This is a genomic window from Dyadobacter sp. CY326 (assembly GCF_021390515.1).
Taxonomy (GTDB): Bacteria; Bacteroidota; Bacteroidia; order Cytophagales; family Spirosomataceae; genus Dyadobacter.
The window spans coordinates 288,357-336,705 of sequence record NZ_JAJUXI010000009.1 but is presented as its reverse complement, the minus strand read 5'-3'; the positions used below and the strand labels follow the sequence as shown (position 1 = coordinate 336,705).

Here is a 48,349-nt window from a genome sequence, read left to right as displayed (position 1 = left end):
GAGTAGTCTTTTTGTGTCCGCTTAACATACTTAGTTTCTAGATTCTCTCGCATAGCTATACAGTTTGTGTATCGCTATTTCAGGACGGGACAAAATTAAAGACAAAGAGAGGCGCATCATATTGGTGCGCCTCTCTTTTGACTTCTATTCTCAATTCCTACAACCTTTCCCGTAATCCTCAATCTCCTTCAACAATCGGTTAATAACCTCACTCGTATCCAGCGCAAGCAACGCGTACTTACGACTAAGATTCCATTCATCCGTCGGGCGAAGATAATGTCGGAGCATTTCGTTGTGCATCCGTTCGATTTCGATCAGGTCAACATCCTGATTCAGATAGTTGCTTAGCAGCTCCTCGGCTGCGCTTTGGCGGGATTCTTGATTTTTTGCTGTGTGCATCTTACTCGTTATTGGACGTTTTGTGTAGCAAAAAACGGTGCCGCACTTGCCGTTGTCCAACCCGAGTAAGGCAATGGTGTTCAAACCATTACGGTAGTTACGACACCGTTCATTGGTGTACGCAGCATTATATAGCAATATAAGTGCCGACGAATGTTGACGACGCATATTACAGCTTACTCGGGAAATTGGACGCTGTAAACTTACTGGGTTTGATGGAAAAAGCAAAAATGCATACAACTTCAAGGAATATTCATCGTAATTCCTAGCTTTGCAAAAATTCAAGAACACACTATAAATGAATCATACAAAATACCTCAGTGAAGCTGATGAATTGTTCCTGTTTTACCAATATACTAGTGAAGGGCCGAAAGGCTTAGTACCCAAAGCTGTTATTTATTCCGTCACTGAGGTTAAGAATGTTTACAACCTTGCTTTCGGTGATTACGATCCCCTCTCCGAAACGATTGATGACTTTTCTGTAACGAATAACGGTGATAGGGTTAAAGTCCTCGCGACAGTTGCCACAACGGTGATCACTTTTACGAAGCATTATCCCAGAGCCTGGATCTTGGTTGTTGGAAGCACGCCGGCCCGAACCCGGTTGTACAGGATGGGCATTACCAACAATTTGTCAGAAATTTCTGATGGTTTCGTTATATTTGGAAGTGACTGCGACGGAAATTGGAGACCGTTTGTGGTCGGCAAAGCATATGAGGCATTTTTAATAACAAAAAAAGGTAACGAGCGCTCATTATGAAAACGAAAGAAGAAAAGTTAAAAACACCAAATATTGTTGTCAACAAAAGTTTGAATAAGTTTAGCGGAATCAATTTTTTCCCTGAAAGACTAAAAAAGGCGAACGAGCTTTTGAGAAAGTCTGGATTGCCAAAAATCGACAATTGAAATCATTTAACACGTCAAGTTGAATGAAACAACATGCCCACTCAGACCCACCGCTACTCCGGCCCGCCTACTCGCCTCTACTCCTACATGACCCACTTTTCAGTGGAATGTCCGAAATGCAGTAAAGAAGCGCTGGTAATTAATCAAAAGAACGAAGCCGGAACTATCAGAAAATTCGTTTGCAGCAATTGCAGCCACATTGAGCAGGAGGTTGAGGGAAAAACCTTTCCGAAATCCTCAATTGGCGATCCTATTTTCAATCTTCCCTTATGGCTTCAAGGTGAGTTTAAGGGCGATGTGCTTTGGGCTTGTAATCGGGAGCATCTTGGGGAAATACGGAATTATGTTGCTTCGAAATTGAGGGAAAGGCAGACTTTGACACATACGACAATGGTCGAAAAACTGCCGCAATTCATCAAAGCTGCCAAGAACCGGGAAGGGATTTTGAAGCTGATCGATAAACTGCTAAGGAAGTAAACCCTCCGATTTGCCTGCCCTACTCCACTCTTCAAACACCTCTCTCTGCAACTTACTAGGACTAGCAATACGCGTAATGGTGAACAACTTCTCCGTCTTGTCGCTTCCTGGAATTTGCTTTGGTGCAGTGTCAATGTCCAATCCGGCATAGCCAAAATATTTCTTATAATCCGGCTCGGCTGTGGTGTAGATGTAAGTAAAAAGCTCATCCAATGGCTTTCCGGCTACTTTTGCGATGGTCTCGCGGAGTTCGTTTTCGGTGAAGCCTCGTTTTTTGGATTTGTAGAAATCTTTGTAAAGTTTCCGCATAACGTCGTCGAGAGACTTTTTGTTTTGGGTTTCGTGGCGGATGGCGAAGTCGAAGAGAAGGCCGACGATGGGGCCTTTGCGGTAGACGGAAATGGTTTGATCCGCCCCTTCGCCGGTTCGGCCGAACGGGCCGTCGGACCAAGTTTGGGCGCTCGCCTGAGCCAGAGACTGGTGCAGGCGGCCGGGCTTGTTTTCTACTTCGGCAATGTGGCTTCTGTATGATTCCAGCATTTTTTCAGTGGTGATTAAGCCCGCTTCTTTCATGATAATAGGCTCATAATAAACCGTTAAGCCTTCTGAAACCCAAAGCATGTTGGTGCGGCTGCCGTTCTCATAATCAAACGGGCCGAGCTCTACTGGACGGATTCTTTTCACATTATAGTGATGGAAATATTCATGTGTAATGAAGCCTAACATACCTTCCCAGCCGCGTGAGTTCAGTTGTTCGCCGCTGAAACTAATGGTTGTGGAATTCAAATGTTCGATGCCGCCTTGCCCCGGGCCGATGGCGATAAAAGTGTAATGTTTGTAAGGAATTTCGCCGATTAATGCAGAGGCTTTTTCAACGATTTTCTTGATGTCAGCCATGAATTTAATTTTATCAAACTGCCCTAAGTTGTAGCCGATAAACCGGTGAGGGATGCCTTTCACTTTGAATGGAGGAAGTTCTTCCAGGTTTCCGATTAGGAACGGGCTGTCGTACAAAACATCAAAATCTGGTGCGTAATAGCTGAATTTTCTCTTTGAAATGAAGTCCAGCCCCGTTGCGACGTTTTTCCAGTCCTTGTATGGAGCAATCGTGATTTCTGCGGGAACATTGATTTTTTGATCCAAATACATGAACACACTTGCAGGCGTGATGTAGGCGTGCGCGCTGTCGAGATAGCTGGTGGCGACGAATTTGCGGGTTGCTTTCACGTCATAATCAATGATGAGGTTGCCCGCACTTTTGTTATAAATGACCCATTCTGTCTTGCCCGACCGTTTCCATTCGAGCGATTTTCCAGCTTGATCTTTGGCTTTGAAATTACCTACATTGGCGGCATAATCCATTAATTGATAGTAACCGGGCGTCCAATCGGGCATTTTCAGAACCAAACTGTCTGCCGTTCTGGATTTGTAATTGAGTGAAACGTGGAAGGTGTGGCTGGCCGGGTTTTCCATAGAAACCACATATTTCATGGGTTCTTTGGCCAAAACGAGGCTGCTTACTATCAAGAAATAGCAAATCAATAATTTCATCAGTAAATTGGGGGGTTATCGTCCTACGCTTGCTGCTGTCTTGGCTTTAGGCAATTCTTTTCTTGGAATTTTCTGGTCGAGTTGGGCTGTGTTGTAAACAAAACTTGCCACCACAACGGCCATTTGCTTCAAATCATCCATAACGAGGCGTTCGTAGGTGTCCGCATTTGTGTGGTGCGTGCGGGAGCCGTATTCAATTCCGTCTTGAATGAATTGAAATCCAGGCAGTCCGAGCGCGTCGAAACTTTGGTGATCAGTGCCGCCCGTGTTCCGGGATGTGACGGTTGGGTGGTCAATGATGTCGGTGAAAGGAGCGAGCCATTTTTCGAAGATTGCGCGTGGGCCTTCATTGCCTTGCAGGTAGATTCCGCGGATGCGGCCTGTTCCGTTGTCAATGTTATAGTAAGCCGATAATTTTTCGTGGGCTGGCATTAATTTCATTGTCTGCGGGTCGCCAAATGTGTTTTTCACGTAATTCCTTGACCCATGCAAACCTTGCTCTTCGCCCGACCAAAGCGCAATGCGAATGGTTCTTCTTGGTTTCAAACCTGATGCTTGCAAAATTCTTACGGCTTCCAGCATTACGGTGCAACCGGCTGCATTGTCCGTCGCTCCCGTTGCGCTGTGCCATGAATCGAGATGGCCGCCTAACATTACGATTTCGTCTTTCAGTTTAGGGTCGGTGCCGGGAATTTCCGCGATTACGTTGCCTGTGGTAAGTTTTTTGTCGAAGAATGAGGTTTGTGATTCGGCTTCTAACGTTACGGGAATGCCACTTTCGACAAGTCTTGCCACCAGTCCTGCATGTTCCGGTGCCATTTCAAATGCAGGGCCGGCTAAGGGCGCGTCGCCTTTGTAGGATGCGCCGTTGCTGGTGAAAAATGTACCGTGTTTTCCTGCTCTCCCTGCCAGTTCCAGACTGACTTTCTGCGCTTTCATTGTGCTGTCTACCCGGCTACGGAAGCTGCGCATGGTGCGCATACGCTCTGCTTGTTCGGGTGTGAAGTTGCTTGGGCCAAATGGCTGCGAATTGGTCATTTTGTCCAGATCCTCCGTGGTGTAACGCACGGCGTCAGGCTTGAATGTCGGGTCGGTGTCGGCGGGGCCTTTTACCAAAACAATTTTTCCACTCAACTTTCCGTCTGCATATTTTTTGAGATCTTCTTCATTTTGAATGTTCACCACCACCACTTCGCCTTTGATCGGCCCCGCTGTCCCGGAAGTCCAGGCTTTTGGAATGGCTATAAATGGCATATAGTAGGGTTTGGTCATTGCCAGATAGCTTTTTTCAACCTGCCAGCCTTTTCCAAATTCACCCCAATCTTCAATGCGCGAATTTTGCAAACCCCACTTTTTCAGCTCACTTACCGACCATTCTGCCGCTCTTTGGAAGCCGGGGGAATTGGTCAGTCGCGGGCCAGAAACATCTGTAAGTTGATGGGCGATCTCTGCAACTTTGGAATTTTCCATTCCTTCCTTGCGGATCTTAGCAATGGCAGCTTGGTCGATTTCCTGAGCAAGCAAAAGCCCAGGACAGAATAGTAATGAATAAAAGATCTTCTTCATAGGAGCTTATATTTCTTTTTCTTTTCTCAATTTTTATTCATTTTTTTCAATTGCCGGGGGCTTAAGCCCCCGGCAATGAAGAAGATTAGAGAGCTGAAATGGATTTTTAATTCAATTCTCTTTTTATTTTTATCAATTGCCGGGGGCTTAAGCCCCCGGCAATGAAGAAGATTAGAGAGCTGAAATAGTTTTTATGATTCAATTTTACAATTTATTTTTTCCAATTGCCGGGGGCTTAAGCCCCCGGCAATGAAGAAGATTAGAGAGCTGAAATAGTTTTTATGATTCAATTTTTCAATTTATTTTTAACAATTGCCGGGGGCTTAAGCCCCCCGGCAATGAATGCAATGATGAAAATCAAGAATTGTTATGCTTTAATTTCTTTCTTAGCAACCATGTAATAAACAGGAATCCCCAGCAGCACTATAATCAATCCAGGCCATGTATACTCCGGCTTATAAATAATCAGCAAAACACAGAATGCAATGCCCATTATAATGTAGATAATTGGCAAAAAGGGATAGCCAAAAGCTTTGTAAGGTCTATCAATATCCGGCCTTTTTTTCCTAAGAATAAAAATCCCAACAATCGTCAGCATGTAAAACACAACCACCACAAACGAGATCATATCCAGCAGGTTACCATATTTCCCGCTCAGTGCCCAGAGCGATGCAATGACACATTGAATCCAAAGACCGAATTCAGGAACAGAGTTCTTATTTAGCTGTCCTACTTTGCTGAAAAACAAACCGTCCTTGGCCATTGAATAGTAAACCCGCGCGCCTGACATGATCAAGCCGTTGTTACAGCCGAATGTTGAAATCATGATCATAACCGCGATTATGATTGTTCCGGAAGTGCCGAAAATGACGTGGGAAGCGCTTACGGCTACGCGGTCTTTATCAGCAGCGGCAATTTCCTGCAAAGACAAAACGCCAGTGTACATAACATTGGTCAACAAATAAATCACCGTCACAATGATGGTTCCCAGCGCAAGACTCAGCCCAATGTTACGCTGCGGATTCTTGATTTCTCCTGCAATGAAAGTTACATTATTCCAGGAATCGCTGCTGAAAATCGAGCCAACCATGGATGCGGCGATAGCTCCAAAAGCGGCGATTGTGGTGTAAGAGGCAATGCTGCCGTCGACATTCAGCTTGTGCATATCCCACATGGTTGCCGAGTCCCAGTTGGCAGCCCAGATCTCCGGTTTCATGAAAATTAGACCGAAAACAATCAAGCCGAGTAAGCTCAATAACTTGGTCAGCGTGAATGTTGTTTGGATAATTTTGCCGCTGTTGACGCCGCGTGTATTGATAAACGTTAACAGCACAATGACGACAATGGACAGTAACTGGGCGGGGGTAATTTGTAAAAATCCGAGATCGAGCGCGACAATGTCTTCGCTGAATTGAGGCAATAAATAAGCTGTGAATTTAGCAAAAGCCACGGCTACGGCTGCAATGGTGGCGGTTTGAATTACGGTAAAAAAGCTCCATCCGTAGAGAAAACCCATCAGCGGATTGTAGGCTTCTTTGAGATAAATATACTGGCCGCCGGCTTTGGGAAACATGGCGCTTAGCTCGCCGTAACTCAATGCGGCCGTGAGCGTCATAAAACCGGTGATTAACCAAACGAACATGAGCCAGCCTACGCTTCCGGTATTGCGCGTAATGTCCGCGCTTACAATGAAAATGCCCGATCCGATCATACTGCCGGCAACGAGCATGGTTGCGTCTACGAGACCTAATGTGGGTTTAAATGCGGTTTTTTCCGGGACAGTTTCTACAGACATATAAAGGGTTAGGTTTAAACTTGTCAGAAGTTTCGACTCTTAAAGTACACTTTTATTTGAAACTATAAAATTTCCACTTTGTTTTAAAATCGCGCGTTACTGGCTGATTGATCAATGTGGCCCTTACCATTTCGATGGGCATATTATTTTCCTTCATGATGGCATCGTGAAAAGTTTTGTATGTCATTTTTCCGCTGTCCACCAGTTCATTTTTCAGGCTCAGGATCTGCAAGCCGCCGATGAGATAAGCCACCTGGTAAAGCGGACTATAACTGCCTTCAAACGAGCGGCGCACTTCGCCTTCTGCATTTGCCCGTTCATGACCGACCCTATCCACCAGAAAATCAATGCATTGCTGCGGGACCCATTTACCTAAATGATAATTGAGCGAAAAAATGATCCGCGCGCAACGGTGCATCCGCCAGAACAACATGCCGATCCGCTCCTCGGGTGTTTTGGCAAAACCTTTGTCATACAGCAGCAATTCCCAGTAAAGCGACCAGCCTTCCGTCCAAAACGGCGTTCTGAATTCGCTCCGGTAAGCCTTGTAACGGCTGTTCATATAATATTGCAAATGATGGCCCGGCACAAGCTCGTGATGCACGGTCGCTCTCGAAAAATAGGGATTGTTGCCGCGCATGCTCATGAGCTTATCCTCATGTTGCATGGTGTTGGTCGGGTAAGAAATGATAATGTCGCGGCCGCCGAGGAAGAATGGATTAATGAGCTGGCGTTCAGGCGTCATCATTTGCATTCCCCAGGTTTCGTCGGCGATTTCGGGATAATCGATCAGGTTGTTGGCGGTGATAAAATTCTTGGCGTCATCGTAAAGTTTCAGGATCAGTTCGGGCTGGGTTCCTGCTTTTACATAACTGTTTTTAACCTTTTCCTGCGCCTTTTGCCAATCATTTCCAAAGCCCATTTCCTGCGAAGCTTTCAGCAATTCCTTATCGCACCACGCAAATTCTTTGTTGGCCAAATCAATCAGTTCATCCGGCGTATAACTGATCATTTCTGCGTCCAGCTGCCTGATCAGCTCATCCCGGCCGATGGGAACGCCTTTGATTCCGCTGTCATCGTCTTTTTGGGTTGTTGTGAGCTTGCCTTTGCTTTCGATGGTTTTGGCATAAGTGTTCAAAGCGCTGTCCAATGCTTCGTAAGGCTCGGGAACCCACCAGGAGAATTGCGGATCATAGCCTTTGTAAAATTCATAAGTGCTTTGCAGTCTTGACTTTAAGCCGCTTACTGCCTCTTCGCCGCGTTCTGCGAGCGGCATTTCAATGCTTTCTGTTTTTTTAAATGCGTCCGAGGCCGTTTTTACTTCTTTCAGAATATCATTCAATTGTCCCGCAACTGCTTGTCCGTCAACCGTTGCACCGCGGCGGCGGCCTTTTTCCAGGGCATATATTTTGTCGGCGAAAGGGAAATGTGCCTTTACAGCATTGTATTCTTTTTCTTCTTTAGTCAATGTTAATAAATCGTCCTCAATGCTTCTTTTGAGCAAAATATAATCCACTTTTCCATAAATGCTCATGGCGTCAAAATCCAGCTTTGCCAGTTTATCCAGATAATTTTGATCCACTTCCCGCAGTCGCTTGCGCTGTTCGGGAGAATTGAGAACGCTGCTGGGCGATCCAAAACCGCCTCTTCCACGTTCCATAGGCGAATAAAACGAGCGGATCGCACGCGTGTCCTGACCATATTGAATGATCAGTCCGGCTGTTTCGCTGGTTTGTTCGTAGAGGTTGAATTTGTTTTGGGCAAAAACTTTCGGAAGAAAAAAGGCTGTGCTTATCAGAAAAGTAAGGCACAAGAAAAAGCGGTGGTTGAAGTGGTTCATCCAGGTCTGATTAAGGTTTAGAAAAGCTATTCAAATAAAAAACCCGGATCATTCCGGGTTAATTATATCTTTCGAGATTGTAAAGTTTGATGTCCGCCGACAATACAGACTCGTTGGCCAGCTCCGCCACCATCTTGCCCGTGGCAGGTCCGAGGCTGATGCCCATCATGCCGTGGCCACCTGCAACGATCAGATTTTTCAGTTTTTTGCTGTAACCCAGATAAGGCAAGCCATCCGGCGAGCACGGCCTGAAACCATACCAGATGCGATCTTTGGCCGGAACCGCTACATTCAGTTCGGGATAATATTGCGGGATGGAGTTCACAATGCCTTCCACGCGGTTCATATTAATGTTGTCGTTCACAGCTGCTAGCTCCATCGTGCCGCCGAATCGGACTTTTCCGTTCATCGGCGTAACTGCAACGCGGGCTTCGATTAGCAATGCGGGATGCTCGATTTTGTGCTCTGAATTAGGCTCCATGAATGAGTAACCTTTTCCGGGCATGACAGGAATGGATAATCCGGCCAGCTTGGAAAGCTCGGGAAGCCAGGTTCCGCCAGTCATGATGACGAGGTCGCCCTCAATGGTTTTGCTTTCAGTTTGAACGCCTTTTATTTCACCATTTTTAATATCAAAACCTTTCACTTTCGCATTCAAAATCAGTTCTGCGCCTTTTGATTTAATGTATTTCAAAAGTTGCGTAAACAATGCAGTTGGATACAAATGGGCGTCGCAATGATAATGCACTGCGCCTATGACGTCCAGCTTAATGTTTGGTTCAATGGCCTGGACTTGTTCCTTGGTAAGCATTTCAATGTCCAGACCCAGTTTCTGACCGTCTTTGGCAACGTGAATTTCTTCTTCTCCGGCTTTCTCCGTTTTGTAAAGCATGAGAATGCCTTTTTCTTCCAGACCAAAATCGAAACCTTCTTCTTTGGCCAGATCCTCATAAAGTTGCTTGCTAAGCAAATGATAATCACGGAGATAAGGCGCTGCACGTTCCACATTCGCGGGCGTGGCGCTTTTCATGAATTTTAAACCCCAGGAAACCAGTCCCCAGTCCAGCGAAGGTTTTACATAAAAAGGACTTCGGCTGTCGAACATCCATTTGATGCCTTTGGAAATCATGCCGGGAGCCGCCAGCGGAATAAAATGACTTGGAACGATCATTCCAGCATTGCCCTGCGAGCAATTGTCCGACAAATCGCCTTTATCAATCAACGTCACTTGCCATCCGCTCTTAAGCAAATAATAAGCCGATGTCAACCCCATAATCCCGCCGCCTATGATGGTGGCTTTTCCCTTGTTCGTCACGTTCATATTTTGTAAAAACTCCCTAAATCACCTGAAATCCAAATGCGTATGGATCTTCCTCGTCGTCGATAATAATTGTATTGTAACCCGTCACCACCGCCCAGCCTTCGATGCCTGGAATGATGGCCGGCTTGTCTCTTATCGTCACTTCGTCCTCAACGGTTCCGGTGAATTTAGAACCGATAATGCTTTCGTGAATGAATTTATCACCTTTTTTCAGCTTTCCTTTCGCGTGCCATTGCGCCATCCGAGCCGAAGTTCCGGTTCCGCAGGGCGATCTGTCAATGGCTTTATCGCCATAGAAAACCGCATTACGGGCAGTCGAAGTCTCGTCCAAAACAGCTCCGGCCCATAAGAAATGGCTTAACCCGTTGATATGCTCGTTTTCGGGATGGACGAATTTGTATTTTTCATTCATCCGCTGACGGCAAACGCGGCTCCAACTGATAAGCTGATCCGCGGTGTAATGTTCGATTCCTTCGAAATTTTCCTGCGGATCAACAATGGCGTAAAAGTTGCCGCCGTAAGAAACATCCACTTTCAATGTGCCCAGTTCAGGACATTCCACTTCCAGGTTTTCAGCTGCTAAAAATGATTTAATATTGATCAATTTAACAGATTTCACCCTTTTACCTTCCTGCACATATTCGACCAAAACCAAACCGGCAGGCGTCTCAAGACGCAGCTTGCCGGGTACTTTTGGTGTTACCAAACCTTCCTGGATCGCAATGGTGACAGTTCCAATGGTTCCGTGCCCGCACATCGGAAGGCAGCCGCTGGTTTCAATGTAGAGCACGCCAATGTCGTTTGCGGGATCGACGGGCGGATACAAAATGCTTCCGCTCATCATGTCGTGCCCGCGCGGCTCGAACATTAATCCCTTTCTGATCCAGTCAAATTCTTTCAAAAAGTGAAGCCTGCGCTCCATCATGCTATTGCCCTGCAAAAGCGGGCCGCCACCGGCCACCACACGAACGGGATTCCCGCAAGTGTGCGCGTCGATGCAGAAAAACGTTTTTCTCATTGGGTTTGGTTGAAGAGACTTGGAAAGTCTAAAAAGACTTTCCAAGTCTGGTCGCTATTAGACTGCGTCCTTTGGTTTGAGATAGACTTGGTAAGTCTTGAAGACTTACCAAGTCTGGTCCTTCGTTAACTCATTATTAACCGTCCGCCATATTCCAAGCGGGTTGGCATTTTTCAATTCCTCTGGTAAAAATTCGTCCGGCCAGTTCTGGAAGCTCATCGGCCGCACAAAACGCTTGATCGCGTCCGAACCAACCGAAGTAAACTGGACGTTGCTCGACGATGGGAATGGTCCGCCATGGTGCATGGACTTGCAAACTTCTACGCCCGTCGGGAAGTTGTTGAACAAGATACGGCCACACTTGTCGGTTACCAATCCCACCAATTCTTCATTTTCGGCGAGATCTTTGCTGCTTGCGAGCAATGTGGCTGTAAGTTGTCCGTGCAGTTTTCCACCGACCGAAATCACTTCATCTATGTTCTCACATTTGATAATCAATGCAAAAGGACCGAAAACTTCTTCCTGTAATTCATCATTGTTCAGGAATGTTTGCGCATTCACCGTGGCAACCGTCGCGCCGCCTTGTCCTTCCAAAACTTCTGTTTCAGTGACAGCAAGGATTTCAACACCGGGTTGTGTGGTTAACTTTTGGCGACCTTTCTCATAGCTTTCCGCAATGCCTGCGTGCAGCATATGTGAAGGGGCAATTTTTATAATTTCCTCTTCTAATGCATTTTCAAATGTTTCTAATGCAGGACTTTCAATGGCGATGATGATGCCGGGATTGGTGCAAAATTGTCCTACACCTAATGTTAGCGAGCCAGCATATTGCTTCGCCAATTCAGCAGCAGAAGCTTCTAATTTATTTGGCAATAAAAAAACAGGGTTAACACTGCCCATTTCGGCAAAAACAGGAATTGGCTCGGGCCTTTTTGCTGAAATTTCAGCCAATGCAGTCCCAGCGCGGTAAGAACCTGTAAAACCAACCGCCTTAATAATCGGATGGCTTACCAGGAACTGCGACTCTTCATTGGTTTCAAAATAAACATGTGAAAAAGTGCCTTCCGGGAAATTGCTTTTAGCAACCGCGCGACTGATGGCGTCGGCCATAATCTGAGAAGTTTCGGGATGTCCCGGATGCGCTTTCACCACAACCGGGCAGCCTGCCGCAATGGCACTGGCTGTGTCGCCTCCTGCTGTTGAGAATGCGAATGGGAAATTGCTTGCGCCGAAAACGGCAACGGGCCCTAATGCAATGCTTGTTTTGCGGATATCTGGCTTGGGAGGCGTTCTTTCGGCATTTGCTGTGTCGATGCTCGCGTCCAGCGGGGCGCCTTTTTCAAGTGCTTCGGCATAGCTTCTCCATTGGAAAATCGTCCGGGCTTTTTCGCCGGTTAAGCGTGCTTCGGGCAGGTTGGATTCTGCTTTGGCTGTTGCAATGAGTTCAGGACCAATGGCTTCGATTTCATCCGCAATGGTCCGCATCAGCGCAACACGCTTTTGGATTGAATGTTTTTTTATAGTTACAAAAGCTTCAAGAGACTTTTGCAATATGGCTTCCAGTTGTTCTTTTGAAGTTGTCATGGTTGGTTAGGATAATTTCTGTTTGTAAAAGTCGCAAAATGAATGCTAATCCAGCTTTAAAGTAAAGCCGGATTACGTCATGCGACAATGTTATGCAACAGAAACTTCCGAAGACAAATTCAAATAATCTGGCAATGCAGGCTGAGAAGCAATGGCTTCATCAATAATTGCAAGCACTCTTTCACGCTCTGCGCCTTCCAGAACTAGTCTTGGCGCACGAACAAATTCAGATCCTATGCCTGCTTTTGTAGCAGCAAGCTTGATGTTTTGAACCAGCTTTGGATGAATGTCCAGTTCAAGCAAGGGCAGATACCAACGGTAAACGGCCAAGGCTTCTTTATATAAACCTGCTTTTACCAAATTGAAAATCGCAACGGTTTCTTTTGGGAATGCATCAACCAAACCACCCACAACGCCGTCACAACCTAACATTACTTCTTCCATAATCAATGTATCCACACCGCAGAACACTTTGAAACGGTCGCCGAAACGGTTGTAAAGGCGGGTAACATTGCTTACATCACGTGTCGATTCTTTGATGGCGTGCACATTCGGAATCTCGGCAAGCTGCTCGAACATTTGCAACGTCACCTCGATTTTATAATCCACCGGATTGTTGTAAATCATCAATGGCAAGGAAGTGCTTTGCGCGATGGTTTTAAAATAAACAACCGTTTCATGATCGTCTGCTTTGTAACGCATCGGAGGCAACACCATCAGACCGTCTGCACCCGCAGCTTCGGCTTCTTTGGCAAGGCTTACCGCTTCCGCAGTCGATTGCTCGGCAATGCAGACCACGATCGGGAAATCCTGCGCGACGATGCTTTTGGCATATTTAACAAGCTCCACTTTTTCAGCTTTTGTCAATGTGCTTGCTTCGCCCAGTGAGCCGGAAACGATAGCGCCGGTTACGCCGGCTTCGATCTGCACTTCCAGATTTTTGCGGAAAAGATCAAAATCAATGCTGTCGTCTGATTTGAAAGGCGTTAACAACGCCGGAAATACGCCCTGCCAAGATTCCTTGTTCATATATTGGTTATAATTAGGTATGAGAGATCTGATTTTTTGTCAAAGTTAATTGATCAGTTATCCGTAAACATTTCTGGTTTTAATCAATAATATACGGATTTTAACATAAAATTAGCGCCTGCAACTGCATAAGGTTATAATTTATGGATAAAGTGCGCTAAGCCTGTCAATATCTGATTTTTACGGACATTTCAAAAGTCAAAACAAGGACTCCAACCGCAAAAACGGATTTTAATGCCTATTTTTGACACAAATTGGCACTTTGTGTTGTTACTAAATTACCTATTCCTGCTAACCTGGATCATTAACATTTAACATTACTATGTCATCTTTCGAAAATGGAAGTCCACTTCGCGTACTCGTAGTCGGTTGTGGCAACATGGGCGCTTCCCATGCATTTGCATATCATTCTTTGGACGGTTTTGAGATCTGCGGGATCGTTTCAACCGGCAAAAGCAAAGAAGTTTTGAATGAAAAACTGGGTGGCGGTTATGCGCTTTTCAGCGATTATGACACTGCTTTGAAGGAAACAAAACCGGATGCGGTCTGCATTTCTACTTACCCGGACACGCATGAGGATTTTGCTGTAAAAGCATTGGAACATGGCGCGCACGTTTTCATTGAAAAACCACTTGCTGACTCAGTTGAAGGTGCCAAGCGCGTTGTGGAAGCTGCGAAAACGGCTGGCAAAAAAGTGGTTGTGGGCTACATTCTTCGCGTTCACCCATCTTGGGAACGTTTTGTGGCTGAAGCGCAAAACCTGGGTAAGCCATTGGTTATGCGCATGAACCTGAACCAGCAAAGCCACGGATATATGTGGGGAGTTCACCGGAATCTGATGAAAAGTCTGAGCCCGATTGTGGATTGTGGTGTGCATTATATAGATGTAATGTGTCAAATGACGCGTTCAAAACCGCTTCGTGTGAATGCGATCGGTGCGCGGTTGACGGAGGACATTCCTGCTGGAAATTACAATTACGGTCAGCTGCAAATTTGGTTTGAGGATGGTTCTGTGGGCTGGTATGAAGCAGGTTGGGGACCAATGATCAGTGAAACGGCATTTTTTGTAAAAGACGTGATCGGACCGAAAGGAAGTGCTTCTATTGTCGCCAAAGATGCGGGCGGAACGGGAAAATCTTCTTCAGTTGAAGCGCATACGAAGACTGAATCCATTCGGGTGCATTATGCGGATTTGAATGATAAAGATGAATTTGTTAAAGAAGATTCGTGGATCAACCTGGAAGACGAGCCGGATCATCAGGAGCTTTGCAACCGTGAGCAACGTTATTTCCTCAATGCGATCAATGATGATTTTGACTTGACTGATCACTTGCAGGATGCGGTGACAAGCTTACAAATTGCGTTCGCTTGCGACGAATCCGTGAAAACCGGACGCACTGTGGATCTGGTTTAGTGGTTTTAAATTAAATATTTGCCTTGTTACTGATCGGTTACAAACTGAAAAGTAGCAGGGCTTTTTTTATGTAAACGAGCGGTTAACTAATTGATTTCGAGTCAAAATTGGTTAAAAATGAGTCGATTTGTGCAAACGTTTGCACAGATTATTCAATTTTTTATCTTATCGTTATTCGAAATTTATTGTTAATTATTATAATATTGCAACGTGTTTTTAAGACTTTTAAAAATCCCCGGTTGAATGGCTTATGTAATGCACATTTTCAACAAACAGAAAGTCACGTAAGAAAACTCAGAACTTTACACTCTGACACCCCCTACTTTTAAATTAACTGTTGTCGCGTTTGCAAATCCAAATTGAGTAACCAGCGATACCCTAATGACACTGAAACCGTCAAAGCCAAAATTATGCATTGTGCAACAATTGAATTAATTAAATAATTACCATAATTTAATACATATGCAATAATCAAAGTCCTCACCATTTAAACTACTAATTTATGAAGAACAGAACACCCGGTTGCTTAAATTCTAATTGAAAACATTATCCATTGCTCAGATTATATGAAAAACGTTTAACCAAATTACCTACATGAAAAATACCGATACTAATCAATGGGTGTTCCGGATACGGAATATCCGGAATGCCTTATTTCTACTCCCCGCTCTTTCGAGCCCATTGCTGGCAAGTGCCAATCCAAACATTGCCGCTGGAACCATCGCTTCGATCAAAGTTGATAAAACACTTAAAGGAAAAGTAACAGATAAAGATAACGGCGAGGGATTGCCGGGTGTGAACGTGGTGGTGAAAGGAACCAGTACGGGTACTACAACCGACGGTTCTGGAAATTACAGCCTCGTGGTTCCGGAAAGCGGCGCTACACTGGTTTTCAGCTTTGTGGGCTACATTGGCCAGGAAGTTGAAGTGGGCAACCGCACTACACTTGACCTTGCATTGGTTTCTGACTCAAAAGCATTGAGCGAAGTGGTCGTGATCGGTTACGGTACCGCTAAGAAATCCGACTTGACGGGTTCTGTGGGTTCCGTGAAAGAAGATCAATTGAAAGAGCGTCCTTCTCCGTCACTGAATCAAGCTTTGCAGGGAAAAATTTCCGGGGTGCAGGTAAACGTTAACTCGGGTCGTCCGGGTGGCCGCGCAAACATCCGTATCCGCGGATTCAGCTCCATTAACTCATCCAATAACCCGCTTTACGTGGTGGATGGAGTAATGCTTCCGCAAGGTAACCAAAACCAGCAAAGCCAGGCCATTGACTATATCAACCCAAATGATATCGTTTCAGTGGAGGTTTTGAAAGATGCTTCTTCAACTGCCATTTACGGTGCGAGAGGTGCGAATGGTGTTATTTTGATCACCACCAAAAAAGGAAAAGCAGGTGAAAGTACGATCACTTACAGCCTTGATCTTTCTGTTCCATTCACCGGTCCGCAACGCGCCGAGACATTGAATGCGAAAGAATATCTTGCTGTGGAAGATCTGGCATATGCCAACATCAAGAAGTATGACCCAGCTGGCTGGGCATCGGGCAAGTATGCGCCGCAAGATCCAAAAGTTCGCCGCGCCGCTTTGAATGCTGCTCACCCTGATGTGTTCAGCGTTGACGCACAAGGTAACTTCATTCCTAACTACGACACCGACTGGTGGAAAGAGTCGACCCAGAATAAAGTGGGACAAAACCATCAGCTGGGTTTCAGCGGTGGTACAAATAAAACCACTTACTCGTTGTCTCTAAACTATCGTGATGATCAGGGTTTGATCAAAACATCATACATGAAACGTTATGCAACACGTTTGACGATTGACGATCAGGTGAAAAAATGGATGCGTATCGGTGGTACATTGAGCTACAACAACCAGGCTGAAAACCTTGTCGATATCAACGATGCGGTTCCACGCCAGATGGTGGAAGACTTCCCATTCCTTCCTGTGAAATATCCTGACGGAACTTATGCCAACAACCGTGACTATCCGCAGGCCGAAGGCTCTTTCAGCTCGGTACACCGTTTGAATGGCCGTAAATACAACCAGAATACGCAAACTACTTTGGGTAGCCTTTACGCAAACCTGAACCTTGCTCCTGGACTTGAATTCCGTTCGGTATTGGGTGTGAACGTACTTTCTCAGGAATATAATGAGTCACAGACACGTACATTGGCGATCAGTGAATTTGGTACAGCTGGCAAAGCAAGCCGTAAAGAAACATTCTGGTCATTTGAAAACTACCTGACTTACAACAAAACTTTCGGCGGCATTCACGCTTTGACTGCTTTGGCGGGTATTTCTTGGCAGGAAACGAACATTGCGACAACTGGTGCGAGCGTTCGTAACTTCTCTACTGATTATTTTAACTTCAATAACCTTGGTGCTGGTGCAACCCTACCAAGCGTTGGTTCCGGTGCTTCACGGTTTGCATTCAACTCTTACTTCGGTCGTTTGAACTATACCCTGAAAGAAAAATACCTGCTTACATTCACAGGTCGTGCTGACGGTTCTTCGAAATTCGGTGAAAACCATAAGTTTGCATTCTTCCCATCTGCTGCATTGGCGTGGAAAGTATCTGACGAAGAATTCCTGAAATCGCAAACGCTGATCTCCAACCTGAAGGTGCGTACAAGCTACGGTTTGACTGGTAACTCGGAAATTCCTCCGTACTCATCATTGTCATTGCTGAGCGCCAACTACGCGACGATTTATACTGATACCCGCGTGAATGGTACAGGTATCAACAGACTTGCAAACCCTGATTTGAAATGGGAAAAAACAGCACAAACTGACGCAGGTGTTGAAGTTAGCTTCCTGAAAGGCAGAATTTCTCTTGAAGCAGATTACTATTACAGAAAAACCACGGACATGCTTCTGGATGCACCAGTTCCACGTACCAGCGGTTATGCTGTAATCCGGAAGAACATCGGTTCAATGGAAAACAAAGGGTTTGAGTTTTCTTTGAACACGACCAACATCGAAAGAGCAAACTTTAGCTGGAACACGAACTTCAATATCTCGTTCAACAAAAGCAAAGTGTTGTCACTGGCTACACCATCTGACATTTTCGGAGTGGGCGGACCTGGTATTACCAACCAAACCAGCGTGATCCGTATCGGTGAGCCGGCAGGTGCATTCTGGGGACTTACCCGTCTGGGAACATGGAGCGAAGCTGAAAGAGATCAGGCTGCGAAATTCACCAGCTATCGTAACAACCTTACAATGTTGCCTGGTGATATCAAATACAAAGATTTCAATAACGACGGAGCAATCACAGATGCTGACCGTACCATTATCGGTAATGGTAGTCCAAAGGGCTGGGGAACATTGTCGAACACCGTTCGTTACGGAGGTTTTGACCTGACATTTGATATGCAGTTCTCTTACGGAAACGATGTAATGGATATGAACTTGCACGCAAGTGAAGACCGCGTATCTATCGCAAACAGCTATAAAACAGTGTTGGGCGCATGGACTCCAGAAAACCAGAATTCACAAATTGCTGAGATCCGCGAAACTCGTGCGGGTTATGTAACGAACGTGGATACGCACTGGATTTTTGACGGATCGTTCCTTCGCGGAAGAAACTTGTTGCTGGGTTACAATGTACCTTCGGAAGTAGTTAGCAGAATTAAGCTGAGCAAATTGAGATTGTACGTATCTGCTCAGAACTTCTTCCTGCTTTCGCCTTACAAACTGGGCGACCCAGAAGCTACACCAATTCGTGGTGGTGATTCTGACAACGTCTTTTCACAAGGTATGATCTGGCACGGATATCCAAAACCAACCACATTCATGGCTGGCTTGCAGATCGCATTCTAAGAACAGGATATTAAATTTTATTGAAAATAGAAACTTGACATGAAGCTAAATAAATTAAGAAATATAGGTACAGCAATCCTGTGCGGCGCTATCTTACTAGGCCCAACCAGTTGCTCGGACTTCCTGGATGAGCAAGATCCTTCCAACCTTACGCCGGAAAGCTATTACACCATTCCGGATCACGCCGAGGCGGCAGTGGCTGCAACTTATGCAGGCATGCGCTTCTACGGTGACGGCGCGGGTATTTTCTCTGCCAACTGGCAATTGCTGGAAGCAGTAACAGGCACCGCTACAACTGAAACTGGTCAGAATTCTGACTTGAACAACTTGTACTCCCTGACTTACGATGGTAACACGGGACACATTGTAAACTGGTGGAACGGATTATACCGGATGATCGCCAATGCCAACCTGGCAATCGAGAAGATCCCGACGATCCCATTCCTGGCGCCTGCAACAGAAGCTCAAAAAACCAAATTGATTGGCGAAGCTCGTTTTCTGAGAGCGTGGGCTTATTTCTATGCAGTAAGACTTTGGGGCGATGTGCCATTGGTAACAAAACCACAAACGGCTACATCGGAAGACTTCTTTTCAAAAAGAGCTTCTCAGGAAGAAGTTTACAAGCTGATCGTAGAAGATTTGCAGGCTGCTGAGGCTGCGGGTCTCCCGGTTTTCGAATCCAGCGGTCGTGCTACCCAAATTGCTACCAAAGCATTGTTGTCAAAAGTGTATCTGACAATGGCCGGGTTCCCGTTGAGCAAAGGTGCGAGCCACTACAAGCTTGCTGCTGACAAAGCTTTTGAAGTAATTACTTATTCAAAAGCCAATCCTACGACTGTAAACCTGTTCCCTACTTACAAAGAGATTCATACAGAATCACTTAAAAACCGTCTGGAACATTTGCTGCAAATTCAGTATAACGTGTCCGTGGCAGCTTTCCCGTTGAATGACTACTTCCCTAACTTCAAGGCTGTAACTTATTCAGGCCCGGGTGGAACAGGAAGTACGATCCCGACACCTTCTTTCTACAATTCTTTTGATGACAAAGATTTGCGCAAGAAAGATCAGGAAGGCTGGTTCTACACGACTTACTATACGAATGGAAATGGTGCGAAATTTGATCTGGGTGCACCTTATGTATTCAAGCATTTCAACCAGGCTGCATTGGGCGGACCGGGCATCACCCCTACCCGTAACAACAACCTGAACGTAAACCTGATCCGTTACGCCGAAGTACTTTTGATATATGCAGAAGCACAAAACGAACTGGGCGGACCAACTGCGGAAGCTTACGCGGCTTACAAAAGAATCCGCGACCGTGCTCAGCTGACTACGCCGGCAATGGCTACATTCACGCAGGCTTCTTTCCGTGAGGCGGTATGGCGCGAGCGCTGGTATGAATTCTGCTACGAAGGCATTACCTGGTTTGACATGGTTCGGTTGCGTAAAGTGTTTAATGAAAAAACAAAAGGATTTGACAATTTCGTAGGTCACCTTAACCTGAATGTTGGATCTGGTGTTGCATTGCAGGAAAAACACTTGCTGTTCCCGTTGGGAATCCAGGAAATGAAAAACAACCCTGGCTTGACTCCTCAGAACCCAGGTTACAATTAAGACTTAGAATATGTTTGCTAAGAGCCGGTTCAGTTTTTGGACCGGCTCTTTTTTTATGCAATAAGGATAGCCGCAACAGCGTAATTAAAGTTAAATTGAACATTCAGTCGGGTTTTCAAATTAGGTTTATGCCAAAGACGCTACGAACACATTGCATTGTTTTATTCAAAAGCTTCACAGCAATTGTTGGCTTTCTTTTTGCGGCACTATTGCTAATGTTGGCCTGTTCTGCAAATGCGCAAATAACTTTAACCACGCCCACCACGAATCAGATCGTCCAGCGCGACACGGCAGGATCAGCTCAAATTGCTATAACTGGTTATGCTTTTCAACCTTATGCAAGCATTGAAGGACGCCTCACGCCCATTGAAGGCAATGTGCATAAAGTCAAAACCTGGACCTTTGACGAGGAGCAGATCCGTCAGGGATTTCTAACCGCATTGATTAAAGCAGAAACGGGCTGGTATCGCCTCGAAATCTCCGCCATCAAGCGTAATGGCGGCATTGATTCTGTTTCGGTGGCTAGGCTTGGCGTAGGAGAAGTCTTTCTTGTAGCGGGAAACTCCAATGCAATGGGCTTGCCTGGGTTAGGAGCGAAAAGTGCTTCTGATCAGGTGATTTCCATGAATGCCGTGAATAAAGCATTGAATGCAGATAACATCACTGTTGCGCCGAATGCGCCCATGCCGAAACCTTCATTTGATGTTTTGTCAAAAGATAATTTCATTTTTCCTTCCGGTGAAACGGCCTGGTATTGGGGAGAATTGGGTGATATGCTGTCGAAAAGACTGAAAACGCCCATTCTTTTTTTCAATGCAGCTTGGGCTGCGGCTAATTCGGAAAGTTACCGTGATGCGGCTTCTGGGAAGGATGCTTTTAATCCTTATGTTGGCAAATCTTGGCCAAACAGACAGCCTTACTCCAACATTGTTAACACAATTCGCCACATGAATTCGTGGCTCGGCATTAGAGCGGTGCTTTGGTCGCATGGTGAAAATGATGCGCAGTTGAAATTCACAGAGCAGGGTTACTTTACCAACATTCAAACTTTAATCACAAATGCGCGAGCCGACGCAGGTTACAATGTGCCCTGGATCATTGCCAAAAACTCGGCCAGCAACATTATTAAAGAGCCCTATTTGCCAATCATCAATGCACAAAACAGGCTGTCCTCATTAAAAGGCTTCAACACATTCCCCGGCCCAAATCTGGATACGATCCAAATTCCACGCCCCGTTTCAGAGCATTTTGAAAATGTCTCGGGCGGCATTCAGGGACTGACATTGGCTGCCACAGCCTGGAACCGCGCATTGACTGACTCTCTTTTTAAGAAAATTATCCCTTTACAGCCTGCCAACTCGATCCACACAGGCGTAACGCCTTCCACCGCTTTTCCCGGTGCATCTTTTTACATGGGTTACAAAATCCTCGGCACGAGCGAAGAAGGACTTTCCTTGCGAGCAGAATTATTTGATGAAAACGAAAAGTTCGTAGACACTGTGGGCATAGGAAGTGAAAATCCTTTGCTTATCAACCTTCCAGTTAATCTTGCGGACGGAAATTACAGCATTCGCCTCGCGGGAACATCGCCTAATCTTGCAGGAAGCTTTTCTACATTATTTTATGTCAATTCCGCTTACAGGTCTGTACAGATTGTAAACTCAATTTATGCGGTTAAAACAAATCAAAGCATTAACCTGAACTGGTTAACATCCGCAAGTCCGGGCATGCACCTTCTGATTTTGGAAAAAACAACAGATGGCGAGAATTACACAGATTTGGAACAATACAACGTTCCTGATAATGGAAGAAGCTCAGGCTTGTATGCTTACACGGACACCCAAACCGATGCAAAAACGATATTTTATCGCGTGAGAATGGAATACGTGGATGGTCGCTTCTCCTATTCGCCCATTGTGACCATTCTCGAACCTGGCGCGGTGCCAAGACTTATTACCTTCCCTAATCCCGTGACCAGACAAGCATTCTATATTCAAACAAATGAAACAGGCTTCGCTCCACAATTCGCTCTTTTCGATGTAGCCGGACGCGAGCATCCCATCTTTATCTCGGATCGCGAAATCATTGGTTTGTTAGCCATTCGCCCGATCCATTCATTGCCAGCTGGCATTTACATATTGCGCATCGTTACAGAAACCGGCGCTAGCACGCAGAAAATGGTTGTCATCGATTAACACAATGACAATCAATCATTTCCAACGATTTCTTGAAAATTGGTGTCAATTCTGAAAACAAACCAAACCCTGATCCTCATGAGAAGCTCTGCATTGATTTTCGCACTGATGATTTTGTTAAGCTCTTGCAAAAAGGATTCCTCGGATGTCACTCCCGACGGCCGTGTGCTTTCAGATATTGCGTTAAAAGATTTTTTCATCACCAGCATTGCGTTTGACAAAAGAGGCAATGCCTGGCTCGGAACGCTGAGTCAGGGATTGATCAAATTCGATGGTGTAACGGCCAAAATTTTCGATTCGTCCAATTCCATCATCACAAAGGCCGCTATTATGGACATTGAAGTTGATAAGGCTGGTAATGTTTGGATCGGCAGCAATGATCTGATCAAATACAACGGATCAAAATTCACGAGATTTGAAGCCAGTGCATTTGGCCTTCCCAAAAACTCAGTCCGGTCCATTGCAATCGATGCCAATGATGACGTTTGGTTTTCTTGCAGCAGTTTTCAATCAGGCGGATTGGTGAAATATGACGGATCAATATTCAAAACCTTCACTCCGGCCAATTCCAAACTGCCAGGAAATTTAATACAAGACATTAAAGTTGACCAGTCCAATCAGGTTTGGGTGGCGCTTAATGATGGCGCTGATGACGGCTCCCTTGCCAAAATAGGCCCCGATGACATCATTTCAGTTGTTGGATCAAAAGAGTTAGGCTTTAAACCTTATTATTTCGGAAACATTGCCGTCAACACAAACAATGAACTGGTCGCGTCCATTGATTATGGCTTGTCGAGTTTAATGATCGCCGGAAGGCCACAGATTTTCAAGTTCAATGGCAGCAAAGCGCAAATTGTTAGCTTGCCTGATGAACAATCGGTGATTTACAGCACCCAATCGATTTACTCGGATAAAAACGGAAATCTTTGGGCATCCTTTTCCGGCGCCGACAAGGAATATGGCATTTTCAATGGCAAAGAATGGAAATTCAAAAAATCAGGCACAAGCGGAATATTCGTCTTTGCTGAAAGCCCTAATGGCGAAATGTGGCTGGGAACCGGCGAAGGTCTTTATATTGTGAAATAAAAAAAAGCAAGCACTTTCGCGCTTGCCTTAGAATGTACACTTTGGCCGCCCGGCGGCGGAAGTATCAGTCTTCAAATAATCTCCCCAAACCACCAATAACCGAACCGCTTTCTTTTCCTGAATTAGGCCCCATCACGGCCAGGCGCTGAATCAATTTAGAAATCGGCATCGACTGGATCCAGCAACGCCCGGTTCCGCGCAATGTGGCCAGGAACATTCCTTCTCCGCCAAAGACCATTGATTTTAAACCACCGGAACGCTGAATGTCGAAGCTTAGCGATTGTTCAAAAGCAACTACACAGCCTGTGTCTATGCGAATGGATTCGTTATTCAACTGTCGCTCGATCACCACGCCGCCCGCATGCACGAACGCCATTCCATCGCCTTTGATTTTTTGTAATATAAAACCTTCGCCACCAAATAAGCCGGAGCCAAAACGCTGGTTGAAATGAATTTTCATGCTCGTTCCCATTGCAGCGCATAGGAAGCCATCTTTCTGGACGATCAGCTCATTTCCGTATATTTTGGAAAGATCAATCGGCATTACGGTCCCCGGGTAAGGCGCTGCAAAAGCGACTTTTTTCTTGCCATAGCCTCTATTTGTAAAGTGAGTCATGAAGAGCGATTCTCCGGTGATTAACCGCGTTCCTGCCTGGAAAATCTTGCCCATAATGCTCTGGTTCGCTTCCGACCCGTCGCCCATTTTGGTTTCAAACTGAATGCCGTCTTCCATGAACAGCATTGCGCCTGCTTCTGCAATCACGGTTTCGTTTGGATCCAGCTCAATTTCTACGACCTGGATATCGTCGCCAATAATTTTGTAATCGATTTCGTGAGAGATCATCTTTGCGTAAAAGGTTTAATTTGATAGTAAGCTGAACTGCAATGACCACTTGCTACTCTTCTTCCTCCTCCTCTTCCTCACTGGTCTTCTTCTTTTTGCGGGTCTTCCGGCCAGGAATGTCCTCCCGGTCGCGGAGCTTTTTGTCATCCACATTTTTGTTCAAAAATTCATTGATACGGTCCATATCAAAGCTCGTGGTGATCTCACCAAATGAATTGATTTGAATATCAAAACCATCCAGGTCTTTGTGAACCCGGGGCTTTTCCGCAGCTGGTTTGGTCGTATCGTTTGGTTTCTTCTTAGCCATGTGTCTCGCCGCAAAGCGGTCATTTCGAATGATTACTAAATTATGGAACCGATTACTCTTTTCAAGTCAGTTTAATTCCAACGGTTATATCACAATTATGCCAGGCGAATTTGCGCTGGTAAGCGGGTTAAGGCGTTTTCAAGCCTTGTCACTGCTTCATCTTTGCCCAGGATTTCCATGATCACCATCAGGTCCGGGCCATGGCCTTCGCCTGTTAATGCAAGGCGTAATGCCTGCATGATTTTACCCATTTTTATACCAAGCGATTCCATTGTTTCCGCCAGTTTCGCTTTAATGTGATCGGCAGTAAAATCCCCCTCAAATGTTGCTAGCGCATCTTTGAAACCGGAGATTGCATTAACTGCTTGTTCATCCCATTTTTTCAAAACCACTTCCTGATCGTAAGATTCGGGAGCGTTAAACAAAAAGACAGATTCACTGACAATTTCCTTTACAAAATGCACTCTATCTTTTAATAAAAACACAATCTGTGAAACCTGCTGATCCGAAACTTCAATTTGCGCTGCCTTAAAGAGTGGTTTTGCTTGCTCGATAAGCGTTGCATCGTCCAGGTTTTTGAGATATTGCTGGTTGAACCAATTTGCTTTCTGAATGTCGAATCTAGCTCCGGCCTTATGCACGCGGTCAAAGCTGAATGCGGCGATCAGCTCTTCCATATTGAAAAGCTCCTGCTCGGTTCCTGCATTCCAGCCTAGTAAGGCGAGAAAATTGGCCGTTGCATCCGCGAAATAACCTTCTTCTCTGAATCCTCTTGCTTTGTCGCCCGTGTTCGGATCGGTCCATTCGAGGGGGAAGATCGGGAAGCCTCCGAGATCTGCGTCCCGCTTGGATAACTTACCGTTTCCATCTGGTTTTAACAAAAGTGGAAGGTGCGCGAATTGCGGCATGGTGCTTTCCCAGCCTAAATATCTGTAAAGCAAAACGTGCAATGGAGCCGATGGAAGCCATTCTTCACCGCGGATCACGTGCGTAATGCCCATCAAATGATCATCCACAATGTTGGCCAAATGGTAAGTGGGCATGCCGTCGGATTTCAAAAGCACCTTATCATCAATTTGCGATGAATGCACCACAACCCAGCCGCGAATGAGGTCATTGAAACGAATGTCTTCCTTGGGCATGATCTTCATCCGGATCACATACGCTTCGCCGCTATCAAGTCTGGATTTGGTTTCTTCCGCAGACAATGTCAATGAATTCGTCATTTCCATCCGTGTGATTGCATTGTATTGTGCCGCAGCAACTTTGGCGGCTTCCAGCCGTTTTCTCATCGCATCCAACTCTTCGGCTGTATCGAAGGCATAATAAGCTTTTCCTTCGGCAACGAGCCTTTCTGCGTATTCGCGATACATTTCTTTTCTTTCCGACTGGCGGTAAGGCGCGTGTGGGCCGCCTTGCTGCGGGCCTTCGTCAATGGTGATTCCAAGCCATTGCAATGCTTCCAAAACATATTCTTCCGCGCCGGGAACGAAGCGGTTCTGGTCTGTATCTTCAATGCGAAGCAACATTTGGCCACCCTGCTGGCGTGCAAACAAATAGTTATACAAAGCAGTGCGAACGCCGCCTGCGTGCAGCGGGCCGGTCGGGCTGGGGGCAAATCTTACCCGGACAGGTTTATTACTCATTATAATATCTTAAATTTTACTGGATGATTTCTTGCGTCCTACTCGACCGCAACAACGGATATTTCCACATTCACGTCCTTAGGCAGACGCGCAACCTGCACGGTTTCGCGGGCAGGCGGTTCTTTGGTAAAAAAGCTGCCATAAATCTCATTCACAGCCGCAAAGTCGTCCATATTTTTTAGAAAAATCGTCGACTTCACCACATTCTGGAAACCCAATTTGGCGGCGCCGAGAATGTGCCCGATGTTTTGCATTACAATGCCCGTTTCGGCTTTAATGTCACCGGATTTGGCAAGCTCGGCTGCAATTTGACCCGAAACATAAAGGGTTCCGTTTATTTTGACGGCCTGGCTGTAAGGTCCGATCGGAGCAGGCGCTTTATCTGAAAATATGATCTCTTTTGGCATAACTTGAATGGATTTATGCCGTAAAAATACCAAAAATATAGCAGGAAGCCTGACTTAATTAACCTGAAAAAGTGCTTTCAATTCGATCGCATCCGCAGGTTTCATACGACCGGCCAAGACGAGCCGCAATTGACGGCGGCGAAGTGCGCTCAGATACAATTCATGTTCTTCAGTTGTTTCTGGTTCCAGCGGTGGAACCTCAATAGGGCGGCCGTTTTGATCCACGGCGACGAATGTGTAAAAAGCGCGGTTTGTGCTCACACGCTGCCCAGCCGGAATATCTTCTGCCCAAACTTCCAAAAAAACTTCCATCGAAGAATTAAATGCGCGGGTCACTTTCGCCTGCATCGTCACAATGTTACCGAGCTTAATAGGCTCTGTAAATGACACATTATCCACGGAAGCCGTTACTACAATGCGGTTCGAATGTTTCTGCGCAGCAATGGCGGCGCAGATGTCCATCCAATGTAAAAGCCTGCCTCCCATCAGATTATTCAATGTATTGGTGTCATTGGGAAGCACCATTTCGGTCATGGTAACCTCCGACTGATGCGGATGTTTGGGCTTTAACATATAAAGGATTGGTTTTTTAAAATTTAGGACAACGGGTTTTCTTGCGCTCCCTGGCTTGATGGCGGTTACCGAGCAGGTAAGTGCCACGTAATTGAAAGAATAAATAACTGTCTTTGCTTTTGGCACTTCCGCGGTTCCAGCCGGGCTGCCGAGGTTCGAGGCCAATTTCGGGCGAACGGTCTGAAAGTCGCCTGGCGAGGTCGCTGGGCAGTTGATCGGGATTGGGATAAAATGTGCTTACATCGTCCAGATAATCAGAATTCACAAAGTTGTTACAAAGCTCCAAGCCCAGACTTAACCGCTCTGTCGTTTTGACAGAAACACCAATTCCGGCTGTAAAAACCAATGGTAACCGGCTGTATTTAATGCCTTCCGTCCGCAATGGCGCCAGACTGTGCCATTCGCCGTCGATTTTTGCTTTTGGATTTAATAATGTAAACCCTATGCCTCCAAAAAGATAAGGATTAATGCGTGCGTGGCTATTAAATGAATACAAATCCGCCTGAATGCCCAGGTTAATGTCGGGATTGAAAGTTTTGAAAGAAAGGTTATTCTGCGCGTTTTTGGAATATTTTTGGTCAGCTGAAACTTTATAAAACCGCAATTCGCCGCGCGCGCTAACATGCTCTGTCAACCGATAAAGGCCACCGACTGAAATGGAAGGTCCTAATCCCAAATGCTTCATATTGATGCCATCGCTCAGATCGCCCATATAATAGGCCACGCCCACGCCCGCAGTCACGCTCATCACGCCAAAGGGATTGACGTATTTTCCGGATCGGCTTTGTGCAACTGCTTCCCACGCAGTCAGAAATGAAAGAATCAGGATAAATGCCTTGATAACAGCATATTTCGGGGAACGCACACTTCTCATTTTCCTCAGATAAAAGTTTTTGAATAGATCACTAATTGAAGAATGACAGAGAAGGAAAGTCTGTAAATATATTACTCTTAACCTGATTTGTTGCTTTTTGAAAAGTTACACAAACAAAAAAGCCGACAGAAGCCGGCTCTTTGTTCACTTATGTAGGAATGGTTATGCTAGTCTCTCTTAACCGAACTCGCTCCCGAAGTGCTCGAATGAATGTCTTTCGCTGAGCCGGAGTAACGAATGCTGCTTGCCCCGCTGGCTTCTGCATGCACGACATTGCTGGCAACCACGGCCGCGCTGCTCGCTCCTGACGCGTCAATGTTCACCGTTTTGGCAGAAAACTCTCTTCCCTTAAAAGAAGAAGCACCCGAAACTTCACCACTCAACATATCACCTTGTCCAACCAGGATGAGCGACGAAGCGCCTGACAAATCGAAGTTGACCTTGGGCGCTGAAAAGTCCATATTCACCTGTGAGGCGCCGGAAACTTCAATGTCCATATTTTTGACACCCGTAAAATGGGCAACATTGGCCTTGCAAGCACCTGAAAAGTCCACGCCGTCCAGGGAAGGCATGGTGATGTCGACAAGCACCGTTTTTCTGTTTTTATTCCAATTATTGCCTTTGTATCCCAAATGCAGCGCATCGCCCTTAACAGATGCTTCCAAATCGTCCAGATCTTCGCTGCGGCCGCTGGTTGAAATGCTGTATTTGCTTCCTTGCTTCACTTCAATCTTGAATGCACTGCCCATTTCGAGCTTGCTGAAACCTGATAAATTAAAATTTCTGGTTTCCTGCGCATGAGCAGCCACGGAAAACACAAGCGTCATCAGGACTGCAAGGGAGAATGCGGTTAATTTTTTCATGGAATTAATTGATAAGATGATTTTTGAAAAGATGTCTTGCGCGTGTAAAAAGTTGCACAGACGCTGATTTATTCCTGCACATTGATTCTGCTTGCTCCATTTGCATTTCTGGTCAGATTCGGGATGCGGCCCAGTTCTATTTTTGATGCGCCGGATGCTTCTACATCAGCATTTTGAATGTTCATTTCTGTGGCGACGATTTTACAAGCACCGCTTGCATCAATGTTCGCCGACTTGGCTCCGCCTTTCAAAAATGCCTTCGAAGCTCCTGTCACGCCAACCCTAAGCTGCTCGGTCTGCACATCAATTTCAGTTTGCGAAGCGCCGGAAATGTCCACATCCAGTTTACGAAGCCCTGTGAAGCCCGTCAGCCTCGTTTTGTTTGCTCCGGAAAGAGACACGCCGTCGATCAGGGGCATCGTAATGATCAACCCAATGCGTTTCCATTTGTCCGAATCGAAAATAGAATATTCAGAATTCCTTTTCACATGCAATGTTCCCCCATCAACCGTCACTTCCAAATCATCCACTTCTTCCTGGTTCTCGCTATCGGCCGAAACACTGAATGTTGTTCCCTGGCGCACCAGGATTGAATAAGCGCCACCAATATCGATTCTGTTGAATTCGCCGACCGGAAATTGTTTGATGTAATTTCCACGCTCGCCAAGCTCAATGTTGCTGTCGTCGTCGTTAATGTCAAAACTATAACTTTCCGAATCCTCATCACTGTTGCTTTCCTCAGCCAAAATAAATTTCGCAGGCAAGTTGATACAAATCAATCCTGAGTCGCTTTTCACCACCCAACGCAATTGATCCCAGGCAATTTCGCTGTTATCAACATCATAGCGTCTCAGCATCTGGTGTCTGCTTTCCCAGTGTGTCAGATTATGATAAAAATCGCGGGTCATGTTGAAGGGCTTGTTGTAAGGCAAATTTACCGTGATATCAATGCGCTGATCGCGAAAACGGCCACCCTTTCCAAACACAGGACCGTCGTTGAAAGTAAAAACCGAGTCTTTGACATCAATGTTATAGGTCAAAGCCAGCGCATTTTTCTCTGCATCTTCCCGCGTTGCACCGCGTGAAACCAGTCTTTTGTCCAACTTAACACTGTCTGCTGCGTTGTAACCTTCCAGACTGATCTGCACGTCCACATTATCATCATCATCCGTATAGTTGTGGTCCAACGTCAATGTGCCTTGCGGCAATGCGTAGAATGTTGATTGAAGCACTTCTCCGCGTCTTGCAAAATTCCTTTGGTAAGATATTCCACCGATTGTGCTGCCGATAATCCCTACGATCCAAAGCCCGAGTAAAGTGAGCCAAACCGTGCCGCCAACCACTTTTTTATTGGATAAAAGCGTTAATCCCAGCAAAAGAAAAGTAATGAATGGAATCGCCGAGGCTAGCAAAGCCGACAAAATCAGCGTATCAGGCAATTCCTGAAAAATCAGAAACGGGATCGGCAGATTGTCAAAGGGAACCGAATTGGTCACACCCAAAGCCACCGCACCGCCCACGACTAGTGAAAGCAATGCTATGACCGCCATTGCGATCAGTGAAGCACCAATTAAAATTCGCAATATCGGGCCGAGGCCTTTTAGTAATCGACCAAGCGCTCCTATAATGGCTGCAATGGCACGAAAAGGGAAAAGTAAAATTTTTGTTATGCCATGCTCTTCGCCCGATCTCTCGTCCAGATTCAGACTTTGTTTAATGTTTGATTCAATGTTGGATAATGTAATCGGCTCGCCTTGCATTTCCATTTTTTCAGTGAGCGTGTTTGCGACCGGCGCAATGACCCAAAGGATGATGTAAACCAAAACACCAGTTCCGAAAAGTAAGATGGATAACACCCAAAGAAACCTTACAACGCCCAGATCTACACCAAAATAAGAAGCGACACCCGCTGCAACGCCACCCACAACTTTGCGGTCCGGATCGCGATAGAACTTCTTGATTTTTGTATCTTCTTCCAAAGTCGTAGAACCTGGAAATGCAACCCACATGGCAATGTAAACGAGCACCATAAAGCCTGAAAGCGGGCCAAATTCATCCTCCATATCCAAGTTCATCATCCCGGAACCGGCCGGTAATCCAATCACCATGAACAAGAACGCAAGCCTGACCCAAATCGGATCAATGGTAAAGTAATTTGCAAGTCCGGCCGCAACGCCACCGATCAGTTTGCGACGCAAGTCCCGGAAAAGTTTCCGTGGAGCAGAAGTTGGCGAAGGCTCAGCTTTCGGAGCGCTATATGATGAAGAAGATGAGGCAGTTGTTGAGGAATAAGTTTCTTCTTTTGGCGCATAACCCTTAGAAGCAGCAGATTCCAATGGATCGGCAAGAATATCTTCTGCTTGTTCAATGGCCTCAAAGTCAGCCACTGTTCCCATTGCAGCAATGAGTTCGTCCACGTCAGAAAGCGAAATCACCTGCTTTGCTTCTGCTTTTTGTTTGTTCAAAAACCGCTCGGCAATCCTTCCTTCAATGTCAGATAGAATCTCTTTGCTGTCTGCAAAAGAAGAAAAATATTTCTGGATCGAAGAAAGATAACCTTTGAGTTTTTCGTAACCATCTTCCTCAATATGGAAGATAATGCCACCTATATTAATGCTGATTGTCTTTTTCATGATTGTAATAATCGAATGTCTCTAAATGATCAGTTAGGTTCAGGAAGATTGGAAGAAGCTGTTTTGCTCAATTCCTCTGTGCGGTGTATAACAGTTTGCACAGACTCCGCCAGTTCAAACCAGGTGGCTTGCATTGCATCCAGGAATATTTTCCCCTCATCAGTCAAAACATAATACTTTCTTGGCGGGCCCGAAGAGGACTCCACCCATTTATAATCCAGCCAGCCAGAATTTTTTAACCTGGTAAGGAGTGGATAAAGCGTTCCTTCTACAACCATTATTCGCGCAGAAGTCAGCTCATCCAGCATATCCGAAGCGTAAACCTCGCCCCTGGATATGATGTGCAGGATGCAGAATTCCAAGATTCCCTTCCGCATCTGCACTTGGGCATTTTCAATATTCATGTGGTTTCATGTGTTTATTAAATGTAACAGTTCATGGCTAACAGACAGGATTTTACCTTCTGGTATTACAAAGGTATACACAGGTACTTTGCGATGCAAGGTACTAGGCTAGAAAGATTGCTTGGATCGGATGAATGGTAACTTTGAGCGGTTGATCGGCAGAAAATTAGTATTAGCATCCTAGCCTCATTATTTTAAATTACATTTTGTAAAAAACATCATAACCTAACTGCCTTGATTAACCAGCCTGCACTCTACATGATCGCCGCAATGAGCGAAAACCGTGTTATTGGAAAAGAAAATCGCCTGCCCTGGCATTTGCCCGACGAATGGAAACATTTTCGGAAAGTAACCCAAGGAAAATCCTTCATTATGGGCCGGAAAAGCTTTGAAGCGCCGGATGCACTGCATTCAGATAATAAGAATGTGATCCTTACCTCTGACACTGCTCTGCCAGGCGACCCTGCCACATTATACGCAAAAGATATTCCTTCCGCGCTGGCGTTACTTTCTGGGGAAGATGCCGTATTTGTATTGGGCGGCGCTTCTGTTTTTTTGAAAATGCTGCCGCTCGCACAAAGGCTGTATTTAACAATTGTTCACGCGGAAGTTGAAGGCGACGCATTTTTTCCCTTTGTAAACCAGGATGACTGGGAACTGACGGGTTCAGAATTTCATGAAAAAGATGAAGGCCATGCTTATTCTTTTTCTATGAATGTTTACGAAAGGAAAAACACTGGCTGAGCATTGCCAATTCCATTAACACACTATGTATGCACATCACTATTTACCGGATCTTATTTTTTTGCATTCTGGACTTCCTGGCGCCAGTGTCGCTGTGTGCGCAAAAGTTGTTTGGAAACGAATGGATTATTCCCTCCAACTCTTACTTGCGCATTCCTGTTGTTCAAACGGGTTTTTACAAAATTTCAACCCAGGAACTCGTTAATGCAGGTTTTCCAATTGATTCCGGCAGCGTTGCAGGCTATCAAATGTTTCGTCGTGGAAAGGAATTAGCCATTGAAGTAATTCATAATCAAACCAATACGGGCGCTGAAATCAAGTTTTATGGCGAACGAAATGATGGTGCATTGGACACTGCTCTTTATGTAACGCCTGATGCAATCCCACACACGCATTACAGCTTGTATTCGGACACGAGCGCGTATTTTTTGACCTGGCAAAAAGGTGTAATTGGAAAACGAATCAGCAACAAAGACACAATTCCCGCGTCGGATTCCATCGATTATCATTTTGAAGCAATTGAAAAGCTGTTCATTTCACATTATGCGCCGGGAAATTTTTATCCGCCCGAAAGCGGCTTTAATGACGGCTCCGCATTGACAACTTACGATTATGGCGAAGGATGGACAGGGCCGGAGATCAAAGAAAATGAATCCTCCCGCTTTTCATTCGAGCTGGACAAAGCAGATGTTGAAAGGTTTGGCCAAGCGGAAGTTGAAATGGTTGTTGTCGGCAGATCTGCCGGAGAACATGCATTGGAGCTGTGGACGCATGGTCAAGCCGGATTGAAAAAAATGCTGCATGCCGTTAAGTTGGAGGATTTCAATTCAATAACTTTCAAAATACAGTTGTCAGGGGAAGATTTGAAGACGAATAAATTGGAGTTTGAGTTATTATCCAATGCGAGCAAAGGCAGCGTTTCGGTCTCTTACATTAAGATAAAATATCCCCAAAAAGGCGCGAAACGTGTTTTTAATTCAATGCCGATTTTGAAACCACGATTGGTGAAATTCAGCAACATTAAGCCTGATAAAGTCGATTACCTCATCTTAACCCATCCTGCGGTGCGTGAGAAAGTAAACGGCGCTGACCCGGTTGAGGCATATGCAGCATATCGTGCTTCTTCGGCTGGCGGAAATTACAAGCCATTGATTATAGAGAGCGAAGCGGTTTTTGACCAATTTAATTATGGCGAACCCGGACCGTCAGGCTTAAAAAACTTGATTTCCTGGTTTGCGCAGGCTGGACATTTAAAATTCGTTTTCCTGATTGGAAGATCCATTGATCCGCAAAAAGCTCGCAAATCGCAAGACGCCCGAATAACAGATTTGGTGCCAAATGCTGGCTGGCCCGGATCAGACATTGCTTTGGTCATGGGTCATGATTCCGCCTCTGGGTTGAACCCGATTGTAGCCATTGGACGGCTTAATGCATTGAATGCTCAGCAAGTTGCCGATTATTTAAACAAAGTAAAAGCAATGGAAGGCGAACCTGCTGATGCGCCCTGGCGGAAAAATATTTTGCATCTGAGCGGCGGGCGATCTCCTGAAGAACTGTCGACTTTTCTGGATTATGTGAAGTCTTTTGAACAAAAAATTGACCATGCTGCATTGTCGGCGAATGTTGAAACAATTTCAAAAAAGACGACCGACGCGGTTGAAAGGCTTCCGCTGCATATTCCTATTAACAAAGGTGTGGGTCTGATCACATTGTTTGGGCATTCGAGCCTGGATGTGACGGACATTGACATTGGATTAGCCAGCGATCCGCAAGCGCAGATTCAGAACCATCCGCGCTATCCCGCGATCATTGTCAACGGCTGCGCTGCCGGCAGCATATTTTATTCAAACAGAGCGCTTAGCAACGATTGGATTCTCAGCCCAAATAATGGCGCCATTCTTTTTCTCGCGCACACTTTTAATGGCTTATCCACTGATTTGAAGCATTACACGGAAAGTTTTTATGAAGTTTTAGCGGATTCAAGTTTTACAAATCAACCATTTGGCATTATTCAAAATGAAGCAATCCACCGCAATTTGACCAAACACAAAAACATCAGCGCAATCATTACGGCTCAACAAATGGTGTTGCACGGCGATCCTGCAATCCGCATTTTTCCGAAAAACACAACATTGCAAGCGGGCAACAATGAGCCCGCATCATCGGGCATTCGTGCAATCAATGTTTTCCCAAACCCTTCTAAACATTTGTTTCACTTTTTTGTTGAATTTGAATCACTGGAAACTCCCAAAAATGTTAATTTATTCGTTTACGATTTGTGGGGAAGAAAAGTGAATGAATCTACATTTAAGGCAGATTCCCGAAAAAACGAGTGGCTGTGGAATCCTGAAAACCTCTCAACAAGCGTTTATTTGTACAGACTGGAAATTGACGATGGGAAAACGCCTATTTCACCGGCCGCCGAAAAGGCATTGCAGGGAAGATTGATTTGGCTGCATTAAGCCTGCCCATCCTTTTCTTTCCGTAAAAACTTCTTATTTTTGTTGATTATAAAATGACTTATCCACTTGAAAGAATACGGTAGTAACGTACAAAAACTTGCTGATCACATCGTTAAGATGGAAGATAAGGCAAAGCGCAACCTCTACGCGCACATTCTGGTTGAGCTTATGCGTCAGATCCATCCCAACATGCGGGATAACCAGGATTACACCAACAAACTTTGGGACGACCTGTACATTATTTCGGGATTTGAACTGGATGTTGACAGCCCTTTTCCACCGCCTTCGCCCGAAGCGTTAGGAAAAAAACCGCTTACAGTTGGTTACAATCAGCAAAATCTAATGTATCGACATTACGGCCGCAACATTGATTTGCTTCTCGAAAAGGCAATTAACACCGAAAACAAAGAGGATAAGCTGGCATTTGTTTCCTACATTTTCCGCCTTATGCGCTCATTCTTCAACACCTGGAACAAGGACAATCCGGAAGACAATGTGCTGCTTGGTCAGCTTGAACAGCTGAGCAAAGGCCAATTGCAGGAAGAAATTGATTATATCCGTGCAAATGGCCCGATCGAGGCCGCGCCAAAAGACCGCAATAACAGCAGCCAGGAGCGTAACCGCGGAAACAGCCATCAAGGTGGCGGCAACGGGGGCGGATTTAAAGCGCAGCCCAATCATAACTCCGAGCGGCAGGGAGGCAACAATAACCAAGGCAACTCCAACCGAAACCGGCCCAATAACAAGTTCGCAGGCCGAAATAATAACGGAAACAACAACAATAACAACCGGAATAACCGCAAAAAACCTGGAATTTAAATCCAGGTTTAATTTTATCCTGTCAATTGCCCAAAATCACCTATGGCTTCATTTAAAATAACCGGAGATAAACGTCTTAAGGGTTCCATCATTCCCCAAGGCGCGAAAAACGAGGCGTTGCAAATCCTGTGCGCCGTACTTTTGACCAAAGAACCGGTAACAATTCACAATATTCCGAACATTCGCGACGTCAATCAGCTCATTAATCTTTTGGGAGATTTGGGCGTTCGCAGGACCATATTAAACGAATCGTCCATTCGCTTTGAAGCGAGTGACATTAATCTGGATTATCTGGAATCAGATGCATTCCGACAAAAAGCAGCAGCGCTTCGTGGCTCTGTAATGTTGCTGGGGCCAATGCTTGCCCGTTTCAGAAAAGGACGAATTCCACGTCCGGGAGGCGATAAAATCGGCCGCAGAAGATTGGATACGCACTTTTTAGGTTTTGAAAAGCTTGGGGCGCAATTTAGTTATGACGAAGAAGACGGCGGGTTTTACAAAGTTGATGCCGCTAACTTGAAAGGCGCTTATATGCTTCTGGATGAGGCTTCTGTCACAGGAACAGCGAACGTTTTGATGGCAGCAGTTATGGCCGAAGGAACGACCACAATTTACAATGCTGCCTGCGAGCCATATTTGCAGCAATTGTGTAAAATGCTCAATAGAATGGGCGCCAAGATTTCCGGAATTGCTTCCAACTTACTGGTCGTAGAAGGCGTAACCCAGTTGAACGGAACGGAGCACACCATGCTTCCCGACATGATCGAAATCGGCAGCTTCATCGGCTTGGCTGCCATGACGCAATCAGAAATCACGATCAAAAACTGTCAGATTCAGCAGCTGGGCATTATTCCTGATGTTTTTCAAAGACTTGGGATCAAAATGGAGTTTCAGGGAGATGATATTTTCATTCCCGCGCAGGAACATTACCGCATTGAAAACTTCCTGGACGGTTCCACCATGTCTGTTGCAGACGCGCCTTGGCCTGGATTTACACCGGATTTGCTAAGCATTATTTTGGTAACCGCCACACAAGCGCAAGGAACAGTGCTGATCCATCAAAAAATGTTTGAAAGCCGCCTGTTTTTCGTGGACAAATTAATTGAAATGGGTGCTCAGATCATTCTCTGCGACCCTCATCGAGCAACCGTTATTGGACATAACCGCGAAACACAATTACGCGGAATCCGGATGACTTCCCCTGATATCCGCGCCGGAGTTGCGCTTTTAATTGCAGCATTATCCGCAAAAGGCGTCAGCATTATTGACAATATTGAACAAATCGACCGCGGTTATCAGAACATTGACGGTCGTTTGAATGCGATTGGTGCTGAGATTGTGCGTTTATAGTAGCGAGCGAGACTTTCCAGGTTTCGAAAACCTGGAAAGTCTTTACACATTATTTCTTCCCATAAGTGCATTTGCTATTATCAGCCTTCACATAGTAAGACTTGAAGTTGGTTGCCTTCGGGTCCATGCAGCCTTTCAGATCCAAAATTTCGACTTTCCTAAACTCAACTGGATGGCTTTCGCTTTGAAGTGAAATGGAGCCGTGGTCTAACAGCTTTCCGTCAACGATTAAGGACGGATCATTTCCACTTACATTGCCGCCGCCAAGTTGGGGTTTGTTATATTCCAAAACCATTTCCCCATTAGCGAAATGTTGGACCAATGAATCGCCAAGCACAAGCACTTCCGCTTTCACCCACTGATCACCGTTATAAGTCTGCGACTTGGAAGTGATGCAATGTTGCGTGATCAGTTTTCCATCCATCACCACATTCGTTCCCGGCGTGCAAAGGTTACACGTTGTGCGTTTTTTGCCGTCTCCGCCAAGTAATTGCACCTCAATGGACGCAGGAAAATCCTGATCTTTTCCCATGGTTGAAGCCGGTTGCCCGTGCACCATAATGCCGCTGTTCCGCCAAGCCCAACCCTCTCCTTTTGGCGCCTGTTCACCTACAAAACGATATTCTACGGAAATGCGATAATATGAAAAATCGCCTTTGTAAAAGATGTGCCCGTATTTCTGCTTAAAATCATCATACTTGTCGTAGCGAACAACCATTTTGCCATCTTCTACGCGGAATGTGTTCAAGTAATTGTCGTTCAGCTCGTAACCACGAATTTTAATATCCCAGCCGTCTAGATTTTTGCCGTTAAAAAGCTGTTTCCATTCCTGCTTATCGGCGTTTTTTTGTCCAAAAACAACGAAGCTGATGATGCTGAAAAAAAGTGTAAGTTGTAATTTCATGGATTAAGGATTAATGTGATACAAAGTAAACAGACGGTTGGTACAAATCTGGGACATCCAAAAAAATGTTTACTTCGTATTTATACAAAGCTTCTTGCTGTGTTGGCATACTATTTCTGCAACTTGATTTTATGAGTTTAAAAACAAAAGAAAAAATCACGCTATTCTGGTTTCGACGCGATTTAAGATTGCATGACAATGCCGGATTATACTATGCATTGCGGTGGAAAACGCCGGTTGTTCCCGTGTTTATTTTTGACAAAACGATTCTGGATGACCTTGATAATAAGGAGGATAGGCGCTTGACGTTCATTCATCAGAACGTTGTTGCGTTACAAAAAGAGCTGAATCAGATCGGGTCTGATATTCTTGTGTTTTACGGTCACCCAACTGATGTTTGGAAAGAACTTAGCGAGCAATATGACATTGCCGAAGTGTTTACAAACACAGATTATGAGCCTTATGCAACGGAAAGGGACACCGCCGTAGCCAAAATTTTGCACACAAAAAACGCAGAACTGAAAGCTTACAAGGATCAGGTTATTTTTGAGAAGAAAGAAATACTCAGTGCCCAGAACACGCCATACACGGTTTTCACGCCTTACAGCCGCATGTGGAGACAGCAATGCAATGATTTTTATCTGTCATCCTATCCCAATGAAAAGTATTTCAAAAACTTCCTGAAATGGACCGGAAGTGAAATTCCGACCTTGGAACAAATGGGTTTCAAGCGCACGGACGAAGATTTCCCATCCAGCAAAATCCCTGCTGAATTGCTCGAAAACTATGAAAAAGGAAGAGATTTCCCTGCTATGGAAGCCACGAGTCGCATTGGCATTCACTTGCGATTTGGAACGGTGAGCATTCGCGAGCTCGCACGATACGCGATGCAGCACAGCAATTTATATCTGAATGAGTTGATCTGGCGGGAGTTCTATCAGCAAATTCTCTCCAACTTCCCGCATGTGGGCAAAGGCAAGGCATTCCGGGCGCCATATGATGACATTGAATGGGGTTACGACAAAGATGCATTCCAAAAATGGTGTGATGGCAAAACGGGTTATCCGCTCGTCGACGCCGGAATGCGGCAAATGAATGCAATCGGCTTCATGCACAACCGTGTTAGGATGGTAACTGCGAGCTTTTTATCCAAACATTTGCTGCTTAACTGGCGCCTGGGCGAAGCTTATTTTGCCGAAAAATTGCTGGATTACGACATGGCTGCGAACAATGGCGGCTGGCAATGGGCGGTTGGATCGGGCACGGACGCTGCGCCTTATTTCCGGATCTTCAATCCCGAGGCCCAAGCCAAAAAGTTTGACCCAAAAGGAGAATATATCAAAAAATGGGTCCCGGAGATCGGCACTGCCGCATATCCGGAACCCATGGTCGACCATAAAATGGCGCGAGAACGTTGTCTCAAAGCTTATAAAAAAGCATTGGAAAAGTCGTAACTATTTGCCTCCCGCAATGACTATAAGCATATCATCCGGTTGCAAATATTGCGTTGCCATATCGAGCACATCCTGGCTTGTTGTTGCGTGGATTTGATCAATGTAATGTTTGAAGAAATCCGTCGGCAGGCCGTCCAGAAGCAATATTTTTTGGCGGTCAGCCACTTCGAATGCTGTGTTCAATGATCCTGCGAACTCGCCGCACATGAAATTTTTAACGGTTTGCAACTCTTCCTCGCCTACGAGCTCGGTTTGCAGGCGATATATTTCTTTCTTGATTTCGTCAATGGTTTGCTGGGTGAACTCCTTCTTCACATCCGTCCCGATCATATAATAACCTTCTTTGCGCAACGTTACGAGGTGCGACGAAATGCCGTAAGTCAAGCCTTTTTCTTCCCTGATATTTTTCATCAGCCGCGACCCAAAATATCCGCCCAAAATTTCATTTGTAACGAGCATTTTAAAGTAATCCGGGTGATGGCGGTTGAATAATCTGCGGCCCATCCGGATTGAAGATTGCACGCTTTCTGGCCTTTCGACCACCAGTTCAACATTAGCGTAAACAGTTTGCGCAAAGTCTTTTCCAGAAAAAAACGCCTCACTCACTTCGACTCTCCCCAGGTGTTCATTGACAATTTGAATGTCCGTTTCCTCAACCTGACCAGCCAGCACAACGGTAAACTTGCCGTTTTTCACAAACTGCTCATAGTGATTTCTGATCGCAGCCAGCGGAAGTGATGAAATTTGCTCCTCGTCCTGACTTTGTCCATATGGATGATTGCTGCCAAACAATTTCGCGCGAAATGCGGTTGTGGCGAGGTAAGCATTCTTTTCTTTATTTACCCTGAGATTTTGAATGTTGATATTGCGCAAATCCTGCAACTCCTTTTCAGGGAAACTAGGCTCATTAATCAACTCGCTTACAAGCTCTAAAACCTCCGGTAGGAACCTCGAAAGCGCATAAACGACGATTCCTATACGATCGGCAGTGTGGGTCATTTCGGTAAAAGCCCCTATCCTGTCAAAGGCTTCACTGATCTCTGCAGAAGTTTTATTTCTCGTGCCTTCCGAAAGCATTTTAATCGCAAAAAATGAAGCTCCTATTTCGCTTTCGAACCAGTTTCCAGCCTCGAAAATACATTCCAGACGGATAACCGGCTGGTCGCCAATATTGATCACATGCACCAATGTGCCGTTGTTGAGCGTGTAAGTTTGCGGATCCGGTAAATGAACTGATTTTATAACTCTAAATTCAGGGGCAATGGTGCGGTCAAGGATCATGGGCAAGGTTGAGTAATAAAAAAACGAATGACGTTACAATAACGCCATTCGTTTTGAATTAATGAATTTATAAACGCGCTTAGTTTTCTGTGTCGTTAACGTCCAACTTTTCTGCTTTATTCAAGCCAAGAGCAAGCGTGATTCGAAGCGTCTGAGCCAATGGGCTGCCTTGTGTTACCGGGAAAAGATAAGCAAAGTCAACTGAATATTTGTTCAGGAAATGCGCTCCGGCACCCGCAGTGAAATATTTCTGACCGCCTTTATTCTTGTTTTCTGTGTTGTAACCCGCGCGAAGTGCGAAGATATCATTGTACCAATATTCACCACCGACTGCCAGGCCAACTTCCTGAATTTCCTCTTGAAAACCGTCGGGAGCATCAGAGAATGAGCCAAACACGCCTTTAAGCACTGGAAGTGTATTAACATTTGTCACTCCGTCTGGCGTTGGCACCATTAGCTTTCTGGCATCTACAACAAAATTGAAGCGATTGCGTCCGTCCGCAGAGAATGATATTCCACCACCCAGTTTCAGGTTAGTTGGAATAAAATTTTCCGAGTCTTCAATTGAAGAATAACTGATTTTACCCCCTAAATTAGAAAGTACGGCACCTAACGTCCACACAAACTCTCCGCCCGTGTCATCATTGCGAATTGCTTTTCTATAAAATGCACTGATATCACCAGCCGCCACACGAGCGGGGCTGATCGACGTTCCAGCAACAAGTGCTGATCCTGCAAGGTTGGAAGAAATGTATTTCAATGTCAAACCCATCGAGAAGTTCTTGGCCAATTGGCGCGAGTAAGTTCCGCTGATAGCAAGCTCCCTGGATGTGAAATAACCATTTTGCGCTCCTGTTGAAGTTCTGAGATCCAGCTCACCATTGTTAAAATAGTTAACCGAAACGGCAACTGCCTGTTTGTCTCCAAGTTTTTTGTAAGCGGTCAAGTAGCCGAGCCACATGTCGTCTACAAGGTTTCTCAACCAAGGTGTGTAAGAAGCAGAAACGCCAAGGTCTTTTGTGTTATAAGGCAACTTCGCAGCATTCCAATATGTCGAGTTCGCATCAGGGCTAAGCGCAACCCCGGCTTCACCCATCGCAGCGCTTCTGGCGTCAGGAGCAAATGTTAAAAATGAAAGCGGTGAATGTGGAATTCTTTGTGATCTTGGAAGTATGGTTTGGGCTAAAATTGTACCCGTTGATAGGATGAAAAGAGAAGATAAACTAACAAAAAAAAGTCTCATAGAAATTGGATTTGCGATAGGAAGTGCTTTGAATCAGCTTCTTTAAAGGGTCAAAAATACAATGAAAGATAGTTAATACTAGAAAAATACTAAGTTTTATTCAACTATGGAGAACGTATGAGCTTTCCTGATTGCTGGTCGGTTGAGTTGTCTTTTAGCGACCTGATGCTTAATTGATACACCAGCGAAGTATGGTTTGGAATTCCCTGCCCCAGCTGCCTTGCACTGAATGACTCACGGAGAACCGACTCACTGTTATAATATTGCCTGTGGAATCCCTCCAAAAACTTCCCATTGTTTAAAAATATATTAAAAACTATTTCTACATCCTCATTTACTCTGTCATGACTCAGTTCAAATGATAGATCTTTATCGAATGGGTTTGGATAGACTTTAAGCGCGTTGAGTTTTATGCCTTTGACTGCACCTACTTGAAATCCGAACGCAATTTCTGAAAAGTTAGTATAACTATCCCATACTTTTACCCGAATTACATATTTACCGGTCGGTAAGTTTTCAAACGGATATGTGATCGTTCCTTTGCGGTAATCGTCAAGGTCAGCCGTGTAGTATTCGTTCAATGGGATAGTGAGCGTGTCGTTGATCACCATCGTAATTTGATGCCCGATTCCGGCGTTCGAAATGCTAATTCCGCTCTCATCACTGGCCGTCACATACATTACAGACGAAGGTGCGATGACGTCCCCTTCTTTGAAAGACATATCATTCATGTAAGCGGCCAGTTTGGGCGGCGTGTTATCATTGCCAGGTTTGACACTGCCACCGATTATGACATCCAGTTGCGCGCTCGCATCAGCCAGACTGTCTCCACTAACCGCATAAACGTTTGCCCTGCCAATTCCTGTACGATAATCAATGTCTTTGGGCATCACGAATTCACAAGTAAACTTCCCCTTAGTAACCTTTACACTCCCATCGAACAGTTTGCTGCGATACTCTGCATAATTTTCAGGATTTCCCTCATTGCCAAGTGTTTTGAATGTTGTTTGCTTGTCATATAATATAACCCGCACTGTTCCGTCGAAGAGACTGTCTTTTTTTGAGTTGTCAAAATCAAACACTTCACCGGTCAAGGTCACTTTTTTTAAGGCGCGGAGTGTGTCTGGTTTCTGGGCCCACCGGATTCCCTTTTGTGCTTCGGCCAATTTCATGGATGGATCGGCAAGCAATGTGAAATTCCGGTTCAAACTTCCCACAAGCGCCTTATTTTTTGTTTCTCTGAAAATATCCCCTAGTCTGCGGTTGAGCTGCTTTCTGGTTAATCCTTCGTAAAATGCTTTGCTTAACGTAAAATTTGTGCTGGAATATACCGGCCGTGTTGTGCTGATGGCACCAATTGCGGCGCCTCTCGGACTCAAAACCATTAATTCTGCTCCTGAAACCAGTCCGGGATCATCATAGCGACCAAAATCACAAGTTGCTGTAAACAACAATGGCAGATTATCCATCCCACGCGCAGCTTGCATGTCGGCAAGGGTTAGCACTTGCTCCTCTGCCCAGCCACTCACGCCGCCGTGTCCTGTGTAATTCAGGATCAATGTGCCTTCATTTATCTTTTTATTAATCAGCTTATTAACCTCAACCGCCCTCTGGCCAGCCGCGCCTGTGGTTTGCGGAAATGCGTCGATGAAAGCTCGTGAAGACATAAATTGACTTTGCACCAATTGCGCCAATTCGTCTGCGTGGCGCTGGTGAATGTTCCCGTCGCCATCGTCGGCTACAAATTGAATTGCATTGCGCCAGTTACCTAAAGCACGCTCCGAAGAGCCATATCTGATTAATTTATCAACGATTATCTTAGCCTCTGTAAGTGATTTAACGGGCAGTCTGCCTATGCCAATGTCAAGCGTCGCATCACCGGAAGCAGATTCCTCCCAACCGCCTTCACCCGTTTCGAGCAAACCATAATAATCATCTGACGAATAAGTGTAAACCGGATTGAGCGACTCTCGACTTTCATAAACCGGCACCCATTCACTGCGCTGGGCATCCGACTGGTTTTTCAGCGCATTTTTATAGTCAAATGCAGCATCACCAAACAAAAGCAAATATTTCAACTTGCCCGGTGTTTTTTGATAAAGCTGTTTTGCAAAATCTCTTATGGCAGTTAAATCCGGCTTTCCGGTGGCGTATTCATTGTAAATCTGCGTTGTTGTGACCACCAGCGTTTCGAGTCCGTCATTGCTTTCCCGAAAAGCAGCAAGTCTCTCAGCTTCTTGTTTCCAGGCAGCAGGCGTCACAATCAACAAATCTGGTGTTTTGTTTCCAATCAGGTTTTGAGGGTCAATTCTTCCTAAATAAACCGGTTCAAAGGCGTCATTTGATTCAAATCCAATGTATTGACTGATTTTTTTCCCACCTATTGTGCTGAAAGTCAGTATTCCGTCTTTTGCATTTTGTCCGACATTGGAAGGAATGGCTGCATTCGTCACGTTCCAAAGCATCCAGTCAGATTTGACATTGGCAACTTGATGCGTAATCGTGTCAGTCTTTTCCGGTAAAAATCTATATAACTGCTGGGCATCATAAGCGCGCAATGTGCGCTTCACTTGCAATGCAACATAATTCAAATAACCCTGGGCGGCACTTTGCCCGCCCCTATCGTAAGTGACGCCTATGGCCATAGATTCCAATGGCACATTGTCCGCTGCAACCGAATAAGTTGCATCCTCGCGAAGCGCTTTAATATCGTACGTTCCCGTGCTGATGGTTCCAATGGCCGCTTCCCCAATTTGCTTGCCATTCAATTGCCACAGAAATTTTGTCGGAACCTGCGCTGCACCAATGGCCGAAGTCCGCACTTTAATAGTGGATGACGGGACAATTCCCGGAAAATTTGCGGTTATCGTTAGAGGTGAATTGGCAAGATATTCACCCCACCATTCGCGGCCCGATTTCAATAAATTGTAAGTCTCAGATTCATGAAACCAGTAATCATCGAATTGATTGATAATCTTGCTTTTATCAGAAACAATTGTAGGCTGCTCTTTAACCCGCAAACCATTCTTCTGCCCGAATGTCAGAAAGTAAAAGCTTGAATCAGAATAAATGTTGATTTGGTGCCTGAGTTCGGCCTTGACTGAATCGTAAGTAACTGCATGCGGCGATTCGGCGAAAAAGTAAATGGCGTCGGTTTCATCAAATTTTCCGTCATCTTCGCCGGAAACCCAGATCGCGCTTTCCGCCAATGCATTGGAATGCAATGCATTATTCGCTTGCGGCAGCATCCCGCCTGGATGCCCAAAAATCTGTATCTGCTTTGGATTGATCTCACCAGGGTTTGCACCCAGCTTTCGAAGGAAATTTGCGTCAATGCGGTAAATTCCCGTGTTGCTAACCGCCAGCTTATGCCAGTTTCCGGATGCCAGGACCGAGTTTTCCTGCGCCAGCGCCGAGAAACAGAGCATTGATGCTAGATAGCATAACACCAATCTAAAAATCAAGCTTTGATGATTAGCATGCTTCAACCAATGCATGGGCTGGAATGGTGTAAAGGCGCTTGGAAGCTTTGTCCGTGCAAAGCACGCGCGTCCTCCTGAGCGAACCGCGGATGAATAATCTGTCTTGAAACACGAAGCTGCTGCCTTCATGCAGTTGAACAAGGGCAATTCTGGATGAATCGTTTTCCCGTTCATCGTATTTACGGATGGCGTTAAAAAGGATTTGGTCGCCTCCGGTTGAGGCCTTTGGATTTTTGGAATAACGAATTAATGCGCTAAGAATGTCTGCCGGAAAATGATTTTCATCCAGCACTGGTTGCAGCAAAGTTGAGAATTCCCGTTTCCATTCAATCCCATGTGGCGCAACGCGCTTTCTTAGACGAACTTTATAATGCGCATGAACCACGCAATGTGCCACTTCATGAAGGTAAGTGATCAGGAAATTGTATGGATTTAGGTTGACATTGACAGTGATTCTTGGTACAAAACCGGGTTTTACCGTAAAGTCACCCAACCTGGTGCGCCTTGGGCGCGAGAGGAAGAAATCGAACTTATATTGTTTGTGTAAAGACTCGCAATATGCAATGGCGGCCGGGGGGACATGCAGGCCAAAGGAGATGTTTTTCATTCCTTAAATAAAAAAAGAAAAGCGCTATTTTCATAGCGCTTTTCGCGAATTTCGACTTGTACGTCTAATTACTTAACTGAATCAGCAGCAGCTGTGTCTGTAGACATTGTGTCAACCGCAGTTGTATCAACAGATGGAGTTTCAACAGTTACAGCAGTAGTGTCAGCAGATTCGTCAGCTGGTTTGCTAGTACAAGCAGCGAAAGTTACCATCCCGGCAACGAACGCCAATGCAAATATTTTTTTCATTTCTTGGGTGTAATTAAGGTTCGATACAAATGTAGCAGGATTAATTCGAATATTCCCAACCTTTGGGATTGTATTTTTCCAAGAACTTAAAATTTCCTTAGAAAACACTCAAATCCCTTTATTTTATACAATTAAATCCCTAATTATTCACCTAAACACTTTCCGTTTTCCGATTGAACGCCTTGACGCAAGCGGCAATCTCAGGAAGCAGATTGGGGTTTTGTTCTATTCCGTTACCAACTACAATTACATCGGCTCCCGCATTCAATGCAATGTCGGCCTTCCCGTATGAATCAATTCCGCCACCAACAATGATCGGCGTGTCAACTGCTTGTCGCACGGCTGCGATGGTTTCGCCTGTAACGGGAAACTGAGCGCCGCTTCCGGCGTCTAGGAAAATATGTTTTAGTCCGAGAAACTCTCCAGCCAGCGCTGTGCAGGCGACAATCCCCGGCTTATCACGTGGCAATGGTGTTGTATTACTGATGTAAGAAACTGTGGTGAGCTTTCCGCTTTCGATGAGTAAATAACCTGTCGGCAAAACTTCAATTCCGCTTCGTTTAAGTAGTGGAGCAGCAATAACGTGCTGTCCTATAAGCAGTTCAGCATTCCGGCCGGAAATAAGGGATAGAAAAAGCACAGCGTCCGCAGAAGGATCAATGTGCAGACTGCTTCCTGGAAAAAGGATAGCAGGAATAGTTGTATGCTGGTGAATAGCGGCAATAAGCTCATCTATCGCGTAGTTGGTAATTAGACTGCCTCCTACAAAAAAGAAGTCCACGCCGTGCCCAACCGCATATTCTAAGAATTTCGGAAAAGTGGAAAAATTAACTTTATCAGGATCCAAGAGAACAGCAAACGATTTCCTTTTTTCTATTCTTCTTGTTGAAAGGAGGTCTGCTATCTTATGATTCGCTGTTTTCATTCGATTTTTCTATCATCTGCAATTATATGTTTTAGCTTCTGGCGCGCCCATCCCACAGCCAATGTCCAGGCTAAACTTTGAACGGCTGCTCCAACCGCAAACTTCTTCTTTTGTTTCGACTCGACCGCCTTGTAAATTTCGGCTTCCGCTTCGGCTCTTTTTTCCTTCTTACTCTTCGGCAGGAATGCATTCAACACAACAAAAGTTGTCGCTACAACGCCTCCTATGATCAAAGCCTGTTTTCCGTAAGTTGATGCTTCACTTTTTAACCCAGTCCATTGAAGTTCAAGCTTATCTCTGTACAGATCAGCATCAAGCTCCAAGTCTTTTTTTTCTTTGTCCGTGTCGGACGAGAACGGTTTCGTGATCTTTACGGAAGAATCTATTGAAGCACTCATTTCATTTTTTAGTTTAATGATGACCTGAGAAATTTTCAAAAGGAACCCAAAAATAGCAATTTGAGTGAATTTTTCCCCAAAATACTATTTCAAAAGTGTTAATCCTCTTTTATCTTAATAAAACGAACAAGTATTCCCCGAATAAAATTGAGTAGCTTTTCTCTGTAAACAATCAGAATTACCAGCGTCAAAACGAAAAATCCGAGCAAAATAAGGAAGCCTAAATAGTCACTATCCAGCCACTTGTTCAGGAAAGTTCCA

Annotated in this window: 39 protein-coding genes (1 of these 39 running past the window's edge); 12 read left to right on the top strand and 27 right to left on the bottom strand. The window is 45.2% G+C overall.

What is annotated here, in order from left to right:
• Positions 1–150 precede the first annotated feature (150 nt).
• The gene (locus LZG73_RS19555) at positions 151–399 is read right to left on the bottom strand and encodes a hypothetical protein (protein ID WP_233853727.1); all 249 of its coding nucleotides are present in this window, start codon (positions 397–399) and stop codon (positions 151–153) included.
• Between the two features lie 298 nt (positions 400–697).
• On the opposite strand from LZG73_RS19555, the gene LZG73_RS19550 reads away from it, so the two are divergent.
• Positions 698–1,159 (top strand): DUF6934 family protein, encoded by a 462-nt coding sequence (locus tag LZG73_RS19550; protein WP_233853726.1) that lies wholly within the window; start codon positions 698–700, stop codon positions 1,157–1,159.
• A gap of 179 nt (positions 1,160–1,338) precedes the next feature.
• Positions 1,339–1,782, top strand: a complete 444-nt coding sequence (locus tag LZG73_RS19545; protein ID WP_233853725.1) for a hypothetical protein — start codon at positions 1,339–1,341, stop codon at positions 1,780–1,782.
• On the opposite strand, the gene LZG73_RS19540 is transcribed toward LZG73_RS19545, so the two are convergent.
• The 8 genes from LZG73_RS19540 to LZG73_RS19505 form a co-directional block, all read right to left on the bottom strand.
• Positions 1,771–3,333, bottom strand: coding sequence for a M61 family metallopeptidase (locus LZG73_RS19540; RefSeq protein ID WP_233853723.1), 1,563 nt, complete (start codon positions 3,331–3,333; stop codon positions 1,771–1,773). The genes LZG73_RS19545 and LZG73_RS19540 overlap by 12 nt on opposite strands.
• A 15-nt stretch (positions 3,334–3,348) precedes the next feature.
• On the bottom strand, positions 3,349–4,899 hold the full coding sequence (locus LZG73_RS19535) for a M20/M25/M40 family metallo-hydrolase (RefSeq protein WP_233853721.1): 1,551 nt from the start codon (positions 4,897–4,899) through the stop codon (positions 3,349–3,351).
• Positions 4,900–5,266: 367 nt separating this feature from the next.
• Entirely contained in the window at positions 5,267–6,694 is a 1,428-nt protein-coding gene (locus tag LZG73_RS19530; protein ID WP_233853713.1) for an APC family permease, read from the bottom strand.
• Positions 6,695–6,746: 52 nt separating this feature from the next.
• Positions 6,747–8,534, bottom strand: coding sequence for a DUF885 family protein (locus tag LZG73_RS19525; RefSeq protein ID WP_233853711.1), 1,788 nt, complete (start codon positions 8,532–8,534; stop codon positions 6,747–6,749).
• A gap of 58 nt (positions 8,535–8,592) precedes the next feature.
• A complete protein-coding gene (locus LZG73_RS19520; protein WP_233853706.1) occupies positions 8,593–9,855 on the bottom strand; it encodes an FAD-binding oxidoreductase in 1,263 nt (420 codons plus the stop codon).
• A 16-nt stretch (positions 9,856–9,871) separates the two neighbouring features.
• Positions 9,872–10,873, bottom strand: coding sequence for a 4-hydroxyproline epimerase (locus LZG73_RS19515; protein ID WP_233853704.1), 1,002 nt, complete (start codon positions 10,871–10,873; stop codon positions 9,872–9,874).
• A gap of 105 nt (positions 10,874–10,978) precedes the next feature.
• On the bottom strand, positions 10,979–12,457 hold the full coding sequence (locus LZG73_RS19510; protein WP_233853702.1) for an aldehyde dehydrogenase (NADP(+)): 1,479 nt from the start codon (positions 12,455–12,457) through the stop codon (positions 10,979–10,981).
• Positions 12,458–12,547: 90 nt separating this feature from the next.
• A complete protein-coding gene (locus LZG73_RS19505) occupies positions 12,548–13,486 on the bottom strand; it encodes a dihydrodipicolinate synthase family protein (RefSeq protein WP_233853700.1) in 939 nt (312 codons plus the stop codon).
• A gap of 322 nt (positions 13,487–13,808) precedes the next feature.
• On the opposite strand from LZG73_RS19505, the gene LZG73_RS19500 reads away from it, so the two are divergent.
• The 5 genes from LZG73_RS19500 (at position 13,809) to LZG73_RS19480 (ending at position 23,620) form a co-directional block, all read left to right on the top strand.
• On the top strand, positions 13,809–14,900 hold the full coding sequence (locus LZG73_RS19500; RefSeq protein ID WP_233853699.1) for a Gfo/Idh/MocA family protein: 1,092 nt from the start codon (positions 13,809–13,811) through the stop codon (positions 14,898–14,900).
• A gap of 594 nt (positions 14,901–15,494) precedes the next feature.
• Positions 15,495–18,725, top strand: a complete 3,231-nt coding sequence (locus LZG73_RS19495; RefSeq protein ID WP_233853696.1) for a TonB-dependent receptor — start codon at positions 15,495–15,497, stop codon at positions 18,723–18,725.
• A gap of 39 nt (positions 18,726–18,764) precedes the next feature.
• The gene (locus tag LZG73_RS19490) at positions 18,765–20,339 is read left to right on the top strand and encodes a RagB/SusD family nutrient uptake outer membrane protein (protein ID WP_233853694.1); all 1,575 of its coding nucleotides are present in this window, start codon (positions 18,765–18,767) and stop codon (positions 20,337–20,339) included.
• A gap of 128 nt (positions 20,340–20,467) precedes the next feature.
• Positions 20,468–22,534 carry a sialate O-acetylesterase gene (locus LZG73_RS19485; RefSeq protein ID WP_233853685.1) on the top strand — a complete coding sequence of 689 codons (2,067 nt, stop codon included), beginning with the start codon at positions 20,468–20,470 and terminating at the stop codon, positions 22,532–22,534.
• Between the two features lie 78 nt (positions 22,535–22,612).
• A complete protein-coding gene (locus tag LZG73_RS19480; RefSeq protein ID WP_233853677.1) occupies positions 22,613–23,620 on the top strand; it encodes a two-component regulator propeller domain-containing protein in 1,008 nt (335 codons plus the stop codon).
• A 64-nt stretch (positions 23,621–23,684) separates the two neighbouring features.
• Here the strand turns inward: LZG73_RS19480 and LZG73_RS19475 are convergent, their stop codons facing one another.
• The 9 genes from LZG73_RS19475 to LZG73_RS19435 all read right to left on the bottom strand — a co-directional run bounded on the left by LZG73_RS19475 (position 23,685) and on the right by LZG73_RS19435 (position 32,171).
• Entirely contained in the window at positions 23,685–24,464 is a 780-nt protein-coding gene (locus tag LZG73_RS19475; RefSeq protein ID WP_233853675.1) for a TIGR00266 family protein, read from the bottom strand.
• A 52-nt stretch (positions 24,465–24,516) separates the two neighbouring features.
• Positions 24,517–24,771 carry a hypothetical protein gene (locus tag LZG73_RS19470; RefSeq protein WP_233853673.1) on the bottom strand — a complete coding sequence of 85 codons (255 nt, stop codon included), beginning with the start codon at positions 24,769–24,771 and terminating at the stop codon, positions 24,517–24,519.
• Positions 24,772–24,866: 95 nt separating this feature from the next.
• Positions 24,867–26,417, bottom strand: coding sequence for a glutamate--tRNA ligase (gene gltX / locus LZG73_RS19465; protein WP_233853671.1), 1,551 nt, complete (start codon positions 26,415–26,417; stop codon positions 24,867–24,869).
• Between the two features lie 38 nt (positions 26,418–26,455).
• Positions 26,456–26,824, bottom strand: a complete 369-nt coding sequence (locus tag LZG73_RS19460; protein WP_233853669.1) for a Rid family detoxifying hydrolase — start codon at positions 26,822–26,824, stop codon at positions 26,456–26,458.
• A gap of 54 nt (positions 26,825–26,878) precedes the next feature.
• A complete protein-coding gene (locus LZG73_RS19455; protein ID WP_233853665.1) occupies positions 26,879–27,397 on the bottom strand; it encodes an acyl-CoA thioesterase in 519 nt (172 codons plus the stop codon).
• A 16-nt stretch (positions 27,398–27,413) separates the two neighbouring features.
• Positions 27,414–28,271 (bottom strand): outer membrane beta-barrel protein, encoded by an 858-nt coding sequence (locus LZG73_RS19450; RefSeq protein WP_233853664.1) that lies wholly within the window; start codon positions 28,269–28,271, stop codon positions 27,414–27,416.
• A gap of 167 nt (positions 28,272–28,438) precedes the next feature.
• Complete coding sequence (locus tag LZG73_RS19445) at positions 28,439–29,134, bottom strand: head GIN domain-containing protein (RefSeq protein WP_233853663.1); 696 nt, start codon at positions 29,132–29,134, stop codon at positions 28,439–28,441.
• 68 nt (positions 29,135–29,202) lie between these two features.
• The gene (locus LZG73_RS19440) at positions 29,203–31,767 is read right to left on the bottom strand and encodes a PspC domain-containing protein (protein WP_233853662.1); all 2,565 of its coding nucleotides are present in this window, start codon (positions 31,765–31,767) and stop codon (positions 29,203–29,205) included.
• Between the two features lie 29 nt (positions 31,768–31,796).
• On the bottom strand, positions 31,797–32,171 hold the full coding sequence (locus LZG73_RS19435) for a PadR family transcriptional regulator (protein WP_026631159.1): 375 nt from the start codon (positions 32,169–32,171) through the stop codon (positions 31,797–31,799).
• 234 nt (positions 32,172–32,405) lie between these two features.
• Here LZG73_RS19435 and LZG73_RS19430 point away from each other — a divergent pair, with 234 nt between their 5' ends.
• The 4 genes from LZG73_RS19430 (at position 32,406) to murA (ending at position 37,546) form a co-directional block, all read left to right on the top strand.
• Positions 32,406–32,915: a dihydrofolate reductase gene (locus tag LZG73_RS19430; protein WP_233853660.1), complete on the top strand. Its 510-nt coding sequence runs from the start codon at positions 32,406–32,408 to the stop codon at positions 32,913–32,915.
• Between the two features lie 29 nt (positions 32,916–32,944).
• Positions 32,945–35,377, top strand: a complete 2,433-nt coding sequence (locus LZG73_RS19425; protein ID WP_233853658.1) for a C25 family cysteine peptidase — start codon at positions 32,945–32,947, stop codon at positions 35,375–35,377.
• Between the two features lie 66 nt (positions 35,378–35,443).
• Entirely contained in the window at positions 35,444–36,196 is a 753-nt protein-coding gene (locus LZG73_RS19420; protein WP_233853656.1) for a DUF4290 domain-containing protein, read from the top strand.
• Positions 36,197–36,238: 42 nt separating this feature from the next.
• Positions 36,239–37,546, top strand: coding sequence for a UDP-N-acetylglucosamine 1-carboxyvinyltransferase (gene murA / locus LZG73_RS19415; protein WP_233853654.1), 1,308 nt, complete (start codon positions 36,239–36,241; stop codon positions 37,544–37,546).
• A gap of 49 nt (positions 37,547–37,595) precedes the next feature.
• Here murA and LZG73_RS19410 read toward each other — a convergent pair whose 3' ends face one another.
• Positions 37,596–38,450, bottom strand: coding sequence for a DUF1080 domain-containing protein (locus tag LZG73_RS19410; RefSeq protein ID WP_233853648.1), 855 nt, complete (start codon positions 38,448–38,450; stop codon positions 37,596–37,598).
• A 131-nt stretch (positions 38,451–38,581) separates the two neighbouring features.
• On the opposite strand from LZG73_RS19410, the gene LZG73_RS19405 reads away from it, so the two are divergent.
• Entirely contained in the window at positions 38,582–39,904 is a 1,323-nt protein-coding gene (locus tag LZG73_RS19405) for a deoxyribodipyrimidine photo-lyase (RefSeq protein ID WP_233853647.1), read from the top strand.
• Here the strand turns inward: LZG73_RS19405 and LZG73_RS19400 are convergent, their stop codons facing one another.
• The 8 genes from LZG73_RS19400 to LZG73_RS19365 all read right to left on the bottom strand — a co-directional run.
• Complete coding sequence (locus LZG73_RS19400) at positions 39,905–41,185, bottom strand: pitrilysin family protein (RefSeq protein WP_233853646.1); 1,281 nt, start codon at positions 41,183–41,185, stop codon at positions 39,905–39,907.
• A gap of 79 nt (positions 41,186–41,264) precedes the next feature.
• On the bottom strand, positions 41,265–42,428 hold the full coding sequence (porV, locus tag LZG73_RS19395) for a type IX secretion system outer membrane channel protein PorV (RefSeq protein ID WP_233853644.1): 1,164 nt from the start codon (positions 42,426–42,428) through the stop codon (positions 41,265–41,267).
• Positions 42,429–42,532: 104 nt separating this feature from the next.
• Positions 42,533–45,856: a type IX secretion system sortase PorU gene (porU, locus tag LZG73_RS19390; RefSeq protein WP_233853642.1), complete on the bottom strand. Its 3,324-nt coding sequence runs from the start codon at positions 45,854–45,856 to the stop codon at positions 42,533–42,535.
• 46 nt (positions 45,857–45,902) lie between these two features.
• Entirely contained in the window at positions 45,903–46,517 is a 615-nt protein-coding gene (locus LZG73_RS19385; protein WP_233853635.1) for a hypothetical protein, read from the bottom strand.
• A gap of 68 nt (positions 46,518–46,585) precedes the next feature.
• Positions 46,586–46,873, bottom strand: coding sequence for a hypothetical protein (locus tag LZG73_RS19380; RefSeq protein ID WP_233853634.1), 288 nt, complete (start codon positions 46,871–46,873; stop codon positions 46,586–46,588).
• 43 nt (positions 46,874–46,916) lie between these two features.
• Positions 46,917–47,690: a geranylgeranylglyceryl/heptaprenylglyceryl phosphate synthase gene (locus LZG73_RS19375; protein WP_233853630.1), complete on the bottom strand. Its 774-nt coding sequence runs from the start codon at positions 47,688–47,690 to the stop codon at positions 46,917–46,919.
• On the bottom strand, positions 47,687–48,088 hold the full coding sequence (locus LZG73_RS19370; protein ID WP_233853628.1) for a hypothetical protein: 402 nt from the start codon (positions 48,086–48,088) through the stop codon (positions 47,687–47,689). The genes LZG73_RS19375 and LZG73_RS19370 overlap by 4 nt, the downstream gene beginning before the upstream one ends.
• Positions 48,089–48,186: 98 nt before the next feature.
• On the bottom strand, positions 48,187–48,349 hold the end of the coding sequence (locus tag LZG73_RS19365; RefSeq protein ID WP_233853626.1) for a phage holin family protein. 176 nt of this gene lie beyond the right edge of the window; only the last 163 of its 339 coding nucleotides appear in the window; its start codon lies beyond the right edge, outside the window; it ends in the stop codon at positions 48,187–48,189.

Excerpts from the sequence above, each read along its gene's own strand:
- LZG73_RS19555 (WP_233853727.1), bottom strand. The coding sequence starts at position 399 with ATGCACACAGCAAAAAATCAAGAATCCCGCCAAAGCGCAGCCGAGGAG.
- LZG73_RS19550 (WP_233853726.1), top strand. The coding sequence starts at position 698 with ATGAATCATACAAAATACCTCAGTGAAGCTGATGAATTGTTCCTGTTT.
- LZG73_RS19545 (WP_233853725.1), top strand. The coding sequence starts at position 1,339 with ATGCCCACTCAGACCCACCGCTACTCCGGCCCGCCTACTCGCCTCTAC.
- LZG73_RS19540 (WP_233853723.1), bottom strand. The coding sequence starts at position 3,333 with ATGAAATTATTGATTTGCTATTTCTTGATAGTAAGCAGCCTCGTTTTG.
- LZG73_RS19535 (WP_233853721.1), bottom strand. The coding sequence starts at position 4,899 with ATGAAGAAGATCTTTTATTCATTACTATTCTGTCCTGGGCTTTTGCTT.
- LZG73_RS19530 (WP_233853713.1), bottom strand. The coding sequence starts at position 6,694 with ATGTCTGTAGAAACTGTCCCGGAAAAAACCGCATTTAAACCCACATTA.
- LZG73_RS19525 (WP_233853711.1), bottom strand. The coding sequence starts at position 8,534 with ATGAACCACTTCAACCACCGCTTTTTCTTGTGCCTTACTTTTCTGATA.
- LZG73_RS19520 (WP_233853706.1), bottom strand. The coding sequence starts at position 9,855 with ATGAACGTGACGAACAAGGGAAAAGCCACCATCATAGGCGGCGGGATT.
- LZG73_RS19515 (WP_233853704.1), bottom strand. The coding sequence starts at position 10,873 with ATGAGAAAAACGTTTTTCTGCATCGACGCGCACACTTGCGGGAATCCC.
- LZG73_RS19510 (WP_233853702.1), bottom strand. The coding sequence starts at position 12,457 with ATGACAACTTCAAAAGAACAACTGGAAGCCATATTGCAAAAGTCTCTT.
- LZG73_RS19505 (WP_233853700.1), bottom strand. The coding sequence starts at position 13,486 with ATGAACAAGGAATCTTGGCAGGGCGTATTTCCGGCGTTGTTAACGCCT.
- LZG73_RS19500 (WP_233853699.1), top strand. The coding sequence starts at position 13,809 with ATGTCATCTTTCGAAAATGGAAGTCCACTTCGCGTACTCGTAGTCGGT.
- LZG73_RS19495 (WP_233853696.1), top strand. The coding sequence starts at position 15,495 with ATGAAAAATACCGATACTAATCAATGGGTGTTCCGGATACGGAATATC.
- LZG73_RS19490 (WP_233853694.1), top strand. The coding sequence starts at position 18,765 with ATGAAGCTAAATAAATTAAGAAATATAGGTACAGCAATCCTGTGCGGC.
- LZG73_RS19485 (WP_233853685.1), top strand. The coding sequence starts at position 20,468 with ATGCCAAAGACGCTACGAACACATTGCATTGTTTTATTCAAAAGCTTC.
- LZG73_RS19480 (WP_233853677.1), top strand. The coding sequence starts at position 22,613 with ATGAGAAGCTCTGCATTGATTTTCGCACTGATGATTTTGTTAAGCTCT.
- LZG73_RS19475 (WP_233853675.1), bottom strand. The coding sequence starts at position 24,464 with ATGATCTCTCACGAAATCGATTACAAAATTATTGGCGACGATATCCAG.
- LZG73_RS19470 (WP_233853673.1), bottom strand. The coding sequence starts at position 24,771 with ATGGCTAAGAAGAAACCAAACGATACGACCAAACCAGCTGCGGAAAAG.
- gltX (WP_233853671.1), bottom strand. The coding sequence starts at position 26,417 with ATGAGTAATAAACCTGTCCGGGTAAGATTTGCCCCCAGCCCGACCGGC.
- LZG73_RS19460 (WP_233853669.1), bottom strand. The coding sequence starts at position 26,824 with ATGCCAAAAGAGATCATATTTTCAGATAAAGCGCCTGCTCCGATCGGA.
- LZG73_RS19455 (WP_233853665.1), bottom strand. The coding sequence starts at position 27,397 with ATGTTAAAGCCCAAACATCCGCATCAGTCGGAGGTTACCATGACCGAA.
- LZG73_RS19450 (WP_233853664.1), bottom strand. The coding sequence starts at position 28,271 with ATGAGAAGTGTGCGTTCCCCGAAATATGCTGTTATCAAGGCATTTATC.
- LZG73_RS19445 (WP_233853663.1), bottom strand. The coding sequence starts at position 29,134 with ATGAAAAAATTAACCGCATTCTCCCTTGCAGTCCTGATGACGCTTGTG.
- LZG73_RS19440 (WP_233853662.1), bottom strand. The coding sequence starts at position 31,767 with ATGAAAAAGACAATCAGCATTAATATAGGTGGCATTATCTTCCATATT.
- LZG73_RS19435 (WP_026631159.1), bottom strand. The coding sequence starts at position 32,171 with ATGAATATTGAAAATGCCCAAGTGCAGATGCGGAAGGGAATCTTGGAA.
- LZG73_RS19425 (WP_233853658.1), top strand. The coding sequence starts at position 32,945 with ATGCACATCACTATTTACCGGATCTTATTTTTTTGCATTCTGGACTTC.
- murA (WP_233853654.1), top strand. The coding sequence starts at position 36,239 with ATGGCTTCATTTAAAATAACCGGAGATAAACGTCTTAAGGGTTCCATC.
- LZG73_RS19410 (WP_233853648.1), bottom strand. The coding sequence starts at position 38,450 with ATGAAATTACAACTTACACTTTTTTTCAGCATCATCAGCTTCGTTGTT.
- LZG73_RS19405 (WP_233853647.1), top strand. The coding sequence starts at position 38,582 with ATGAGTTTAAAAACAAAAGAAAAAATCACGCTATTCTGGTTTCGACGC.
- LZG73_RS19400 (WP_233853646.1), bottom strand. The coding sequence starts at position 41,185 with ATGATCCTTGACCGCACCATTGCCCCTGAATTTAGAGTTATAAAATCA.
- porV (WP_233853644.1), bottom strand. The coding sequence starts at position 42,428 with ATGAGACTTTTTTTTGTTAGTTTATCTTCTCTTTTCATCCTATCAACG.
- porU (WP_233853642.1), bottom strand. The coding sequence starts at position 45,856 with ATGCTCTGTTTCTCGGCGCTGGCGCAGGAAAACTCGGTCCTGGCATCC.
- LZG73_RS19385 (WP_233853635.1), bottom strand. The coding sequence starts at position 46,517 with ATGAAAAACATCTCCTTTGGCCTGCATGTCCCCCCGGCCGCCATTGCA.
- LZG73_RS19375 (WP_233853630.1), bottom strand. The coding sequence starts at position 47,690 with ATGAAAACAGCGAATCATAAGATAGCAGACCTCCTTTCAACAAGAAGA.
- LZG73_RS19370 (WP_233853628.1), bottom strand. The coding sequence starts at position 48,088 with ATGAGTGCTTCAATAGATTCTTCCGTAAAGATCACGAAACCGTTCTCG.